At 74.1% G+C, this 56,271-nt stretch carries 49 protein-coding genes, 1 tRNA gene and 1 pseudogene (1 of these 51 cut by a window edge); 18 read left to right on the top strand and 33 right to left on the bottom strand.

Annotated features, from left to right (window positions below):
- Positions 1 to 173: the beginning of a putative protein N(5)-glutamine methyltransferase gene (locus tag ACFY4B_RS22615; RefSeq protein WP_387970279.1), read on the bottom strand. The gene continues 619 nt to the left of window position 1, outside the view; the window shows 173 of its 792 coding nt (coding positions 1-173); the start codon lies at positions 171 to 173; its stop codon lies beyond the left edge, outside the window.
- A 357-nt stretch (positions 174 to 530) separates the two neighbouring features.
- Here ACFY4B_RS22615 and ACFY4B_RS22610 point away from each other — a divergent pair, with 357 nt between their 5' ends.
- Positions 531 to 4,220, top strand: coding sequence for a hypothetical protein (locus ACFY4B_RS22610; RefSeq protein WP_387970276.1), 3,690 nt, complete (start codon positions 531 to 533; stop codon positions 4,218 to 4,220).
- A gap of 119 nt (positions 4,221 to 4,339) precedes the next feature.
- Here ACFY4B_RS22610 and ACFY4B_RS22605 read toward each other — a convergent pair whose 3' ends face one another.
- The 3 genes from ACFY4B_RS22605 to ACFY4B_RS22595 all read right to left on the bottom strand — a co-directional run bounded on the left by ACFY4B_RS22605 (position 4,340) and on the right by ACFY4B_RS22595 (position 7,184).
- Entirely contained in the window at positions 4,340 to 5,059 is a 720-nt protein-coding gene (locus tag ACFY4B_RS22605; protein WP_117486142.1) for a ScbR family autoregulator-binding transcription factor, read from the bottom strand.
- Positions 5,060 to 5,214: 155 nt separating this feature from the next.
- Positions 5,215 to 6,114, bottom strand: a complete 900-nt coding sequence (locus tag ACFY4B_RS22600; RefSeq protein ID WP_387970273.1) for a BTAD domain-containing putative transcriptional regulator — start codon at positions 6,112 to 6,114, stop codon at positions 5,215 to 5,217.
- Between the two features lie 314 nt (positions 6,115 to 6,428).
- Positions 6,429 to 7,184 carry a ScbR family autoregulator-binding transcription factor gene (locus ACFY4B_RS22595; protein ID WP_387970270.1) on the bottom strand — a complete coding sequence of 252 codons (756 nt, stop codon included), beginning with the start codon at positions 7,182 to 7,184 and terminating at the stop codon, positions 6,429 to 6,431.
- 340 nt (positions 7,185 to 7,524) lie between these two features.
- Here ACFY4B_RS22595 and ACFY4B_RS22590 point away from each other — a divergent pair, with 340 nt between their 5' ends.
- Complete coding sequence (locus tag ACFY4B_RS22590; protein ID WP_387970346.1) at positions 7,525 to 8,397, top strand: glycosyltransferase family 2 protein; 873 nt, start codon at positions 7,525 to 7,527, stop codon at positions 8,395 to 8,397.
- Between the two features lie 173 nt (positions 8,398 to 8,570).
- Here ACFY4B_RS22590 and ACFY4B_RS22585 read toward each other — a convergent pair whose 3' ends face one another.
- The gene (locus ACFY4B_RS22585) at positions 8,571 to 9,062 is read right to left on the bottom strand and encodes a hypothetical protein (protein ID WP_234348626.1); all 492 of its coding nucleotides are present in this window, start codon (positions 9,060 to 9,062) and stop codon (positions 8,571 to 8,573) included.
- 193 nt (positions 9,063 to 9,255) lie between these two features.
- Positions 9,256 to 13,110, bottom strand: coding sequence for an AAA domain-containing protein (locus ACFY4B_RS22580; protein WP_387970266.1), 3,855 nt, complete (start codon positions 13,108 to 13,110; stop codon positions 9,256 to 9,258).
- A 359-nt stretch (positions 13,111 to 13,469) separates the two neighbouring features.
- Between ACFY4B_RS22580 and ACFY4B_RS22575 the strand changes: the two genes are divergently transcribed.
- Positions 13,470 to 14,321 carry an alpha/beta fold hydrolase gene (locus ACFY4B_RS22575; RefSeq protein ID WP_387970263.1) on the top strand — a complete coding sequence of 284 codons (852 nt, stop codon included), beginning with the start codon at positions 13,470 to 13,472 and terminating at the stop codon, positions 14,319 to 14,321.
- A gap of 156 nt (positions 14,322 to 14,477) precedes the next feature.
- Here ACFY4B_RS22575 and ACFY4B_RS22570 read toward each other — a convergent pair whose 3' ends face one another.
- Complete coding sequence (locus ACFY4B_RS22570) at positions 14,478 to 15,842, bottom strand: M14 family metallopeptidase (RefSeq protein ID WP_387970260.1); 1,365 nt, start codon at positions 15,840 to 15,842, stop codon at positions 14,478 to 14,480.
- 416 nt (positions 15,843 to 16,258) lie between these two features.
- Here ACFY4B_RS22570 and ACFY4B_RS22565 point away from each other — a divergent pair, with 416 nt between their 5' ends.
- From ACFY4B_RS22565 to ACFY4B_RS22555, 3 genes are all read left to right on the top strand, one after another.
- Positions 16,259 to 16,840 carry a hypothetical protein gene (locus tag ACFY4B_RS22565; protein WP_387970257.1) on the top strand — a complete coding sequence of 194 codons (582 nt, stop codon included), beginning with the start codon at positions 16,259 to 16,261 and terminating at the stop codon, positions 16,838 to 16,840.
- A gap of 201 nt (positions 16,841 to 17,041) precedes the next feature.
- The gene (locus ACFY4B_RS22560) at positions 17,042 to 17,836 is read left to right on the top strand and encodes a DUF4389 domain-containing protein (RefSeq protein WP_234348433.1); all 795 of its coding nucleotides are present in this window, start codon (positions 17,042 to 17,044) and stop codon (positions 17,834 to 17,836) included.
- Between the two features lie 154 nt (positions 17,837 to 17,990).
- The gene (locus ACFY4B_RS22555; RefSeq protein ID WP_107086477.1) at positions 17,991 to 18,623 is read left to right on the top strand and encodes a peptidase inhibitor family I36 protein; all 633 of its coding nucleotides are present in this window, start codon (positions 17,991 to 17,993) and stop codon (positions 18,621 to 18,623) included.
- 40 nt (positions 18,624 to 18,663) lie between these two features.
- Here the strand turns inward: ACFY4B_RS22555 and ACFY4B_RS22550 are convergent, their stop codons facing one another.
- The gene (locus ACFY4B_RS22550; protein WP_049652898.1) at positions 18,664 to 18,855 is read right to left on the bottom strand and encodes a hypothetical protein; all 192 of its coding nucleotides are present in this window, start codon (positions 18,853 to 18,855) and stop codon (positions 18,664 to 18,666) included.
- Between the two features lie 152 nt (positions 18,856 to 19,007).
- Between ACFY4B_RS22550 and ACFY4B_RS22545 the strand changes: the two genes are divergently transcribed.
- Together ACFY4B_RS22545 and ACFY4B_RS22540 are read left to right on the top strand one after the other, a co-directional pair.
- Positions 19,008 to 20,366, top strand: coding sequence for a hypothetical protein (locus ACFY4B_RS22545; protein ID WP_117486149.1), 1,359 nt, complete (start codon positions 19,008 to 19,010; stop codon positions 20,364 to 20,366).
- 66 nt (positions 20,367 to 20,432) lie between these two features.
- The gene (locus tag ACFY4B_RS22540) at positions 20,433 to 21,728 is read left to right on the top strand and encodes a hypothetical protein (protein ID WP_375876802.1); all 1,296 of its coding nucleotides are present in this window, start codon (positions 20,433 to 20,435) and stop codon (positions 21,726 to 21,728) included.
- A 124-nt stretch (positions 21,729 to 21,852) separates the two neighbouring features.
- Here the strand turns inward: ACFY4B_RS22540 and ACFY4B_RS22535 are convergent, their stop codons facing one another.
- The 3 genes from ACFY4B_RS22535 to ACFY4B_RS22525 all read right to left on the bottom strand — a co-directional run bounded on the left by ACFY4B_RS22535 (position 21,853) and on the right by ACFY4B_RS22525 (position 24,412).
- A complete protein-coding gene (locus ACFY4B_RS22535) occupies positions 21,853 to 23,151 on the bottom strand; it encodes a nucleotidyl transferase AbiEii/AbiGii toxin family protein (protein ID WP_387970252.1) in 1,299 nt (432 codons plus the stop codon).
- The gene (locus ACFY4B_RS22530) at positions 23,148 to 23,879 is read right to left on the bottom strand and encodes a hypothetical protein (RefSeq protein WP_387970249.1); all 732 of its coding nucleotides are present in this window, start codon (positions 23,877 to 23,879) and stop codon (positions 23,148 to 23,150) included. The genes ACFY4B_RS22535 and ACFY4B_RS22530 overlap by 4 nt, the downstream gene beginning before the upstream one ends.
- Before the next feature lie 125 nt (positions 23,880 to 24,004).
- A complete protein-coding gene (locus ACFY4B_RS22525) occupies positions 24,005 to 24,412 on the bottom strand; it encodes a RidA family protein (RefSeq protein ID WP_117486153.1) in 408 nt (135 codons plus the stop codon).
- A gap of 228 nt (positions 24,413 to 24,640) precedes the next feature.
- Between ACFY4B_RS22525 and ACFY4B_RS22520 the strand changes: the two genes are divergently transcribed.
- Positions 24,641 to 25,267 (top strand): C40 family peptidase, encoded by a 627-nt coding sequence (locus tag ACFY4B_RS22520; RefSeq protein WP_387970245.1) that lies wholly within the window; start codon positions 24,641 to 24,643, stop codon positions 25,265 to 25,267.
- A gap of 22 nt (positions 25,268 to 25,289) precedes the next feature.
- On the opposite strand, the gene ACFY4B_RS22515 is transcribed toward ACFY4B_RS22520, so the two are convergent.
- Positions 25,290 to 25,787: a MarR family winged helix-turn-helix transcriptional regulator gene (locus ACFY4B_RS22515; RefSeq protein WP_387970242.1), complete on the bottom strand. Its 498-nt coding sequence runs from the start codon at positions 25,785 to 25,787 to the stop codon at positions 25,290 to 25,292.
- 81 nt (positions 25,788 to 25,868) lie between these two features.
- On the opposite strand from ACFY4B_RS22515, the gene ACFY4B_RS22510 reads away from it, so the two are divergent.
- On the top strand, positions 25,869 to 26,297 hold the full coding sequence (locus ACFY4B_RS22510) for a VOC family protein (protein ID WP_387970239.1): 429 nt from the start codon (positions 25,869 to 25,871) through the stop codon (positions 26,295 to 26,297).
- A gap of 69 nt (positions 26,298 to 26,366) precedes the next feature.
- On the opposite strand, the gene ACFY4B_RS22505 is transcribed toward ACFY4B_RS22510, so the two are convergent.
- From ACFY4B_RS22505 to ACFY4B_RS22480, 6 genes are all read right to left on the bottom strand, one after another.
- Positions 26,367 to 26,651 (bottom strand): hypothetical protein, encoded by a 285-nt coding sequence (locus ACFY4B_RS22505; protein WP_074002912.1) that lies wholly within the window; start codon positions 26,649 to 26,651, stop codon positions 26,367 to 26,369.
- A gap of 208 nt (positions 26,652 to 26,859) precedes the next feature.
- Positions 26,860 to 28,131, bottom strand: a complete 1,272-nt coding sequence (gene thrS / locus ACFY4B_RS22500) for a threonine--tRNA ligase (protein WP_387970236.1) — start codon at positions 28,129 to 28,131, stop codon at positions 26,860 to 26,862.
- 224 nt (positions 28,132 to 28,355) lie between these two features.
- Positions 28,356 to 29,078, bottom strand: a complete 723-nt coding sequence (locus tag ACFY4B_RS22495; RefSeq protein WP_387970233.1) for a leucine-rich repeat domain-containing protein — start codon at positions 29,076 to 29,078, stop codon at positions 28,356 to 28,358.
- Positions 29,079 to 29,101: 23 nt separating this feature from the next.
- A complete protein-coding gene (locus tag ACFY4B_RS22490; protein WP_387970230.1) occupies positions 29,102 to 29,653 on the bottom strand; it encodes a GNAT family N-acetyltransferase in 552 nt (183 codons plus the stop codon).
- A 245-nt stretch (positions 29,654 to 29,898) separates the two neighbouring features.
- Positions 29,899 to 31,002, bottom strand: coding sequence for a serine hydrolase domain-containing protein (locus tag ACFY4B_RS22485; protein WP_387970227.1), 1,104 nt, complete (start codon positions 31,000 to 31,002; stop codon positions 29,899 to 29,901).
- Positions 31,003 to 31,157: 155 nt separating this feature from the next.
- Positions 31,158 to 31,346 (bottom strand): hypothetical protein, encoded by a 189-nt coding sequence (locus ACFY4B_RS22480; protein WP_074002916.1) that lies wholly within the window; start codon positions 31,344 to 31,346, stop codon positions 31,158 to 31,160.
- A gap of 330 nt (positions 31,347 to 31,676) precedes the next feature.
- On the opposite strand from ACFY4B_RS22480, the gene ACFY4B_RS22475 reads away from it, so the two are divergent.
- A complete protein-coding gene (locus ACFY4B_RS22475) occupies positions 31,677 to 32,579 on the top strand; it encodes a helix-turn-helix transcriptional regulator (protein ID WP_387970224.1) in 903 nt (300 codons plus the stop codon).
- Between the two features lie 251 nt (positions 32,580 to 32,830).
- On the opposite strand, the gene ACFY4B_RS22470 is transcribed toward ACFY4B_RS22475, so the two are convergent.
- Both ACFY4B_RS22470 and ACFY4B_RS22465 read right to left on the bottom strand, forming a co-directional pair.
- Positions 32,831 to 34,081 carry a serine hydrolase domain-containing protein gene (locus ACFY4B_RS22470; protein WP_387970221.1) on the bottom strand — a complete coding sequence of 417 codons (1,251 nt, stop codon included), beginning with the start codon at positions 34,079 to 34,081 and terminating at the stop codon, positions 32,831 to 32,833.
- 168 nt (positions 34,082 to 34,249) lie between these two features.
- Positions 34,250 to 34,738, bottom strand: coding sequence for a carboxymuconolactone decarboxylase family protein (locus ACFY4B_RS22465; RefSeq protein ID WP_387970218.1), 489 nt, complete (start codon positions 34,736 to 34,738; stop codon positions 34,250 to 34,252).
- 48 nt (positions 34,739 to 34,786) lie between these two features.
- Between ACFY4B_RS22465 and ACFY4B_RS22460 the strand changes: the two genes are divergently transcribed.
- The 3 genes and pseudogenes from ACFY4B_RS22460 to ACFY4B_RS22450 all read left to right on the top strand — a co-directional run.
- Complete coding sequence (locus ACFY4B_RS22460) at positions 34,787 to 35,785, top strand: pirin family protein (RefSeq protein ID WP_387970215.1); 999 nt, start codon at positions 34,787 to 34,789, stop codon at positions 35,783 to 35,785.
- 360 nt (positions 35,786 to 36,145) lie between these two features.
- Entirely contained in the window at positions 36,146 to 37,444 is a 1,299-nt protein-coding gene (locus ACFY4B_RS22455) for a glycosyltransferase 87 family protein (RefSeq protein ID WP_387970212.1), read from the top strand.
- A 153-nt stretch (positions 37,445 to 37,597) separates the two neighbouring features.
- Positions 37,598 to 37,726 (top strand): annotated as a pseudogene (locus ACFY4B_RS22450) (glycosyltransferase); the annotation flags it as partial.
- A gap of 49 nt (positions 37,727 to 37,775) precedes the next feature.
- Here the strand turns inward: ACFY4B_RS22450 and ACFY4B_RS22445 are convergent.
- From ACFY4B_RS22445 to ACFY4B_RS22410, 8 genes are all read right to left on the bottom strand, one after another.
- Entirely contained in the window at positions 37,776 to 38,843 is a 1,068-nt protein-coding gene (locus ACFY4B_RS22445; protein ID WP_387970209.1) for an acyl-CoA dehydrogenase family protein, read from the bottom strand.
- On the bottom strand, positions 38,843 to 39,988 hold the full coding sequence (locus ACFY4B_RS22440) for an acyl-CoA dehydrogenase family protein (RefSeq protein ID WP_387970206.1): 1,146 nt from the start codon (positions 39,986 to 39,988) through the stop codon (positions 38,843 to 38,845). The genes ACFY4B_RS22445 and ACFY4B_RS22440 overlap by 1 nt, the downstream gene beginning before the upstream one ends.
- Before the next feature lie 85 nt (positions 39,989 to 40,073).
- Positions 40,074 to 41,267, bottom strand: coding sequence for a CaiB/BaiF CoA transferase family protein (locus tag ACFY4B_RS22435; RefSeq protein ID WP_387970203.1), 1,194 nt, complete (start codon positions 41,265 to 41,267; stop codon positions 40,074 to 40,076).
- 162 nt (positions 41,268 to 41,429) lie between these two features.
- Entirely contained in the window at positions 41,430 to 42,875 is a 1,446-nt protein-coding gene (locus ACFY4B_RS22430; RefSeq protein ID WP_387970200.1) for a CoA transferase, read from the bottom strand.
- A gap of 69 nt (positions 42,876 to 42,944) precedes the next feature.
- Positions 42,945 to 43,682, bottom strand: coding sequence for a helix-turn-helix domain-containing protein (locus tag ACFY4B_RS22425; protein WP_117486169.1), 738 nt, complete (start codon positions 43,680 to 43,682; stop codon positions 42,945 to 42,947).
- A 180-nt stretch (positions 43,683 to 43,862) separates the two neighbouring features.
- Positions 43,863 to 44,558 carry a DUF4232 domain-containing protein gene (locus tag ACFY4B_RS22420; protein WP_387970197.1) on the bottom strand — a complete coding sequence of 232 codons (696 nt, stop codon included), beginning with the start codon at positions 44,556 to 44,558 and terminating at the stop codon, positions 43,863 to 43,865.
- Positions 44,559 to 44,685: 127 nt separating this feature from the next.
- Entirely contained in the window at positions 44,686 to 47,406 is a 2,721-nt protein-coding gene (locus ACFY4B_RS22415; RefSeq protein ID WP_387970194.1) for a BTAD domain-containing putative transcriptional regulator, read from the bottom strand.
- Between the two features lie 431 nt (positions 47,407 to 47,837).
- The gene (locus ACFY4B_RS22410) at positions 47,838 to 48,341 is read right to left on the bottom strand and encodes a MarR family winged helix-turn-helix transcriptional regulator (RefSeq protein WP_387970191.1); all 504 of its coding nucleotides are present in this window, start codon (positions 48,339 to 48,341) and stop codon (positions 47,838 to 47,840) included.
- An 85-nt stretch (positions 48,342 to 48,426) separates the two neighbouring features.
- On the opposite strand from ACFY4B_RS22410, the gene ACFY4B_RS22405 reads away from it, so the two are divergent.
- From ACFY4B_RS22405 to ACFY4B_RS22395, 3 genes are all read left to right on the top strand, one after another.
- Positions 48,427 to 48,933 (top strand): cupin domain-containing protein, encoded by a 507-nt coding sequence (locus ACFY4B_RS22405; RefSeq protein WP_387970188.1) that lies wholly within the window; start codon positions 48,427 to 48,429, stop codon positions 48,931 to 48,933.
- Positions 48,934 to 48,977: 44 nt separating this feature from the next.
- The gene (locus tag ACFY4B_RS22400) at positions 48,978 to 49,397 is read left to right on the top strand and encodes a RidA family protein (protein ID WP_387970185.1); all 420 of its coding nucleotides are present in this window, start codon (positions 48,978 to 48,980) and stop codon (positions 49,395 to 49,397) included.
- Positions 49,398 to 50,150: 753 nt separating this feature from the next.
- The gene (locus tag ACFY4B_RS22395) at positions 50,151 to 50,939 is read left to right on the top strand and encodes a TIGR04222 domain-containing membrane protein (RefSeq protein WP_387970182.1); all 789 of its coding nucleotides are present in this window, start codon (positions 50,151 to 50,153) and stop codon (positions 50,937 to 50,939) included.
- A 132-nt stretch (positions 50,940 to 51,071) separates the two neighbouring features.
- On the opposite strand, the gene ACFY4B_RS22390 is transcribed toward ACFY4B_RS22395, so the two are convergent.
- The 3 genes from ACFY4B_RS22390 to ACFY4B_RS22380 all read right to left on the bottom strand — a co-directional run bounded on the left by ACFY4B_RS22390 (position 51,072) and on the right by ACFY4B_RS22380 (position 53,749).
- Positions 51,072 to 51,215: a hypothetical protein gene (locus tag ACFY4B_RS22390; protein ID WP_387970179.1), complete on the bottom strand. Its 144-nt coding sequence runs from the start codon at positions 51,213 to 51,215 to the stop codon at positions 51,072 to 51,074.
- Between the two features lie 311 nt (positions 51,216 to 51,526).
- Positions 51,527 to 52,801, bottom strand: coding sequence for a hypothetical protein (locus ACFY4B_RS22385; RefSeq protein WP_387970176.1), 1,275 nt, complete (start codon positions 52,799 to 52,801; stop codon positions 51,527 to 51,529).
- A gap of 318 nt (positions 52,802 to 53,119) precedes the next feature.
- On the bottom strand, positions 53,120 to 53,749 hold the full coding sequence (locus ACFY4B_RS22380) for a hypothetical protein (protein WP_387970173.1): 630 nt from the start codon (positions 53,747 to 53,749) through the stop codon (positions 53,120 to 53,122).
- A 791-nt stretch (positions 53,750 to 54,540) separates the two neighbouring features.
- Between ACFY4B_RS22380 and ACFY4B_RS22375 the strand changes: the two genes are divergently transcribed.
- Positions 54,541 to 54,978 (top strand): hypothetical protein, encoded by a 438-nt coding sequence (locus ACFY4B_RS22375; protein ID WP_387970170.1) that lies wholly within the window; start codon positions 54,541 to 54,543, stop codon positions 54,976 to 54,978.
- A gap of 587 nt (positions 54,979 to 55,565) precedes the next feature.
- On the opposite strand, the gene ACFY4B_RS22370 is transcribed toward ACFY4B_RS22375, so the two are convergent.
- Positions 55,566 to 55,642: transfer RNA gene (locus ACFY4B_RS22370), tRNA-Met, on the bottom strand.
- A gap of 33 nt (positions 55,643 to 55,675) precedes the next feature.
- Complete coding sequence (locus ACFY4B_RS22365; RefSeq protein ID WP_375874623.1) at positions 55,676 to 55,939, bottom strand: hypothetical protein; 264 nt, start codon at positions 55,937 to 55,939, stop codon at positions 55,676 to 55,678.
- Positions 55,940 to 56,271: the final 332 nt, after the last annotated feature.

Raw genomic sequence — 56,271 nt, 5'->3', positions numbered from 1 at the left:
ACGTGTTCGAGCGGCCGCCCGTCGGCACGGAGGCGGACCATGGCAGCCAGGTCGGCGGGCGAGGCGGCGGCGGAGAGCAGGATCCGCGCCTCGTCCTCGGCGAACACGCACCCGGCGGCGCGCAGCCGGGAGACCACCGAGGAACGGAGGGAGGCGGAGGAGAAGACCGACAAGAGAAACCCCTTGGGGGAAGACGGGAGAGCTGACGACTCCGTCAGGGCTCCCGCGGGGGCCGACACCGCGTCGGCGCGCCGTTCGCGCTATGCGCGCGAGGCGCCCACGCGGCCGCGCTCCGGGAGCACCCGCTCGGACATTCCGTAAATGGGGCTCACCTCCCTGAGTCGCGGTCATACTCGGCGTCGGCCACCCTACCGCACCGTCAGTCGGGAACGGTCGAACAATGTCCACCGGCCCCGCCGAACCCGCCTTGGCGCGCGCCGTGCCTCACGCTCGTTCATCCGAGCTATTCGATAGCTCCACTGACAGTACACAGCTTGTAGCGGACCGTGACGGCCACCCATAGTGACGCTATGACGAGACAATCCCGCGGAGCGTCACGGCTTCGCGCCCGAACGGCCCGCTTCATCAGCGCCGCGGCCACGCTGGGTTTGCTCGGCGCAGGCCTCGCCGCCCCGCTCGCCCCACTCGCCCAGGCCGTCACCCCCGCGCACCACCCCGCCGCGCCGCTGCCTGAGCGGGTCCGGGCCACCGGCACCCCCCTGCTCCAGGAGGCCTTCACCGGTGCCACCGCCGACTCGCGCTTCATCGCCGTCGGCTCCGCCTGCCTCACCGGCGCGGCCCCCGCCCAGCCCGGGCCGGGCGACCACCCGCTCGGCGGCTGCCCCGCCGCCGAGACCGGCCCGGTGCCGCCGCTGGACTCCGCGCCGCTCGGCTACCTGCGGATCACCGACTCCGGCAACGACCAGAGCGGCGCGGTGCTCTTCGACCAGGCCCTGCCCGCCGGCAACGGCCTGGACGTGACCTTCGACCAGTGGCAGTACGGCAGCACCACGCCGAACACCCCGGCCGACGGCATCTCGTTCTTCCTGGTGAACGGCGACGTCTCGCTCACCCACCCCGGCGCGTTCGGCGGCAGCCTCGGCTACGCCCAGAAGCTGCCCGACGACAACCCGAACCTCGGCTTCCTGCCCGGCGTCGACCGCGGCTACCTCGGCGTCGGGCTCGACGTGCTCGGCAACTACTTCGGCGACTGGGAGCAGCGCGGCAACGGCTGCTCCCAGCGCTCCCCCGCCGGTACGTCCTTCCGCGTGCCCGCGCCCGGCGCCAACATGGTCACTGTCCGCGGCCCCGGCGACGGCACCACCGGCTACTGCTTCCTCACCGCGACGACCAGCAACTTCACCACCAACGGCCCGTGGCCCTCCACCCTGCCCGGCAAGCTCCAGGGCCCGCTCACCACGCTGCCCGCCGGGGTGACCCCGGCCGAGGCCCAGACCCTGCTGGAGCCCTCGCGCCGCCGGGTGAACGTGCACCTGACGCCGGCGCCCTCCCCGGTGCTGACGGTCTCCGTCGACTTCAACGACGGCACCGGCTCGCACCAGGTGCTCCAGACCCCCGCACCGGAACCGGTGCCCTCGACCTACAAGTTCGGCTTCGCCGGCTCCACCGGCCTGTTCACCGACGTCCACCTGATCCGCAACGTGGTGATCTACACCGACCAGCCGCTGCCCGAGCTGAACCTGGTCAAGCAGCCGCACGAGCCGCTGCCCGGGCTGCTGACGGTGGGCACCCCGATCCCGTACGACTTCGTGGTCACCAACTCCGGGAACGTGCCGATCGCCAACCTGGCCGTCAACGACCCGAAGGTCGGGCCGGTCACCTGCCCGGTGAGCACCCTGGCACCCGGTGAGACGGTGACGTGTACGGCGACGTACCTGGTCACCGCCGCGGACGCCGCCCAGGGCCACGTGACCAACACCGCCCAGGCCACCGGAACCACCGACGTCGGCCCGGTCACCTCGCCGCCCGACACGGTCACCCTGCCGGTGGTGGCGCCACCGGGCATCACGCTGACCAAGCACGTCGACGCGCCCGAGCCGTTCCACGTCGGCGACACCGTGCCGTACAGCTACGTGGTCACCAACACCGGCGGCAGCCCGGTGACCGCGCTCTCGGTGACGGACGACAAGGCCACCGGGATCACCTGCGACTCCACCGTCCTGGCACCGGCCGGCAGCCCCGGGGACAGCACGGTCTGCCACGGCACCTACGTCGTGACGGCGGCCGACGCCCAGGACGGGAAGGTCCTCAACCACGCCACGGCCAACGGGACCTCGGACGGCCGGCCGGTCACCGCGGAGGCCCAGGCCACCGTCACGGTGATCGGCCCGTCCTCGATCTCCCTGACGAAGCAGGCCGGCACCCCCGGTCCGGCCCACACCGGGGACACCGTCACCTACACCTACACGGTGACCAACACCGGCACGACCACGCTGACCGACGTGAGCGTGGCCGACGACCACGTCCAGAACGTGACCTGCGACCGCACCACCCTGCTCGCGGGGCAGGCCGCCACCTGCCACGGCACCTACACCGTGACCGCCGCCGACGAGCAGCTCGGCCACGTCACCAACACGGCCCAGGCGGACAGCACCGGGCCGCTGGGCGAGCTGGTGCAGAGCCCGATCGCCCAGGTGACGCTGCCGGTGGCGGGCGTCCCGAAGCTCGACCTGACGAAGCGGGCCGACAGCGCCGGGCCGTTCCACGTCGGCGACACCGTCGCGTACACCTACACGGTGACCAACTCCGGGACGACGGTGATCGACGACCTGACCGTGGCCGACGACCACGTCTCGTCCGTGAGCTGCGACCGGACGACCCTGGAGCCCGGCCAGAACACCACCTGCCACGGGACGTACACCGTCACGGCGGCCGACGCCCAGGCCGGGCACATCACCAACACCGCCCACGCCAACGGCACCGACCCCCAGGGCCAACCCGTGCAGAGCCCACCGGCGCAGGCGACGGTCGACGTCGTCACCCCGGCGTCCGCTTTGGCCGTCGCCAAGCGGGCCGACAGCGCTGGTCCGTTCCACATCGGTGACACCGTGCACTACACCTACACGGTCACCAACACCGGCAACACCACCGTCAACAGCATCACCGTCAGCGACGACCACGTCGCGTCGGTGACCTGCGACCGGACGACCCTGGAGCCCGGCCAGAACACCACCTGCCACGGGACGTACACCGTGACGGCGGCCGACGCCCAAGCCGGGCACATCACCAACACGGCGCACGCCAACGGCACCGACCCCCAGGGCCAGCCCGTGCAGAGCCCGCCCGTCGAGGCCACCGTCGACGTCGTCACCCCGGTGTCCGCGCTCACCATCGCCAAGCAGGCCGACAGCGCGGGCCCGTTCCAGGTCGGTGACACGGTGCACTACACCTACACGGTGACCAACTCCGGGATGACGGTGATCAACAGCATCACCGTCAGCGACGACCACGTCTCGTCCGTCACCTGCGACCAGACCACCCTCACCTCCGGCCAGAACACCACCTGCCACGGGACGTACACCGTCACGGCGGCCGACGCCCAGGCCGGGCACGTCACCAACACCGCCCACGCCGACGGCACCGACCCCCAGGGCCAACCCGTGCAGAGCGCACCGGTCCAGGCCACGGTGACGGTCGGTACCGCCACCTCCTCGCTGGCCGTCACCAAGCGGTCCGACGCCGCCGGGCCGGTGTACCCGGGTGACACCGTCACCTACACGTACACCGTCACCAACACCGGGAGCACCACGCTGACCGGCCTCACCGTCGGCGACGACCGCGTCCGGCAGGTGACCTGCGAGCAGACCACCCTCGACCCGGGGCAGAGCACCACCTGCCACGGCACGTACACGGTGACGGAGGCGGACGCGCAGGCGGGCAGCGTCACCAACACCGCCCAGGCCTCCGCCCGCGACCCGCAGGGGCAGACCGTACAGAGCCCGCCGGTCGAGCTCTGCATCTCCGTCGCGCCCTGCCCGCCGAAGGGGCACGACCACAAGGGCGGCGGGGGCAAGGGCTGCCCGAGCCGTCCGGGCCACCATCCGATTCCGCCGCAGAAGGGCGGCCCCGGCGGCGAGCTGCCCTCAGCCGGGGCGCCGGTCGCCGTCGTCGGCCTGGCCGGGGGCGGGCTGGTGACCCTCGGTGGGGCGCTGTTCTACCGGGCCCGGCGGCGCGCGGCCGCCGGTCGGTTCGTGGCGTAGCAGCCCCGATCACCGCCTGATCCCCGCCGTCCACCGGTCGACGGACCGCCCTCGGTGCCTGCGGGCACCGAGGGCGGTTCCGTGTCCGGACCGGGGCTGCCACCCTGGTCGGACCGGGTTCAGGCGGGCTGCGGGGCCGGCGGCCTGGTGCGGTAGCCGCCGCCCCGGCCCGGGGGCACCAGGCAGGGCAGCAGCCAGTCCCAGAGGGCGCCGACCCGGCGGGCGCGCTCCCCGGCGGGGCAGCCGTCGGCGAACACCACCTCCAGGCCGCAGGCGGCGGCCACCACCAGGGTCTCCGGGCCGAGGCCGCCCGAGCGGTCGCGCAGCTCGCCCGCGCGGCGGGCGCCGGCCAGCAGGTCGCGGACGACGCCGGCCCAGACGCTGTGGAAGCCGCGGATGTCGGCGAAGGCCTGCTGCCCGGGGTCGGCCGCGGCGGGCCTGGCAGTCGCGGGTACGGGCGCAACCGTGGCGGGCGCAGCCGTGGTCGGCGCAACCTGCCAGCCGCCGTCCTCACGGCCCAGGCGGAAGGCCGCCCGGATCACCGGGTCCGTCCCGAGGGCCTCGACCAGCCAGTAGCCCGCGTCGATCAGCCCCTGGAGCGGGGACGACGCGGCGCGCAGCTCCGCGCAGGCCGACCGCAGCGAGCGTTCGGCCTGCGCGGACACCGCTCTGGCCAGCTCCTCCTTGGAGGCGAAGTGGAAGTACAGCGCCCCCTTCGTCACCCCGGCGGCCGCGGCGATCTCGCCGAGGGTGGCACCGGCGTAGCCGCGGCGGTCGAACAGTGCCGCCCCCGCCTCCACCAGCCGCCCGCGCGTCCGTTCCGACCTCTCCTGGACCACCCGTCCCACAACCCCTCACAACGACAAGCAGGTTCCGACCAGACCGCGGCCGCCCCACGACGGACGCCGCGGCCTCCGACGGCCGTCCGCGGCCGGTGTCGCCGATGCGACACCGACCGGGACGACCCGGCCCACGACCCGGACAACCGCCCGGTTCAGCCGGCCCGGCTGAACCGGGCCGCCGCCTCCGGCCCGGCGGCCGCACCGACGGCCACACCGGCGGGCTCGCGCTCCGCCGCACGCTCCGGCCCGCGCTCCGGCCCGCGCTCGGACACACGCTCGGGACCGGCGAGCAGGATGGAGCGCTGGAGCCGCCGCAGTCCGACCGAGGGCTCCATGCCCAACTCCCGTACCAGGGTGTTCCGCAGGCGCTGGTAGGCCTCCAACGCCTCGCCCCGGCGGCCGGAGCGGTGCAGCGCGATCATGTACTGGCCGTGCAGGCTCTCGTGGGTGCGGTAGCGGTCGACCAGGACGGTGAGTTCGGCGAGCAGCACCCGGTGCCGGCCGAGGCGCAGGTCGGCCTCGATCCGCTGGTCCAGCGCGCAGAGCCGGGTCTCCTCCAACCGCCGGGCCTCGACGGCGAGTTGGCCGCCGACCGGAACGTCCGCGAAGGCCGGCCCGCGCCACAGCGCGAGCGCCTCGCCGAGCAGCCGGGCCGCCCCCGGGTAGTCCTCGCCGTCCATCGCCCGGTAGCCGGTGCCGGCCAGGCGCTCGAACTCCCGGAGGTCCGTCAGTCCGCCGCCGCTGTTGAGCATGTAGCCGCCCGGCGAGGTCACCAGGACATCCTTGGCGCAGGACACCCCCCGCGCCGTACCGGCCGTCGCGAGCGCCCGGTCGATGAGGTCGCGCAGCTGGAGCACGTACGTCTGCACGGTGGTGCGTGCGCTGCGCGGCGGACGGCCGGACCACAGCTCGTCGGCCAGCACCCCGGCCGACACCACCTGGTCCGCCCGCAGCGCCAGCAGTCCCAGCACCTGCCGCGGCTTCGGCGCCGACGGCACCACCGATATCCCGCACACCCGGACGTCCAGCGCCCCGAGCACCCGAATTTCCACGATGACCACCCCAATCACACGGAACGCCGCAGCCTCCACGGCCACGGCCGGCACCCGGGTCGACACCCTGGGTCAACTGCTACCAGTGAAAAACAGGACGCGCGGTTTGTCAATACAAAACCGAACGTGCTGTTTGTTTTGCGCGGACGTTGCGGCCCGCCACCCTCGGCAGTGCCACCGCCGCGCCGCGTGACCGAGCCCGGGCAAAACAAAGGCGGCGCCGGACCCCCGTGGTCCCGTCGCCGCCGATTCGCCCGCCCCCGCCGCCCTCGCCCACCCGGATTCCCGCAGGTGGGTCGGGCGGTGAGCCGCTGTCAGCCCACCCCGACCTCCGTCTGCACCCCGACGCGCGCGGTGCCGCCCGCACCGTCCGGACCGCCGTCGAGGTCTCCGCCCTCCGAGTCGCCCTCCGGGTCGCCCTCCGCCGCCGCACGGGCCGCCGCGGCCTCGGCCACCACCTGGGCACCGCGGTTCGGCCCCATCTGCAGCGAGCCGAGCACGCCCGGCACCGCGATGCTCGGCATCAGGTGCTGGTACAGCGCGGACACCCGCAGCTCCAGGTCGGCCCGGCCGCAGAGCTTCTGGGACTGGATCTGCACCCCCGTCCACGCGGCGACGAGCAGCCACGCGGTGTCCGCCGGCACGACGTGCGGGAGCAGCTCGCCGCGCTCGCCGGCCGCGACCAGCAGCGCCTCGAACCGGCTGATCCAGCCGGGGATGGCGCCGCCGCCCAGATCGTCGAAGAGGTCCTGCCCGAGCGACAGCCGGGCACCCGCGCTGAGCAGCGGGTCGCGCGGCATCAGGTACGCCACCACCATCCCGGTGTCCACGAACTCCTGGAGCTTGCAGCTCCGTTCGGGAACTCCGTCCTGGACGAACTGCTCCTCCACCACGCCCTGCGCCAGATCGCGCTTCGAGGCGAAATGGAAATACACCGCACCGCGCGTCACACCGGCCCGGGAGACCACCTCGCCGATGGTCGCGCCCTCGTACCCGAACTCGTCGAAGACCGAGGCCGCCGCCTCCAGGATCAGCCGACGTGTCCGGAGCGCCCGTTCCTGCCGTACCACCGAAACCACCCCGCCCTGAGCTCCCGGAAAACAAAACCAAACACCCCGTATCTTAGCTTCGCCCCACCCACGACCGACAAGACGATGCCGAGGAATCCCGCCAACCACTCCCCCTCCCCACACCCCGTCAGGCCCCACCGCCCCGTGGGTGACCGCACGCCTCGGCCGCCCCGGTGGATCGGCCTCCGGCGCACCGCCTCCGGCGCCCGAAAAACCGAACGAACGGTTTCTTCCAGGCGTTCGCCTCCGTACCAACATTCGCTCCCATCCGTACGTGACCTCCGAGCCGGGCCGGTCGTTGCACCGGATCTGCGGGATTCCTCGACGGAAGCGGGTGCGGATGGGCCTCGGGCTGGGCGTGGTGGTACTGACGATGGGCGACCGGCCCCGGGAGCTGGGCGCGCTCCTCGACTCGGTGGCCGCCCAGGAGGGCGAGGCCGCCCGGGTCGTGGTGATCGGGCAGGGCGTGCGGCTGCCGCCGCTCCCGGACTGGGTCGACGCGGTGGAACTGCCGGAGAACCTCGGCATCCCCGGCGGCCGCAACCTCGGCGCCCGGCGGCTGCGCGAACTCGGCGGCGTGGACGTGGTGGTGAACCTGGACGACGACGGCCTGCTCCCCCGCACCGACACCTTCCGGCTGGTCCGGGAGGCCTTCGAGCGGGAGCGGCTCCTCGGCGTCGTCGGCTTCCGGGTCGCCGACGGGACGGGGCACACCCAGCGCCGCCACGTCCCACGCCCGGGCTCCTCCGGCGCCCTGCGCTCCGGCAAGGTGACCACCTTCCTGGGCGGCGGCCACGCGATCCGGATGAGCGCCATCGACCGGGTCGGCGGCTTCCCCTCGCGGTTCTTCTACGCCCACGAGGAGACGGACTTCGCCTGGCGCGTCCTCGACGCCGGCTGGTCGATCCGCTACCGGGCCGACCTCCTGCTCCAACACCCCCGGACCGAGCCCGCCCGACACGCCGCCTACTACCGGCTGACGGCCCGCAACCGCGTCTGGCCGGCCAAACGTCGCCTGCCCGCCGTCCTGGTCCCGCCGTACCTCGCCTCCTGGTCGGTGTACACCCTCTCCCGCCGCCCACCCGCGGCCGGACTGCGCGCCTGGTACTCCGGCTTCCTGGAGGGCGTCCGCACCCCGTGCCCACCCCGCCGCCCGATGCGCTGGGCCACGGTCTGGCGGATGACCCGACTGGGGCGTCCCCCGGTGTTCTGACACCCGGGCGCGGGGGCCACCCCGGCCGCACCTGGGCGCCGGTGAGGACACGTGAGAAGTCGAACCGGCCGACTTCTCGTGCAACACCCTCACGACACCCGGTCGCCACAGCCTCAACCGCCGGCTTTGACGGCCTGGCAGGAGGCTTCGCCTGCCACCGTCCGGCCGCTCGGCTACCAGTGCCGATCGCGCCATTCCGCCTCGGGGATGCGACCCTCAGAGACATCACAACAGCGTTCTGCCCAGGACTGGGCGACCAGCACCGGCCGGCTCAGTACGACGTCTCCGGCGCGCTGGGCGCGAAGGACGACTCCCAGCGCCTCCGAGCCCGGATCCCCGTACTGGCCGTATCGCAGGTCGTAGCCGCGGGTGGCCGTGTACTCGACGAAGTCTGCTTCGAGTTCGGACGGCACGCGGCCGACCAGCGACAGTGCGTCCAGTGTGATCTGCGGACCGCGTAGCGCGTTGACGACTATGCAGACCAGGCGTTCGGCGTCGTAGTAGACCGTGAGGACCGAATTGTTCGAGGAGTGCGGGAGGAAGAAGTCGTCGCTCAGCACCTGGCCGTAGTGACTCGCGCTCCCCGCGGGGGGCTCCAGGAAGCCGTCGAGCGCCTCCACCACGTCCTCGTACACCATGCCGAACCGCAGCGGGCCTACACCCACGAGCGGATCCAGACTCCACTGAATCCGGTCGCACTCCGCGACGACCGTCCTGGCGGCAAGCACTCTCCACGCTCCCATCATCGGACCGCCGCTCACCGTACGCGGGGCCTCAGCCCGGACCTGACCACACCTGAGAAGTCGGACCGGCCGACTTCTCGTGCCAACACCATCAGAACGCCCCGTGCCCGCACGCTCAGCCGGCGGGGCCGTCGAGGGGCCAGGTGGCGCGGTCGTGGACGTGGTCGTAGGCGGGGACTTCGGCGGCCAGGACGTCGAAGTGGAGCAGCGGGGCCCACAGGGCGCGGTCGCCGATGACGTAGAGGCGGCGTTTGGCGCGGCTGGCGGCGACGTTCAGGAGGTGCGGGGTGCCGGCGGCCCAGTTGCGGGCGCCGGGGCGGCCCGCGCCGAGGAGCAGGATCACGACGTCGGCCTCCTTGCCCTGGGCCTTGTGGACGGTGGCGCAGCGCTCGTCGAGCAGTTCGGCCGTCCAGCCGGGGAGCGTGCGGCAGGTTTCGCGGGCCTCGGCGACGAGGGCGCGGAAGGGGGCGATGATCCGCAGGCGTTCGACGGTGACACCATGGTGGTCGAGGCGGCCCAGGAGGAAGGTGAGGGCGCGGCGGTCGCGTTCGCCCCAGGGGGCGTCGGCGGGGCGGTCGGGGTCGGGGGTGTCGAGCCAGCGGCTGGGGAGGAGGCCGTCGTGGTCGGGGTCGGGGAAGGGCTGGGGGTGGGTGCCGTGGACCATGAGGCCGCCGTACGCGACCTCGTTGCTGACGGTGAACATGGGCTCCTCGCAGCGGCGGTGGACGCGCAGCGGTGAGCCGACCCAGACGGTGTCCTCCTCCGCGCCGGTGGGCGCGGGCAGGTAGGTGCCGTAGCGGTTGACGCGGTCGGCGACAGCCTGGGCGGAGGTCGCCGAGGGCAGCCATTCCTCGTCGACGCCGTACGCGAGCAGGAGTCGGCGCTGCAGGGCGGTCGGCATGGTGACGACGGGTTCGAGCTGGAGCGGGTCGCCGACGAGGACGGCGCGGCGGGCCCGCCAGAGGGCGCCGACGGCGGCCTGCGGGGTGGCCTGGCCGGCCTCGTCGACGAGGATCCAGCCGATGGAGCCCTGGCCGAGGCGGGCGAACATGCTGCCGATGGAGGAGAAGGTGGTGGAGACGACGGGGACGAGGAGGAAGAGGGTCTGCCAGGCGTGCAGGACCTGCTCCTCGGGGACGGGCCCGCTGTTGCCGGCCATGAGCTCCACCAGGACCTGGAGGTTGCCGCGGATCCGCTTCGCGGTGTTGGCGACGAGGGCGCGGTGCAGGTCGAGGGCGCGCAGGAACAGGTCGCTGCGGGCGGTGCTCCAGGCCTCGTCGGCCCAGGGGGCGCCGAGTTCCTGCTCGTGGTCGGGGAGCCGCGGCCAGTCGAGGGGCAGGGACGGGAGGTCGGCGGCGGCCGCGCGCAGAGCCTGGTGGGCGGCGCCGAGTTCGGCGGTGGCGTCCTCCAGTTCGCGCCGGGCGGCCCACGCCTCCTGCCGGGCCCGCTCGGCGTCCGTACGGGCCGTGGACTCCGCGGCTCGGGCGGCGGCCTCCTGGACGCGGGCGCGGCCGGCGGCCGCCTCGGCCTCCATGACGGCCAAGGTGGAGCGGGTGTCCAGGTCGGCCGCGGCGTCCTCCGCCTGGGCGCAGCGGGCGATGTGGGCGTGGGCGGCCTCCAACACGGTGCGCTGCTGGACGAGTTGGGCGAGGAGTTCGCCCCGGCTCTGTTCGCGGTGCTGCTCGGCGGCCTCGCGTTCGGCGCCGCTCCGGAGCAGTCGGCGCAGCCCGGCGCGCAGGCCCGGCTGGGCGCCGGGCGGCTCGTCGTGCAGGGCCGTCAGCACGTCGACCTGCCGGCGGTGCCCGTCGGCGTGTTCGCGGGCGGCGGCCAGCGCGGCCCGGGCGTCGGCGAGGGCCTCGCGGGCCCGGGGGACGTGCTCGATCGCGGTCCGGTGGGCGGCCTCGGCTCCACGGGTGGCGGTGCGGGCCGCCTCGACGGCCGTGCCGGCGGCGGCCTGGCGGGCCTCGGCGGCCGCCGCGCGGTCGTCGGTGCGGGCGATGGCGGCGCGCAGGGCGTGGAGGCGGTGCTGGGCCTCGCCCGAGGCCGTCTCCGCCAGGGTGGCGGCGAGGCGGACGCGTTCGGCGCGCAGGCGCTCGACCTCGGCCTGGGCAGTCTTGAAGGCGGCGACGGCCTCGGGCCAGGAGGGGACGGGCTGGGCGGGCGCGGCGGGTGTGGCGGGGACGGTGGGTGCGGCGGCGGGTGCGGCGGCGGGTGCGGTCGTGGCCTCGGCCGTACCGGTGCCCGGGGCCGCGCGGCGGTCGCTCGGGGTGCGGGCCGGTCTGGGCACGCTGGGCGGGACCCAGTCACCGAGGACGGCGTTCATGCCGCGCAGCGGCGGGAGCCCGGCGGCGGCGCGGGCGGCGGTCTCGTCCTCGGGCAGCCGGCCCCACCAGAAGCGCTCGGTGAACCTCGTCCGGTTGGACTTGTTGCCGAGCACGGCGGCGACCAGCCCCCAGGCGGGGGCGCCGCCGAGCAGGGCGGAGGCCAGGTCGGAGAAGTGGTCGGGGCCGTCGTGCCAGTGCTCGTCCAGGGCGTCGGCGCCGGGCAGTTCGGCGGTGATGTTCTCCACGGCGCCGTTGTTCGAGGAGGTCACCACGATCTCGCGGCCGGTGAGCCGCGGGTCGAGGGCGGAGACGAAGCGCGCGTGGACGCCCTGGCGGTCCTTGCCCCGCCAGGGGCGGCCGACGAGCGCCTCCTCGGGCCGCCGGTAGCCGGCCATCACGGCGGCGCGTTCGACCACGAGGGCGGCGACGAGGTCGCGCAGCATGGTGGTCTTGCCGGTGCCGGGCGGGCCGTTGACGGAGAACAGGCCGCCGGCGTCGGCGTCCGCGGTGGTGCGGGCGGCGAGCATGCGGTCGACCGCGAACTGCTGGCTGAGCGCGAGCGGGTACCGCGCCTTGGCGGGCCAGCGCCCGGCGGGGACGAGGGCCGGGTGGACGCCGTCGAGGACGGTGAGCCGGTCCTCGCGCAGATCGGTGCGGGCGCCGACCGGGATGTCCCGGCGGCCGGTCAGGTAGGCCTCCAGGGCTGGGCCGAGGCCGGCGTCGAGCGCGGCGCGGACCCGGGCCAGGTCGGGCGGCAGCAGGCTGTTGAGGAACGGCTGCGCGGCGACGGGCTTGGCCTTCGGGTCGCGCGGGCGGTGGACCAGCCGGCTGCGGACCCGGATCACCCGCGGGTCCAGGTGCTCCTCGACGCCGCAGAGGTGGGCGATCTGGGCGGTCAGGGCGACCAGGTCGGCGAGCCCGACCGGGCGCGGGCCGGTGTCCTGCGCCACGCCGTCGGCGGGCGGCTCCGGCGGCACGGGCGCGGGCTCCCCCACCGCGCTCTCCTCGTCCGGACGGCGGGCCGCCGACCAGTCCGCGACGCGCCGCACCAGCGGCTCCGTCGCCCCGCGCACCGCCGCCCCGGCGACCTCGCCGAACAGCGCACCGACCGCCGCCACCGCCGCGCCGCCCAGGATCTCCGCGATCAGCTGCCGCCAGCCGCGGACGGCCTCCTCCCCCACGGTCAACGGGTTCGGCAGCGGCGAGGGCCCCGGCGCGTACGGAATCGGCGTGGCGGTCAGCCGCCCCACCGCGACCTCGAACGCCTCCCCCAGCTCCTCGAACCCGTCCAGCCACCCGGCCACCGACGGCCCCGGGTCGAACAGCCGACCCGCCGCCCAGCCGCACGCGGAGACCACCGAGGTGTCCTCGACCGGCCGCCCGTGCTCGTCCAGGACCAGCGCGAACATCGCGCTCCGCCCCGACAGCACCAGCTCCTCGTCCGGCACCCCCGGGTCCGGGTCGGTCCCCTCCGGCAGCACGGCGATCATCGCCTGGCGCAGCAGCTCCAGGTCGTACACCCCGCCGTACACCTCGTGCCGCCACACCATCCCCCGCGGCGCCAGCCGCGCCGCCGTCTCCGGGTGCTCCGGCGCCCACGGCAACAGCACCGCCGCCTGCCCGGCCACCGGCGTCACATCGACCACGACCGCGTCCGACGCCCGAGGCCGGCCAGCCCGACGCTTCCGCGGCACCTCCGGAATCGGCGGCGGACTGAACAACTCAACGGCCCGCCAGCACTCCAGCAGACCCCCCACACGCCCGTCCCCGCTCCGCACCCGTCGCCCCCCTGCGTCGAACCCACGGCACCCGGCCACTTCGTGTGCCGATCAACCGGGCGCAGAATCTACCGGACGCCGGGCGGGTAGGCCGAGTCCCAGCGCACGCGCACGCCTCCCCACGCCGCACGGCACGCTGCCCCGTGGCACTCCGGCACAGGCGTCAACAGTGGATCGAGGTCTAGGCTCACGGGAGTTGACGTTCCTCGGCTTCGGGAGGATGCCCCATGGCAGCCGTGCACGTGACCGTCTGGGATGACCGCGACCGGGTCGGCGGAGGCCGGGCCCCGACAGCTTCGGAGGCCCCGGCGGCCCCGACGGCCGTCCCCGCCCTCTTCGTCCACAACATCTTCACCTGGGGCACCGACCCCGCGTACGGGTTCGCCGGGCAGCGGCCCCTCGCGGACAGCCGGCGGCTCCTCCTGATGGACCGCCGGGGCTACGGCGACAGCCCGGACACCGCGCGCAGCGACTTCGACGTCGACGCCCAGGACATCGAGGGGCTTCTCGGCGACGGGGCCTCCGCCGCGGGGTTCGGCGGCGCCCACCTCGTGGGGCACGGCAACGGCGCCGTCGCCGCGCTCATCGCCGCCGCGCGCCGACCCGACCTCGTCCGCTCCCTCGCCCTCGTCCAGCCCTCCGCCTTCACCGCCGCCGCGCACCACCCGGTCGTCGCCGAACTCCTCGACCGGGTGCGCGACGGCGCCCCGGGCATCCCGGACGACGTCACGCCGGAGCAGTACCTGCGGGCGTCCACCGAGGGGCTGGGGATGGCCATGCCCGAGCCCACGCCGCGCCGACTCCGTGCCGTCGCCACCTCCATGGGGGAACGGCCCGTCTGGGAGGCGCGGATCCCCCTGGAGCCGATCCGGCGCGCCGCCCTGCCGGTCCTGGTGATCTGCGGAACCTGGGAGCACGCGCCGGCCGCGTACCGCGAGCACGTGGGGCTCCCCCTCATGGCCGTGGCCGAGTCCCTCACGGACTCCCTCGACGGCCGCCTCCTGCGGGTGCCCGGCTACTACCCGCACACCCAGGAGCCCGCCGCCGTCAACGCCGCCCTGCGGGAGTTCTGGGGCTGATCCTGTTCCGCGAGGGGAGCCGTCACGCAGCTACCGGGTCATCGGTCAACCGGTGTGCTCCCTCACGGAGATGGCCGGCCCGGCACCGGCCGCGGGATGGTCCCGCAGCCGGCGCCGGGCGGTGGCACGCGGAGCACGCGTACCGAGGGCGGGTGCTCAGGCGGAGACGCCGCAGTACTGCTGCTGCTTGCCGATCGCGCGGTAGACGCAGTCGGCCGTCTCCACCAGGCGCAGGACCGCTTCGCGGTTGCGGGCGGTCTCGCGGCCGATGACCTCGTCGGGCGGGTAGAAGCCGCTGCTGCCGTTCGGGCCGGGGTACATCTCGAAGGTGTAGGCGAAGACCCGCTGGGCGCCCCACAGCCAGTCGTCGATCGCGCCGTCGGTGATGTAGAGCTCGCTGGACTGCTCCGGCGTGTAGCCGTTGGTGCCGGCCATGTCCCGGCCGATGGCGGCGAAGGTGTTGTACTCGTCGGCGGTCATGCCGGGGACGGTCTCGGCGGTGGTCCAGCCGAACGGCCAGAGCACCAGTTCGCTGTAGGTGTGGAAGTCGATGGCGGCGGTGATCTGCTGCTTGCCGCCGACGACCCGGCTGCGGACGAAGTCGGCGACCACCTTGGTCTCCTTGGCGGACTCCGGGGCGCTGCCCCGGTAGGTCTCGTTGGAGGTGGAGCCGGAGGAGCCGCCGCAGCAGCCCCACTTGTAGTTCCAGTTGCGGTTGAGGTCGGTGCCGACGCTGTTGCTGCCGGAGTTCGGCTGGCGGTCCTTGCGCCAGCTGCGGTAGCGGCCGGTGGCGATGTCGTACTCGCCGCCGTCCGGGTTGAGGTCGGGGATCACCCAGATCTCGCGGCTGTTGACGGCGTTGGCGATGCGGCTGTCGGTGGCGTACTTGTCGCCGAACTCGTGCAGCAGGTAGAGCGCCATCTCGACGGTGAGGTGCTCGCGGGCGTGCTGGTGGGCGGTGAACAGCACCTCGGGCTCGTCCTCGTCGGTGCCGACGTTGTCGCTGATCTTCACCGCGACGATCGGCCGGCCCTCGTAGGAGGTGCCGATGACGCGCTTGCTCATGATGTCCGGGTGCGCGGCGACGACGGCGTCGATGTCGGCGGTGGCCTCGGCGTAGTTGTGGTAGCCGGAGTCGGCCGGCGGGAAGTCGTACTCCGGCCCGGCCAGGCCCGCGCCGCCTCCGTCGCCTTCGTCGCCGTAGCGGGGACCGGGCAGCGCGACGGGCGACCAGCCGAGCGTCCGCAGCCGGGCGGCCTCGGCGGGGGTGGCGGTGACCACCACCGCGTCGGGCAGGACGGCGTCGACGGAGGCACCGGTGGCGGCGACGGCGGTGCGCTCGGCGACGGTGCGGGGGCCGTCGAGCCGGTACTGCCGAACGCCGTCGTTGTCGGCGGAACCGACGGTGAACGGGGCGGGGGTGCCGGTGTCGGCGGCACTGGCGGTGAGCGGGGTGGCGAGGGCGAGGGCCAGCAGGACGGCGGTGGCCGCGGCGGGCTTCCCTCGGCGGGGCAGTCGCATGACTGTCCTCCTGTGGGGGTCCGTGTGGGGCGGAACGGTGGAGGAGGTTCGGCGCGCGCCAGCTTGATGGTCCGCCAGTGTCATGGGTTCGTCAAGACATCGGAAAGCCCGCGATCCGGCGACGGCCGGCACGGGCGAACCAGAAGGCCCGACGGACCCCACAGGTCGCCAACCCGCACCGGCGCCGCCGGCCGCTCGCGTCCAGGAGGAGGTCGTCAAACGCTTACCGATGGACCTGACGCCGTCCCTCCTGCCCCACGGGTGAACAACCGGAGAGCGAGCACTGGCTCGGGACACGGATCGCCCAGCGGGAGGCTTCGGGCGGCGGCGGCCCGGGGATCGTGGTGAGAATCCGGTCGGGGGCGACCGCCAGGCTGGGCCCCCGCACATCCGACACCTCGCCAGGAGGACCGATCATGCGAAGAATCCTGCTCACTGCCGCGGCCACGGCGCTGGCCGCCGTCACGGGTCTGGCGGCCGCTCCGGCCGGCGCCGCGACCGTCCCGCCCGCCTCCGCCGCTTCCTCTGCCGCTTCCTCCGACGCGCCCGGGGCCGTCGCCGGTCAGGGCGGGTGGGAGGCGTGGCCCACGCCGGCGTCCGACCTCCCGGCCGGCTCCCGCTGCGACTTCCCCGTGCACCTGGAGCCCGTCGTCGACGAGGGGCAGCGGCGGGTGCTGGAGTACGCCCCCGACGGCACCACCGTGCGGCGCGCCGCCTTCCGGGGCGCCCTCGTCCTGCGGATCACCAACACGACGACCGGCGCCTCGTACGTCGCGGACGCCGGCGGCCGGGCCGTCGTCGACTACCGCGCCGACAGGTCCCAGACCTGGCACGCCCACGGCCCGGTCCTGCTCGGCGTCGGCCCGAACGGCGGCAACCTGCCCCGCGACCTCTACCTCGTCGACGGCGTCTACACCATCGACATCGGCTCCACCGGCTACAAGACGCTGACCCTCAGGCACGGCTCCGCCGAACCGCTCTGCGCGAAGCTCGCCTGACAGCCGCTGGAGCATCCCGCCACTCCTGCGGCTGCCCCGTCCGGCGCAGCGTGGCGCGCGCCGCGGGCGGGGGGCTGCGATCTTCGGAGGGCACCCGGTCGCCGCCCGACGGCCGGGTCCCGTCGTCCCGAGACCGTGGAGGCCCGGATGTGGCAGGCTCCTCCCGCCCCCGTCAGCCGTGAGTGGCTCCCGGTGCTGGACATGCCAGCGCCCGCCCCGCAGAACCGCTGGACGGTGCTGCTGCGCGCGCTGCTGCTGATCCCCCAGTTCGTGGTGGTGTGGGTGCTGTCGGTGGTGGCGTTCTTCGTCACCGTCGTCGGCTGGTTCGGCGCGCTGGTGCTCGGCCGGCTGCCCGACTTCGTGGCGGACTACCTCACCGTGTTCGTCCCGTACGACACCCGCGTCACCGCGTACCTGATGCTCACCGTGGACCGCTATCCGCCGTTCCGGTTCGAGGTGCCCGAGTACCCGGTGCAGGTCGAGCTGCGGCCGGGCGAGCTGAACCGGCTGGCCGTGCTGTTCCGAATCATCCTGGTCATCCCGGCCTCGATCGTGCAGGGCCTGGTGTACGCGGGGTGGTGGACGGTGTCGTTCGTCCTCTGGCTGGTGGTGCTGGTCCTCGGCCGGATGCCGCGGCCGCTGTACGAGGCGACGGCCGCGATCCTGCGCTACCGGGTGCGCTACACCGCCTATCTGACGATGATCTCGTCCGCCTACCCCAAGCGCCTGTTCGGCGACGAGCCGGGCAGCGAGCCGGCGGGCCCGGTCTCGGCCACCCGCCCGCTGGTCCTGGGCGGTGCCGCGCGCGGCCTGCTCGTCCTCTTCCTGCTCCTCGGGCTGGCCTCCTCGCTGACGGGATCGATCACCGCCTCGGTGACCTCGGACGACGACGACAGCGACGACAACGACAGCACCGCCCCGACCCAGCGCGTCACCGCGCCCCTCGTGCCGGGTCCCGCCGACCGTGCTCCCCGGGGGCCGCTCGGCGAGGCGTAGCGGGTAGCGGGTGACGGGTGACGGGTGACGGGTAGCGGGTCGCGGGCACGCCCGATCCGGGGGCGCGTACGCACCGGCGCACCGCTGCCGCGTACGCGCCGTCTGATCGAGAAAGCAAGGTTACCGGCGGTATGTGCGCGGCTACGTTTGGCATATGACGCACTCTCGAGTCCGCCGACTCCTCGTCCGTACCGCCGGGGCCCTCGTGCTCCTGGTCGCTCCCCTCGGGGCGCAGGCCGCCGCCGCGCCCAGCCAGGCCGGGGACCAGAGAGCCATCATCACCTCCCTGAGCGACGGCGACCGCGACGTGCTGCAGCAGGCGGTGGACGCCCAGCTCGCCGCGGGCAAGGGCGGCCGACAGACCGCCGCCAACGAGATCACCTTCCCGGACGGAGCGGTGCTGGTGCTCCCACTGCCCGGACAGGCGCAGGCGCCGCCGTGGAGCGGCGACCACCGCCGCCGCACCGTCCGGAGCCCGGACTGGAAGCACTGCCCCACCCCGGTCAGCGAGCCGTCCTACTACTGCTTCTACGCCGACCGGAACTGGGGCGGCCGCCGGCTCCAGTTCAACCTCTTCCACGAGGACGCCGCCGTGTACTTCACCGACTACGGGTTCCGCGACCAGGCGAGCAGCTGGGTGAACACGGCGCGCGGTCTGGAGGTGATCGTGGACAACGACCCGGGCGACGGCCAGTGGCTGATGCTCTGGAAGGAGCCGGCGGAGTCGCTGTCCGCGTCGGTCGCGTACGACAACATGGCCGACCGGTTCTGGGCGGTCCGGCAGTAGCGGCCGTCCTCGCCTCCGGACACCGGCCGCCCACTACCGGCTACCGGCTACCTGCCGAGGCAGCCGAGGCCGGGGGCGAGACCGCGCCGGTGGCGACCGGCTCCGGCGTGACCGTGATGTAGGTCGGCGCCGGAGCGGTCTGCCGGGAGTCCGCCGCGAACCAGCCGGCACCGAACGCGACGATGCCGAGCAGGAGGCCCGCGAGGACCAGCGTGACGATGTGCTGTTTCATGGCCCAAGGGTAGGGGCGGAGCGTCCAACTTCCTTGCAAACACGGCCCGCTGGGCACGGTAGGCGTCAATCGGCGTTGACGCTGCGGCGGCCGCCGCCCCGCTCGGCTGGACCCGTCCGCGGACCGTCGCCGCCGACTGGGAGAATCTCCGCATGACCTCCCCGCTCCACCCCGTCCGCGTCCTCCGGGTCCTCGGCGACCGCCCGTTCGCCGAGGTCGGCCGCCCCGTCCTCGCCGTGCCCGACGAGGCGCGCGGCCTGCTCGCCGTCGCGGGCGAGCGCGCGTTCGCCCGGACCGCGACGGTGGGGGTGTACGGCACGGGGGACCTCGGCTGCCGGGCCGTGCTCCGGACGCGTTTCCCGGTGCACGCGCTGGCCTTCCACCCCACCGCGCCCCTGCTCGCCGTCGGCACCGGCGCGTACGACGGCGGCTACTTCTTCGAGGGCGAGCTGCTGCTCCTCGACTGGGAGACGGGCACGACCACCTCGCTCATCGAGCACGACTTCGGCCGCAGGGTCCTCGGACTGGCCTGGCTCGACGACCAGGCCCTGCGCGTGCTGATGTCACCGCCGGACGACTGGAAGGACCGGAAAGCGCACGTCGAAGGCCACGTCGCCGTCGTACGTCGGCCCGACTGGCGCACCGCCGCGCCCCGTTCGCTCACCTTCGACGACCTGGCCGGCCCGCGGGTCCCGGCCCCGCGGGCCGACGGACGCGAGGAGGCCCACCGGGCGCTCTCCGCCCTGAGCCCGGACTGGGAGCCCCGGCGGCACGTCCTCGCCGTCGAGGAACGACCGGACGGCGCGGTCCTGGCCACCCTCGCCCGCGAGGAGGACGACGAGGAGGGCGACCAGGACGACGCCCCGGAGCAGCCCGGGGGCACCACGCTCCCCGACGGCCTGCTGCTCCGGCACCGCACCGTCCCGTACCTCGACGTGCACGACCGCCTGCGGATCCGGCGCGGGAGCCGGGACTACGTCAACCAGGCCCCGCCGCCGGGCCGTCGGGAGACGGAGCCGTACGTGCTCTCGGTGCGCTCCCCCGACGGGGCGGACCTCCAACCCCTGTTCCCGTTCTCCTGGGAGCCCGGGGAGACGCACTTCCCCGGCCCGGGCGTGGAGACCGCCGACGGCGACCTGGTGTACGCCGGCACCGTCTACAGCGGCCACGGGCTGCAGCCCGGCGGCTCCTTCGTCGTCCGCCGCTCGGGCACCGACGGCACGCCGCGCTGGGTGTTCCGGACCGACCACGTCGCCCTCGACCTCGACACCGACCCGGACACCGCCCACGTCGCCTACCGCGACGGCGAGCTCCTGGCCCTCGACCTCCGCACCGGCGCCCTCCGCCGGCGCCACCGGCTGACCGTCGCCGGTGTCCCCGTCGTCCCGACCGCGCTCACCGCCGCCGGGGCCGGCCGCCTGCTCGTCGGCACGGCCGACGGCCGGGTCCTGGAGTGCACGACCGGTTGGCCCTCCGGGCCCGGGGCGGCGGACCGGGAGGGCACCGTCTGAGCTTTCCTCCGGCATCGGCGAACTCCCCTTGTATAAAGGGACGGAGGGGACCGAGGAGGTCGCAGCATGCACTCGAGCGAACAGCCGCAGAAGGCCGGGCCGCCTCATCGCGACGCGGGCCCGGCCCGGCGCCCCGGCACCGGAGCACGCTCCGAAGGGGACACGCCCGCGCGGGGCGCCGCGGCCCTGCAGCGCACCGTCGGCAACGCGGCGACGGCGCGCATGATCGCGGAGCAGCGGGACGGCACCGGCCGGGACGACCGCCGGGCGGCCGTGGGACTCCAGCGCGCACCGGGCGACCAGGCCGCCCCGCGCCGGCCCCGGGTGCAGCTGGACCAGAACAACGTGCTGAGGATCTGCGAGGCCGCCACGCCCGACGGGCAGGCCGCCTCCGGCGGACGGGCGGCCGACCTGCGGACCATCGTGTGGGAGGACCACTGGGCCGCCATCTCCGAGGTGTGCCGGAAGCACAAGTACACCATCGCCGTGCGGGAGACCGGGGAGCACTCGATCCGGCGCATCGCGGAGGGCGCCAAGCCCAAGCCGCACACCATCCTGGAGAAGTCCATCAAGCCCTCCTCCGTCCGCAAGAAGTACGGCGCCGGGCCCGGGCAGGCCGAGGGCGACCCGGCGACGGTGCTGCGCTGGCTGCAGGCCCAGGACCTGAGCGGCTTCGTCGGCCACTGGAACGACCAGGGCCTGGCCGGCATCCGGATCGACCGCCCGCCCCGGTCCGTCCTGGACCTGGGCATCGTGCAGACCGGCCCCGGGGGCGAGCAGTACGTGCCGATCGACCTGCGGACACAGGACGGCGGCCCGGCGCTGACCCGGCTGAAGGCCGATCCGCACTGGAAGCGCTACCTCTACACCGGGGACTACGACCTGCACGAGGTGTACTCCGCGCAGGGCGGCACGGGCGGCGGCCAGATCCCGGAGGCCACCCCCGAGAAGGCCAAGCTGCTGGACCGGCTCAACGCCGGGATCGCCGGGACGGCCCAGGAGGGCGAGGTGGTGCGCAGCGGCAAGGTGGCCATGGAGCACGGCCGGCTGCACATGGCGGGCGGCTCGGAGTACGCCATGTTCCAGCACGGCGACCAGGCCACCTACCGGATGAACCAGTACCTGGAGGCGCTGGAGGGCGAGGTGGCCCGGCACGCGGCGCAGCTGGTGCGGGCGGTGGCCACGGAGGCCGACGAGCCGCTGGCCTGGTGCCGCATGGGGCAGTGGTACGTGACCAGGAACCGCGAGGAGCACGCCGTCCTGCGCGCCCGCTGGAAGCTGGCCGTGCCGCACACCTGGGGCGCCGACGAGGTGGACCGCACCGCCCGCGGCGGCTACCGCACGGCCGGCTACATCGACTGACCGCGGAGCGGGCCGCACCGGCCTTGCCGCCGTACCGGCCGTACCGGGGCCGCGTCCCGTGCGGCGGCCCCGGCGGCCGGGTGGCCTGTCCTGACGGTCGGTCGTGCGGCTGTCAGGCGGGGTGTCAGCTGTCGGAACCGCCTCCCGTCCCGTGGCCGTCGGCGAGTTCGGCGGCGTAGCGGTCGGCGGCCTCCGCGAGCTGGTGGGTCATCCGGTCCACCTGGCTGCCGAGGTGGCCGGAGACGATGCGGTGGGCGCCGTCGAGGTCCCCGCCGAGCAGCTCGCCGGTGATCACCAGGGTGTTGTCCGGGAGCATGCGGCGTCCGGACATCCGCCGCTGGACCTCGTCCATGCCGACGTCCGCCAGCGTCTGCCGCAGCTCCTCGGTCAGCGGGGCGAGCCAGCGGGCGCGCAGCGCGTACTCGCCGTGGTCGGCGAAGGTCGGGTGGAGCCGGGCGAGGAGCTGCGCGGGGTAATCCTCGCCGTGGTCGGCGAACTGCGGGTAGTCCTTGGCGAATTCGTCCCAGTCGACGTCGAGTCCGGTGATCTGCTCCGGGAAGACCGGCCAGTACAGGCAGTTCGGGTCGGACTGGGTGAAGACCTCCCGGAGCAGCTCGTACGGGACCTCGGCGGTGCGCGAGAGCAGGACCGCGTCGTACAGGTCCTTGCCCTGCGGGTGGATGTCCGAGACGAGCCAGAGGATCTTCCAGGCGAGGGAGAGCTCGGGCGTGGCGCCGAGCAGCGGGCCGGTGACGCCGGGGAGCAGGTAGGGCTGCGGCGGGACGGGCAGGTGCTCGGTGAAGACGAAGTCGAGCTGGACCGACCCGCCCGGAACGCCCGGGGCCGTCCACGGCAGGACGAGCCGGCGCCCGGGCACCCGGTCGTAGGTCCAGATCTCGTCGCTGACCGCCTGGTCGGCGTGCACCCGCACGGTGCCCGAGAGCCGTTCGGCGCCGGCGGCGAGCTCCCGGAACATCCGGCCAGTGCGCTCGTCGGCCAGCTCCCAGTCCGTCGGGCGGACCACGAAGTCGAGGTCGCCCGGCTCCCGTGCCTGCTCGCCGTACCAGGCGCGCAGCAGGACGCTGCCGCGCAGCACCAGGTGGTCGGCCCACGGCGAGTCGGCGACGGCGGAGAGCACGGTGGCCAGCGCCTCGCGCCGTGCGGCGAGCCAGCGTTCGGCGAGCCGCGGGTCGGCGAAGGCCGGCTCGCTGGGCCGGAGGGCCCGGGCGTACCCGGCGAGGGCGGGGTCGAAGACCGGCTGCTGGCTGACCGCCTCGTCGTCGACCGGCCGGATGGTCCTGGGCAGGTCCCGGTCCTCACGGACGTCCTCCGACGGCGGCCGCTTGGGCAGCACCACGCCCTGCCACGGTCCCCAGTTCAGGTTCTCCCACGCCACCGGCGACGGGGACTTGCCCTCGGTCATCCCTGCTCTCCTTCTCCGTCTCCGTACGGCCGGGCGCCGTGCCCGTGCTCGCTGATCCATCCCGCGTCCAGGTCCTCGTGGCTGTCCACGACGACGAACTCGCGCTCCACGGACACCACCTCGCGGCCGTCGGCGGCGAGGTCCCGCAGCAGCGCCTCCAGCCGGCGGCCCGCGGTGTCCAGGCCCACCGAGCGGCACCGCTGGGTCACGAACCACTCGTACCGGCCGTCCGCGCGCACCCGGCGCGGATTGCGCGACAGGTGCGCACCGTGCCGGACGGCCAGCTCGGTGAGGGTGGCGAGGCGCGCGTCGTCCGCCTCGGGCACCGGGCCCGGGAGCAGCAGCTTGACGTGGTGTTCGAAGTACCGGCCGGCTCCGTGCGGCACGGCGTCCTCGTCCGAGGCCGGGACGCCGTGTGCCCACGGCGCTGCCTCGATCTTCGCCCGCAGGACGGTGAACCCGGCTCGGGCCAGCCCCTCGGCCGTCCGGGACGTCACCGCGGCGACCTCCGCCAGCGTGCCGTCGGCGCGCAGGGTGAGCATCGGCTGCGAGGGCGCCGCACCGCGGGCCAGCAGGATGTGGGAGAACTTCACGTCGTGGCCCCGCGCCCACGCGGCCAGCGCCTCGGCGGCTCCGGGCTCCACGGTCAGGTGGACCTCGAAGTCGCCCCGGACGTCGGGAGGCGCGGGCCGGTCGTCACGGCGCTGGTCGGAACGGGTCAGGAGCATGGGGAGCATCCTGCCAAGCCGCTCTGACAACGCCGCGGGCGCCCCGGTGCCGCCGCGGCCCTCCTCCGCCGGGACGGCCGGGCGGGGCCCGCCGGCCCCGTCGACTCCGCTCGGATGAGGACGACTCAGGAGGGCAGGACGGCCACGGCCTCCACCTCCACCAGCTGGTCGTGGTACCCGAGCACGGCGACGCCGAGCAGGGTGCTCGGGGCGTCGTGCTCCCCCATGTAGGCGCGGTAGACGTTCCACACCTTCACCAGGTCCGCCTGGTCGGCGGAGGCCACGTAGACCGTCGTCCGGGCGATGTCGGTGAGGGAGGCGCCGGACTCCTCCAGCACGGTTAGCAGGTTCCGCATCACCTGGTGGGCCTGGGCCTCGAAGTCGCCGACGGCGACCGTCCGCCCCTCCTCGTCGAGCGGGCAGGCCCCGGCCAGCCAGAGCGAGCGGACCGGGGCGTCGACCTCCGCCGCGTAGGCGTAGTCCACCGCCCTGGTCAGCCGCGTGGTGCGGATCAGCTTGACGGCGCTGCTCATGTGGTCCTCCGACGGTCCCGACCGAACGTTCGCGCCCATCGTTGGCCTCTCCTGAGCGACCGTCAAACCATTTAACCGGTGAACTCCCTTCCGTTCCGGGCCTCCTGCGTCCACGATTCACCGTTGCGGGGGATGGCGGACTGGCCCGCCGGAGCGCCATCCTGGTGCCTGCGCCCGGGGACCACGCCCCCGGGCGCTCATCCACCTCCAGCCCCGGGAGGCACCGCCATGGAGCCCCAACCGTCCGGCCGCGACCAGGCTTCCGGAGTCCGCCGGCGCCGCATGCTCGGACTCGCGCTCGGGGCGGGCCTCGTCCCGGCGCTCGGCCCGGCGGCCCAGGCGGCGTCCGACGCCCCGCCGGAGACGGCCGGGTCGCTGCCGGCCGCCGCGCTGGGCCGCCGGGTCGCCGCCGTGGCCGCGAGCCAGCTCGGCGTGCCGTACGCCTGGGGCGGCGGCGACCGGCTGGGCGCGAGCCTCGGCTTCTGCGACGAGGACAACGGCTGGTTGAACGGCGTGTGCATGGGCGAGGAGACGGTCGGCTTCGACTGCAGCGGCCTGTCGCTCTACTGCTGGTACCGGGCCAGCCACGGCACCGTCGAGCTCGGGCACTACACCGTCGCCCAGTTCAACCTCAGCGCCCCGGTGGAGCGCGACGCGCTCGCCCCGGGCGACCTCCTCTTCTTCTCCCGCCCCGACGCCCCCCTGCACCACGTCGGGATCCACGTCGGCGAGGGCGCGATGATCCACGCCGAGCGGACCGGCACCCTGGTCGCCCGGGTCGAGAACGTGCTCGACGTCCCGCGCTGGGCGGGCGAGTTCGCCGGTGCCCGCCGCCCGGGTCAGCCCACCGCCTGAGCCGGTCAAGCCGACCGGCTGTTCACAGGCCGCCACGCCGCTCCCCCATCCCGTGGTGCACCCGCAGCAGCAGCTCCTGCAGCGCCCGCCGCTCCCCCGCGTCCAGCGGCGCGAGCACCTCGTCCTGCACCGCCCGCGCCTGGGCGTCGAGTTCGGCGAGCAGCGCCCGTCCGGCGTCGGTGACGGAGACCGAGACCCGCCGCCGGTCGGCCTGGTCCCTGGCACGCTCGACGTACCCGGCGGCGGCGAGCTGGTCGGCGACCTTGGCCAGGTCGCTCGGGTCGATGGCCAGCCGCCGCACCAGGTCCCGCTGGGCCTGCGGGCCGAAGTCGGCGAGCGCCGCCAGCACCGCCATGTCCCAGAGCCGCAGGCCGCGTTCGGCCAACCGCTCGGCGAACCGGCCGCGCGCCGCCTTGCCGACCCGGGAGAGCAGGTAGGTGGTGAGGTCCAGCAGGGTCGGGGGGAGCCCGGCGGCGGACTGGGGGTTCTCGGTGGCGTGCTGGGGATTCTCGGAGGCCATGGCGACAGTCTAGGGTCCGTCCCTATAGTGGGTTCCGACCCACTGATTCGGAACCGCCGCCCCCTTGCCAGGAGTTCGCCCGTGGACGCCCTGTACCCCCGCCTGCTCGTCACCCGCTTCGCCGAGTGCTTCGGCTTCTACCGCGCCGTCCTCCCGCCGCTCACCGGCGCCACCCTGGTCAAGGGCTCGCCCGAGAGCCCGTACGCCAACTGGGACCTCGCCGACCAGGCCCTGCTCGCCCTCTTCGACCGCTCCGCGATGGCCGCCGCCCTCGGCACCGCCGAACCGCCCGGGCACACCGGCGCACCCACCGCGCCCGCCGCCCTCGCGCAGGACGCCGCGATGCTGGTCCTGCGGGTGGCCGACGTGGACGCCGCCCTCGACCTCTGCCTGCGCCACGGCGGCACCCCGGTCGCACCCGCGACCGACCGCCCGGAGTGGGGCCCCACCCTGCGCAGCGCCCATCTGCGCGACCCGGACGGCCGCCTGGTCGAGCTCCAGTCCTACTGACCGGCCCGCGCCGCGCGGGGCCTCGGACTCCAGCGGCGCGGGCCGGTCGACGGAACGTCCCGGCCCGGCCTACTCCATCGGCAGCGAGGGCCGGTCTGCCGGCCCGGACGCCGCGAAGTCACGTTCGGCCTGGGCGAGTTGCTCGGCCCGGTAGTCCGAGGAGCAGGCCCGCCCGAGGGCCTGCGAAGCGGCATCGGCGCCCGGGACGTGCCCGAGTACGGCGGCACAGTACTGGACGGCGGGGCTGGGCAGCGGCCGCAGCTCGGCCGAGCCGGCCGGGGTGGCGGCCACCGCCCCGGCAAGGGCGAGCGAGCCGGCCAGGACGGGAGCGGCGAGGCCGCGGGGAATGCGCATCGGGGTACCTCCGGACGGGTGGGGACAGCGGCGGTGGACTCGGCCGCCCGGCCCATTCGACGGGCGGCCGCCACCCGCGGCTCGGCCGACACACCGTGCACCGCACTAGTCGTACGTACGCCACCGGCGCGGCGGCCGACGGAGCCGACGGCCGGCACCCCCTCGATCACAGCCGCCACCTCCCCGTTCCCGGCCGCCGCCCCGGCGATCAGCTCTCCGGCCGCCCCGAGGCGCCCTCCGGCCACAGCTCCGCGTCGCACGCCGCCACCAGCGCGCCGATCCGCGCCCACGCCTCCTCGGCCGGCAGCGGCTCCAGCCGGCGGCCGTCCCGCAGCCGCAGCGCGACCCGGTCGTCCACGGCCTCCTTCACCCCGATCACCGCCTGGTACGGCACCAGCCGGGCCGCGCGGATCCGGGCGCCGAGGCTGCCGTGCTCGGGGCCGGCGACCTCGGCGCGCAGCCCGAGGTCCAGGCAGCGCTGCCGGAACCGCTCGGCCTGCGGCAGTTCGGCCTCGGAGACGGGCAGCAGCACCACCTGGACGGGTGCCAGCCAGGCCGGGAACGCGCCCCCGTACAGCTCGATCAGGTGGGCGACCACGCGCTCGACGCTGCCGATCACGCTGCGGTGCACCATCACCGGGCGGTGCTTGGCGCCGTCCGCGCCGATGTAGTGCAGGTTGAACCGCTCGGGCTGGTGGAAGTCGATCTGCACGGTGGAAAGGGTGAACTCGCGCCCGGCGCCGTCGGCGATCTGCACGTCGATCTTGGGACCGTAGAACGCCGCCTCGCCCTCCGCCGCCTCGAACGGCACCCCGGAGCGCTCCAGCACCTCGGTGAGCAGGGCGACGGCACGCTCCCAGAGCGCCGGGTCGGCGACGTACTTGCCGCCCGCGCCGGGCAGCGAGAGCCGGTAGCGGACCGGGACAATACCCAGTGCCCGGTGCGCCTCGCGGATCAGCTCCAGTGCGGCGACGGCCTCGTCGGCCGCCTGCTCCGGGGTGCAGAAGATGTGGGCGTCGTTCAGCTGGATCGCCCGGACCCTGGTCAGCCCGCCCAGCACCCCGGACAGCTCGGACCGGTACATGCCGCCCAACTCGGCCATGCGCAGCGGAAGTTCCCGGTAGCTGTGGGAGCGTGAGCGGTAGATCAGCGCGTGGTGCGGACAGAGGCTGGGGCGCAGCACCATCTCCTCGGAGCCCAGCTCCATGGGCGGGAACATGTCCTCGCGGTAGTGCGCCCAGTGGCCGGAGATCTCGTACAGCTCGCGCTTGCCGAGCACCGGGGAGTAGACATGGCGGTAGCCGGCCCGGCGCTCGCGGCCGCGGATGAACTCCTCCAGGGAGTGCCGGATCGCGGCGCCGTCGGGGAGCCAGTACGGCAGGCCGGAGCCCATCAGCGGGTCGGTGTCGAAGAGGTCGAGTTCACGGCCGAGCTTGCGGTGGTCGTGGGCCGCGTTGTCGTGCGAGGGCTGGTTACGCATGGTGGTCTCCACTCGGTCTGCGGGCGAGTGGGACCGGAAACGGCGAAGCCCCGGGGCACTCGCCCCGGGGCTTCGGACTAGGTCAGCAGTCAGCGCGCCGGGACTCTCTCCGGCGTCGTCGTGGCGAGTGCAGCGCGCTTCATACGTTCCACGGTAACAGCTCCGGTCCGTCGGTGGTGATCTTTTCCAGAGCGGGATCGGGGCCCGAATCCCGGCCCGGCGGCTCAGAAGAGCGTGACGCACCCGCGTGCGGCCAGCGCCGCCAGCAGCCGGGCCGACGGCCGCACCTCGTTCCATCGGAGGTCCAGCTTCTCCAGCGCGGGCAGCGCCCCCGGGTCGGCCAGCCAGTCGGGCAGTTCGGTGATCCGGTTGCCGCGCAGGTCGAGGCGGCGCAGTCGCGGAAGCCCGGCGAGTACGGCGGGCAGTTCAGTGAGGGCGTTCTCCCGGAGTTCCAGCTCGCGCAGCTCCGCGAGGCCGCCGACCGACTCCGGCAGTCCGGTCAACTCGTTGCCGCGCAGCCAGAGTTCACGCAGCGCACCGAGTCCGCCGATCGACTCCGGCAGGGCGGCGAGCCGGTTGTGCTGGGCGCGCAGCTCGATCAGCGAGTCCAATCCGCCCAGGGTGGACGGGAGTTCGGTGAGCTGGTTCTCGCCCACGTTGAGGTAGCGCAGCGCGGTGAGCCGGCCGAGCCCCTCGGGCAGGGCGGTCAGCGCGTTGTCGTGAAGGTAGAGGAAGTCCCGGAGCCCGGTGAGGTCGCAGAGCTCGACCGGTAGCGCGGCGAGCCGGTTGTGCCCGAGGTCGAGGGTCCGCAGCCCGGTCAACCGGCCGATGCCGGGAGGGAGTTCCCGGATGCCGGTCTCGGCGAGGATGAGCACGGTCAGCTCGGTCCGGTCCCACACCTCGGCCGGCACCTCGTCGAGCGGGCGGCGCCAGAGGTTGAGCGTCACGTCCGCCGCTCCTCCCCCCGCTGTCATGCCTGCCCGCCCTGGGCCGGGCCGATGCGGAACTCCGCCAGCTCCCGGCCGTACCAGCGGTCGGTCAGTCCGGTACTGGTCATCCCGAGGCGCCGGCAGACCGCCGCCGACCGGGTGTTGTCCGGGGCCAGGATGGCGCGGATCTCGGTCAGGCCTTCGGCGAAGCCCTTGGCCAGGACGGCCCGGGCGGCCTCGGTGGCGATGCCCCGGCCCCAGCTGTCCGGGTGGAGGTGCCAGCCGATCTCGACCTCGCCGTCCCCGTCCGGCACGGGAAGCAGCAGGACCGCTCCCGCGACCACGCCGGTGTCCCGCCGTTCGACCGCCCAGACCCCGTACCGGGGGCCGGTGGAGCGCTCACGGCAGTGTTCGATGTACTGGCGGGCCTCCTCGGGGTGGGCCAGGGCGCGCGGCGTCCGGCCGAGCCACTGAGCGACCTCCCAGCGGGAGTAGATGTCGAACGCGCGCTCCTGGTCCGCCACCGTCCACTGACGCACCACCAGCCGTTCGGTGGTCAGCACCGTCTCCGAGCCCGGTTCCGTCCCCGCCATGGCGCGCACCCCTCTCCGATGATCTGTGTGGATCACCGTACGCACCCGAGCCGCCCACCGGAACTCCGAAGCCCGCCCGACCCCCTGTTGTCGAGGGCGGGCGGGGCTCCGACTGCCGGCCGCCGGCCGCCGGACCGCCGGTCAGATCGCGGACGGGAGGTGGAGCGCGGCCACCAGCCCGGCCACCGTCCGGAGCCTGGCGACGTACTCGCGGCAGTACTGCCCGTCGCCGACTGCCCCGTTGCTCAGTGGCAGAACTCGGCCTCCGCGAGCTTGCGTTCGCCGTCCACCCAGTCGGCGTTGGTGTTGAACACCGCCGCGTGCCGTCCGTCCCGGGTGGTCAGTGCCACCGTCGACGAACCGTGGATGCCTCCCGTGTGGCCCCAGAGGGTGATCCCACAGCTGAGCTTCACATCGCCGATACCCAGCCCGGGGCCGCCGGTGGCGGTGGCGGGGAGCATCTCGTCCAGCTCGGCCTTCGGCAGCAACTGTCCGCGCATCAGGGCGGAGTAGAAGCTGGTCAGATCAGCGGTGGTGGAGATCATTTCCCCGGCCGCCCCGGCCCACGAGGGGTTGAGTTCGGTGGTCTCCACTGGCGTCGTGGAGCCGCCGAACAGCTTGGAGTAGCCGAGCGCGTGCGGCCGGGGCAGGTCGACCGCGGTGCCGGGCAGGCTCGTCGCGGAGAGGCCGAGCGGTCGGATGATCCGCTGCTCGATCGCTTCGCCGTACGGGCGGCCGGTCACCTTGGCGATGATCATCCCGGCCAGGAGGTAGTCGGTGTTGGAGTACTTGACCTGCTTCCCCGGCTTGAAGAGCAGCGGGTGGCGGACCGCGAGCCGCACCAGGTCCTCGGGCCGGTAGGTGTCGTAGCGGTGGTTCAGGAAGTCCGGGGAGGCGAGCCGCTTCAGCATCAGCGGATCCTGATCGAAGGAGAACAGTCCGCTGGTGTGCCCGAGGATCTGCCGGATCGTGATCGCCGATCCCTTTTTCCCGACCCCTTGCAGCACGCCGGGCAGCCACTTCTCCACCGTGTCGTCCAGGTCGAGCCGGCCCTCGGCCTGGAGCTGGAGCACCACGGTCGCGGTGAAGGTCTTCGTCACGCTGCCGATCCTGAACCGCTCCCGGGGCGACCGGGGCTGTCCGGTCGCGGTGTCGGCCGTCCCGACGGCCGCCGACCAGTTGTCGTCACCCTCTCGGACGCCCGCGATCGTCCCGGGGAGGCTCTCGGCCCGGACGAGGTCCGCCATCGCGGTCCGCGTCGCACCGTGCCCGCCGCCGTGCTCTCCCTGGACACCGGCCGCCGCGGCCGCGGTCACCGTGCCCATCACCATCGCAGCGGCTACCGCCACCGCACCGAACCCGCGCCGAAGCGCCCCCTGCCGAGCCATGCCGACCTCCAAGGTCTGTGTCGTTTGTCCCCCCTGACCGGACCGGCGGCCCCGCCTCGCCCGGATGATTTCCGCCCGAGATCCGAGGACGGCGGGGCCGCAGGTCCGGGAAGGTGTCAGCAGGCGGTCGAGACGGTGACCCAGTGGTCCTCGTACCAGACCTCGATGGTGCACTTCTTGTGCGCGACCGACGCCGAGGCGGTGCCCGCCGTTCCCGCGGTGATGCCGACCAGCGCGACGAGTGCGGCGAGCGCGGTGGCCGCGCGCCGCTTACCGGTGCGTGCGGTGGTGGTCCTGGTGGCCATGGCTGGTTTCCTCTTCCTGTGGGCCGGCCTCGCCGAGGAGGCTGTGCCGGCTGGGTGATGCGAGGCAGGAGTGCGTCCCCGATCGTGGGTTCCGCCGCCCCTGCGCCCTCCGGCCGGAGGGCGCAGGACGAGGATGCGCCGCGGCCTCGCCCCCGAGGGAGGGCAGAGTGTGCCCTGGCGGACCGGCCGTGGTTGTGCGACCGGTCGCGGCCCCGGCGCCGTCGGGCCGTCGGGCCGTCGGGCCGTCCGCCGTAGGGGTCGGGTACCGCTACGGTCGGAGTCCCGCCGGACGGTGTCGGTCTCGGGGCGTATGGGCGGACCGTGGTGGGCATGCTGACAATCGTCGGTATGGACATCGCCGAAGCTCTTCGTGACTTCCTGGTCTCCCGCCGGGCGCGGCTTCGCCCCGAGGAGGTCGGATTACCTGCCCACGGCGTCCGCAGAGTGGCCGGCCTGCGCCGCGAGGAGGTCGCCGCATTGGCGGCCATGAGCGTGGAGCACTACACGCGGCTGGAACGAGGACAGGCGTCGCGGGTCTCGGACGCCGTCCTCGCCGCGGTGGCCGATGTCCTACGGCTCAGCCCGGGGGAACGCCGCTACCTGCGCAGTCTTGCGCGTCCGGTCGGCATCGAGGAGGCCGCCCTCCCCACGGACCGGCGGTCGAGCATGCAGCACGTGCTGGACTCGATGGTTCTCACGCCTGCCTACCTGGTCGGCCGGGGTGGCACGATCCTGGCCTGGAACGGGCTGGCGGCAGCCGTGTTCGCCGACTTCTCCCGTGTCCGCCCGGACCGCCGCACCGTTGGGCGGCTGGTCTTCACCGACCCGCGCGCCCTGCGGCTGTACGTGCACTGGGAGGAGAAGGCCCGCGAGACCGTGGCCTATCTGCGCACCGAGGTCGGCAAGTGGCCGCACGACCCCGGCCTCGCCCGGGAGATCGGCGAACTGAGTGCGCACAGCGCGGTGTTCCGCCGGCTCTGGGACGAGCAGGTGGTGCAGGAGAGCAGCCACACGAAGCTCCTGCTCGCCTGCCCGCCGGTGGGCCGCCTCAGCCTCTCCGCCGAGGCCCTCTACGTCGCAGGACACCCGGACGAGGTGATCGCCGTGTACACCGCCGTCCCAGGCTCCGACGACGAACAGGCCCTGCGCCGCCTGGCCCGCGCTGTCGTGCCCGCGTCCGCACCTGCGTCCGCACCGGTGTCGACGCCCACGGCCGATCCGGCCGGGACCTGACGGAAACCGTCAGGGCCGGCCACATCCCCACCGACCTCACCCTCGCCTCGCCCCGCCGCGCCGCACCCGCACCCGCACCCGCACCCGCACCCGCACCCGTCCACGACTACCCGACGGAACCGCGCCGCGCGGCCCGAGTCAGGGCGCTTCCGGACGGCGCACGGCGGAAACCGCACCGCTCCGACCCGCCGACGCCGGTCGAGGACCTGCGCGGACGAGCCGGAGCGGTGGAACCACGTGACGGCAGACGGTCAGCCCAGCTTCGGCATCACGGCGGCCGGCCCCTGCACCGCCGAGCCCGTCGCCTTCCCGGTGCCGCAGAAGGCCTGCTCCAGGAAGCCGACCTCCGCCCGCATCTGCGCGACGAGCTCCGCATCGCCACCACTCGGGGTGACGGACATCGACACCTGCCGGTCGCCCGAGCTCCACAGCTCGGAGCTGTACCCGGACACCGAGCCGTTGTGCCCGTAGATCGGACCGCAGGAGAGCTGCCAGCTGGCCATCCCGAGCCCGTAGCCCAGCCCGCTCGGCACGCCCTCGACCTCGATCGGGGTCGTCGTGTTCATCTCCTTCAGCAGCGCGGGCGGCAGCAACCGGCCGCCCTGGAGGGCCTTGTCGAAGCGGTTCAGGTCGCCGAGGGTGGAGACCGCCTCGCCGGCCGCGTTCGCCCAGGTGACGCTCGCCACCGTCACGTCCCGGTCGCTGTGGTCCGCCGGGCCGGGGCCCTCGGGCACCGTCCAGTAGCCGTGCGCGTGCGGGCCCCGGATGCCGGTGGCCGTGCCCGGGAAGTACGTGTCGGTGAGGCCGAGCGGGCGCAGGATGCGCGCGGTGACCTCCTGGGCGTAGGCGTGCCCGGTCACCTTCTCGATGATCATGCCGAGCAGGGTGTAGTTGACGTTGGAGTAGCCGTACCCGGTGCCCGGCGGGAAGTCGGGCGCGTGCGCCACCGAGGAGGCCACCACCTGGGCCGGGGTGATCTGCCGGGTCAGGCCGCCCTGGTCCAGCCAGTTCCGGACGACCGCCGCGTCCGTCCAGTCGGGGAACACCCCGCCCTTCTCGTTGGTGGAGTCCCAGAGCCCGGAGCGGTGGCTGAGCAGTTGACGGACGGTGATGTGGTCGCCGTTCGGGACCAGCCCGGGCAGGTACCGCTCGACCGGCTCGTCCAGGCCGATCCGCCCCTCCCCGACCAGTTGGAGCACCGTGGTGGAGACGAACACCTTGGTGACGCTGCCGACCCGGAACCGCCCGTCTGCGCGGACCGGTGCGCCGGTGGCCAGGTCGGAGACGCCGGACGCCCCGCGCCAGACCCCGTTCCCGTCCCTGACCTCCGCGATCGCCCCGACCGCGCCGGCCCCGGTGACCGCCCGCAGGGCCGCCGCCCTCGGGTCGCCGGAGCCCGGCCGCGCGTCGGCGGCCCCGGCCGCACCGGCCGAGACCACCGGCCCGGCCAGTGTCAGACAGACCGCCCCCACCAGCGCGGAAACAAACGTACGACGTGCCATGCGACCCCACCTTCGCAGTCGGCGAGCAGCTCCTCGCCTTCGTCGCCCAGCCTCGCCGCACCGTTGACAGTCCGTCATCCCCCGCCGGGAGGAGCCGGTCGTACACCGGACAACGGAGGGCGTCCACCGGAAGGCGTACATCCCCGCCGGCGCCGCCACCGGGCGCGGCTACCGGGCCGGGGCCGGACGGACCGGGTGCTTGCTCAGGATCGACACCCGGTTGAAGGCGTTGATGGCGATCGACACCCAGACCGCCGCCGAGATCTCCTCGTCGCTCAGCACCTCGCGCGCCACGCCGTACGCGGCCTCCTGGAGCGCCGCGTCCGCCGGGTCGGTGGTCGCCTCGGCCAGCCCGAGCGCGGCGCGCTCGCGGTCGCTGAACACCTCGGTGTCCCGCCAGGCCGCGAGCACGCCCAGGCGCTGGGCGGTCTCGCCCTCGCGGATCGCGGCCCTGGTGTGCACGTGCAGGCAGTAGGCGCAGCCGTTGATCTGCGATACCCGGAGGTTGACCAGCTCGATCAGCCGGCGGTCCAGTCCGGCCGCGGCCGCGACCTCGCGCGCCGCCTCGGCGGCGGCCAGGAACGCCTTGTACGCCTGGGGGCTCTGCTTGTCGATGAACACCCGCCGGTCCGTCGGAACCGCCGCCACATCACTCACCTGGACTCCTTAGGCTGATCGGGCTGTCGTGCGCCACTCTGCCATGGCATGATAGTTGAATATAGAACTAATTGCACCTGGGAGGGACCACCCGTGAGCACCGCCGAGACCGACCGCGCCGCCACCCCCGCCGCCGACCCGCGGGTGGAGGTCCTGCCCGCCCGGGACGTGCCGCTCGGCGGCCCGCGCGCGATGACCGTACGCCGCACCCTGCCCCAGCGCTCCCGCAGCACGATCGGCGCCTGGTGCTTCGTCGACCACTACGGTCCCGACGACGTCACCAGCACCGGCGGCATGGACGTCGCCCCGCACCCGCACACCGGACTGCAGACCGTGAGCTGGCTCTTCACCGGCGAGATCGAGCACCGCGACAGCCTCGGCGTCCACGCGTACGTCCGGCCTGGCGAGGTCAACCTGATGACCTCCGGCCGCGGCATCGCCCACTCCGAGGTCTCCACCCCGGCCACCACCGTCCTGCACGGCGTCCAGCTGTGGGTCGCCCTGCCCGAGGAGCACCGGCACACCGGGCGCGACTTCCACCACCACGTGCCCGCCCCCGTCGCCCTGGACGGCGGCGAGGCCCGGGTCTTCCTCGGCACCCTCGCCGGCGACACCTCCCCCGTCCCCACCTTCACCCCCCTGCTCGGCGCCGAGCTGACCCTGCACCCCGGGGCCACCGTCACCCTCGACGTCGACCCCGCCTTCGAACACGGCCTGCTGGTCGACAGCGGACACGTCCGCCTCCTCGACACCCCGCTGCGCCCCGCCGAACTCGGCTACGCCGCCCCCGGCCGCGACACCCTCACCCTCACCAACACCGGCGACACCGACGCCCGCCTGGTCCTGCTCGGCGGCACGCCCTTCGAGGAGCAGATCGTCATGTGGTGGAACTTCATCGGGCGGTCCCACGAGGACATCGTCCAGGCCCGCGACGAGTGGCAGGCCGCCACCGACCGCTTCGGCGCCGTCCAGGGCTACCCCGGCGACCGCCTCCCCGCCCCCGAACTCCCCGGCCTCCCCCTCAAGCCCCGCGGACGCGTGCGCTGACCTGCGCGTTACGCGATCGGGGGTGCGGCGCCCGGGTCCACCGCACCCCGAGCCGGGCCACAGGGCCATGGAGCCGATGCCGGCGGACATGATCTCGACGACCGCGGGTACTGCCCCGGTGGCATACGGGAACGCGGCCGAACGGCTCCAGGCCTGCAGGTGGGCGAACGCGGAGCGCCACACGGGACTGATGCCCCGATTCTGCGGGAGAGGACGGTGATCGTCGTCAACTGACGGGTTGATAGCGGGGGTCGGCGTCATACCACGGGTTGACGTCCGGGATCGCATCCCGGTTTGACGATCCCGGCCTCCCGGATCCCGAGACTGGTGTGCACATCCCGACCAAGGAGGCTGGGCCGGTTGAGCGCACCACGTCTGCTGACGCACCGCACCGTTTCCACCACCGCGTCCGAGCCCGGTGCCTGGTGGGCACACCGGCTGCCGCCCGTCGTCGCCTGGACGCTGTGCGCGCTCTTCGCCGGAGGACTGGGCCTGGCATCGACCCTCAGCCCTCACCGGGTGTGGGGCGCGACCGCGGCCGGGGGGTACCTGGCGGCCGCACTGCTCAGCGGACTCGGGCAGGGGGTGTGGCGGCGCCGGGCGGTCCGGGTGGCCGCGGCCGGGTCGGTCCTGGTCCCGCTGGTCCTGCTGGTCCTGCGCGGCCAGGGGCAACTGGAGCTCGACGTCGTCCAGCGCTCGGGTGAGCGACTGCTGTCGACGGGCGTTCCGTACCTCGAGCGGCCCGCCGCCCTCGCGGACTACAACCCCTACCTTCCCGGCATGGCGGTCTTCGGCCTGCCACACGCGCTGCTGGGCGACGTGGTCGCCGGCGACGCGCGCTGGTGGTTCACGCTGTCCTTCCTCGCGGTGATCGCCGTCTCGGCCCGCATCACCGCGGGGCGTCGAGGAAGCGTGGGGCTGGCGGCGCTCGTCGCTTTCCCCGCCGTCGCCCTCCCACTGGCCGTCGGAGGGGTGGACCTGCCGGTGAGCGCGCTGATGTGCCTGGCGCTGGCGCTGGCCGGGACCGGGCGGCCCGGCGGCACCGGACTGGCGCTGGGCGCGGCGGCCTCCTTGAAGTGGACGGCCTGGCCGCTCGTTCCGGTCGCGCTCGTCCTGCTCGCGACGGTCCGGGGACGGAGCGCGGCGCTGCGGGCCCTCGCCGTCACCGTCGCCGTCGCCGGGACCGTGGTGATCCCGTCCGTACTGGCGACCCCGAATGCCCTCCTGGAGCACACGGTGCTGTTCCCCACCGGCGCCGGCGTCACCGCCTCCCCCGCGGACAGCCCGCTGCCCGGTCATCTCCTGGCAGCCCATGTGCCCGGGGGCCGCGCGCTCGCCCTCGCCCTCCTGGCGCTGGCCGCGGCCGCGGTGGGCACCTCGCTCCTGACCCACCCGCCCCGGACCGTCGTCGCCGCTTCCGACCGGCTGGCCCTCGGGCTGGCCCTCGCCATCTGTCTGGCCCCGGCCACCCGCTTCGGCTACTTCGTGGTGCCGTTCGTCCTGGTCGGCTGGGTCCGGCTCTGCCCGGATTCCCTCGATTCAGGAGACCGCATGCGCACCGTCGCCGTCCCCCGGCAACACCCCACCGGCCGTCACGCCCCCCGACGCCGACTGCGCTGGACCCACGCCCTGCTCCGGCGACTGGGCCGCCGGGCCTGAACCGTGCCGCGCACACTCGTGGTCACCAACGACTTCCCGCCCCGACAGGGAGGGATCGAGACCTTCGTCCACGCGATGACGGAACGCTTCGCCCCGGACGGCGTCGTCGTCTACACGTCCTCCACCCCGGGCGCCGCCGCCTTCGACAACGCCCTCCCCGTGGAGGGGCTCGGCATCGTGTTCCTGGAAGCGGCGGCGGCCGGCCTGCCGGTGCTGGTCGGCAACTCCGGCGGCGCCCCGGACGCCGTGCTCGACGGGGAGACGGGACGAGTCGTGGGCGGCACTCCACCCTGTCGAGCACCGCGAATGACGACAGGCGCGGGGCGAGGGGTCAGGGCGTGGCGGTGAGGGTGGGCCAGAGGGTGGCGGCGGTGACGGACCGGGCCAGGGCGGGCGCCCAGGTGGTTTCGTCGCCGTCCTCGTCACGCCAGGACCACAGGCGGGTGGTGACGAGGTGGAGCGGGTTGAGCCGGGTGATGCCTATGGCGCCGTGGAGTTGGTGGGCGATGCGGGCGATCTCGGCGGCCGAGACGGATGCCTGGGTCTTGGCGGCGGCGACGGCGAAGTGGGCGGCCACCCCGCCGGTGTCCAGGGGGGTGGCGGCGGCTTGGACGGCGGCGCGTACCAGGGCGGCCTCCTCGATGAGCCGTGCCTCCTCCTGCTTGACGGCCTGGAAGCGGCTGAGCGGACGGCCGAACTGGGTGCGGGCGGTGGTGTGGGCGACCGTCAGTTCCACGCAGCGTTCGGCGGCTCCGGCGATCAGGGCGGCCCGGGCCAGGGCTGCGCGGAGCCGGGCCTCGTCGAGCAGTTCCGGGGAGATCCGGCGGACCTGCGAGGCGGGGATCTCGAGAGCGGCGAGGTGCAGGTCGTCGCGGGGTTCCTCGGCGAGGTTGCCGCCGGGGGTGAGGACGGCCCGGTCGGGGGCGAGGGTGAACAGGACAGGTCCGGAGGGGGCGGCGGCCAGGACGGTGACGGCGGTGGCGGTGCGGGCCCAGGGGACGCGACGCAGGGTGCCGGTGACCAGCAGGGTGTCGTCGTCGCCCAGGCAGCCGGCCGAGCCGACGGGGGAGGCGGCCGGACGGGCGTAGCGGATCGTCAGCTCGGGCGCGATGGCGTAGCTGAGCGGGCCGTCGGGGACGGGGAGGCCGACCCGGCGCAGCAGCGGGCGGGCGACCAGGGCGGTCTCGGCGAGAGGGGCGGGGACGGCGCGGCGTCCTGCCTCCTGGGCGGCGGCGAGGAGTTCGGCGGTCGGGGCGTCCGGGGCGGGGAGGGCCACGGCGTCCGGGGCGGTCGTGTTGGTGACGGCGGCGATGGAGTCCGCGTCGGCGTGGAAGGCGGCGGTGTCGTAGGCGTCGGCGGAGATGACGGGGGTGCTGGTGTCGATCGTGTGGGTGTTCATCAGTGCTGCTCCAGACCGCGAGTGATGATGCCGCGAAGGATCTCGTTGGTGCCGCCGCGCAGCGTGTAGCCGGGGCTGTGCAGCAGGGCGAAGGCGAGCAGTTCCGGGTGGCTACCGGGGGTGGCGTGCGGGTCGGCGGTGGTCGGCAGGACGCTGCGGACGGTGTCGACCAGGGTGCCCTCCAGGCGGGTGCCGAGGTCCTTGACCAGGGCGGCCTGGGTGTCGGGCGAGGCTCCGGTGTCCAGGGCGGCGGCCACGCCGAGGGACAGTCGGCGGATGCCGTGCAGACGCGCCGCCAGAATGCCGACCTGGGTGAGCTGTTCGGATGTCGCGGGGCGCCGCTCCAGTTCGCGGAGCAGGGAGACCAGCAGGGGGAAGGTGGACAGGTAGCGTTCGGGGCCGCTGCGTTCGAAGGCGAGTTCGCCGGTGACCTGCTTCCAGCCGTCGCCCCGCTGCCCGAGCAGCATGCCGTCGGGGACGTCGACGCCTTCGAGGTGGAGGGCGTTGAAGCGGTGCTCGCCGCTCATCAGCCGGATCGGCTCGACCCGCACGCCCGGGGCGCGCAGGTCGACGATGAACTGGCTGAGGCCGGCGTGCCTGTCCTCGGCCTCATCGGTGCGGGCGAGGACGATGGCGTAGTCGTTGACGTGAGCGCCGCCGGTCCACATCTTGGTACCGGTCAACCGCCAGCCGTCGGAGGTCCGTTCGGCACGGGTGGCGACCGAGGCGAGATCGGAGCCGCTGCTCTTCTCACTCATGCCGATGGAGAAGAAGCACTGCCCGGCGGCGATCCGGGGCAGGAGGAAGCGGCGCTGCTCCTCGGTGCCGTGCTGGAGGACGGACGGGCCGGCCTGCCGGTCGGAGACCCAGTGGGCGCTGACCGGGGCGCCGGCGGCGAGCAGTTCCTCGATCACCACGTAGCGCTCCAGGAAGCCGCGGCCGGCGCCGCCGTACTCGACGGGCAGGGCCATGCCGACCCAGCCGCGCTCCGCGAGGCGGCGGCTGAAGTCGGGGTCCCAGCCGGCCAGCCAGGAGTCGGGGCGGCCGAGTACGGTGCCGCAGGCGCGCTCCTCGTCGAGAAAGGCGCGGACCTCGGTACGGAGCCGGCGGGCCGATTCGGGTAGGACGACGTCGGGGAATGCCATCGGTGACGGCGTTGAAGGCGACATGGTTCATTCGCTCCTGGGCTGGTGAACGAGCGGTTGGCTTCTTCTTGGTACGGGAGTTCGGTCAGCCTGTGGGGTGCAGCAGGGAAGGGTCGAAGCCGGCTTCGCGGAGGACCTCCTCGGTGTGCTGGCCGATGGCCGGGCAGGGCCGCAGCTCCGGCTCCGGGTAGGCCGAGTAGCGGACCGGGAGGCCGATGACCCGGTAGCGGCCCTCGGTGGGGTGGTCGGCCTCGCGCAGCAGGCCGCCCTCGCGGGCGTAGGCGGTGGTGGCGGCGGAGGCCAGGTCGAGCACGGGGGCGGCCGCGATGCCCGCCCGGTCGCAGAACTCCTGCCACTGGGCACTGGTGTGGTGTCCTGTCAGTCCGGCGAGCAAGGGATAGAACGCGTCGGCGTTGCGGGCCCGGTCGGGGCCGGTGGCGAAGCGCGGGTCGGCGGCCAGTTCGGGGCGGCCCACGAAGGCGGTGAAGTCCCGCCAGTTGCGGTCGCTCTGCGGCAGGATGCACATCCAACCGTCGGCGGTGCGCAGGGCGCGGCGCCGGGGGCTGAGCGAGCGCGGCGAGCCGAACGCCCCGTCGGTCTCCAGGGCGGCCGCGCCCAGGTGCTCGACCAGGTTGAAGGCGAGCATGGTGTCGGCCATCGGGACCTCGATGTGCTGTCCGGTGCCGCCGTGCTCCCGGTGGTGCAGCGCGGCCAGGACCGACTGGGCGATCTGCATGCCGCAGATCTTGTCGGCCAGCACGGTGGGAACGTAGTGGGGTTGGCCGGAGACCTGGTGGTTGAGCCAGACCAGGCCGCTGGCCGCCTGGATGATGTCGTCGTACGCGGCGCGGGTGCCGTAGCGGCTGTCGCTGCGGAAGCCCTGGGCGTTGGCGTAGATCAGGCCGGGGTTGACGGCCGCGACGTCGTGGTAGCCGAGGCGGAGCTTCGCCAGGGCCTGCGGGCGCAGGTTGGTGATGAGGACGTCGGCGGTGCGCAGCAGGGCGAGCAGGGCGTCGCGGCCGTGCGGGGCCTTGAGGTCGATGGCGGCGCTGCGCTTGTTGCGGTTCAGGTTGAGTGCCGCGCCGCCCATGCCGAGGTGGCGCTGGGGCGGGTAGTGGCGCGTCATGTCACCGGTGGGCGGCTCGACCTTGATCACGTCGGCGCCCAGGTCGCCGAGTTGCTGGGCGGCGTACGGAGCCATGATCACGCTGGCCAGTTCGATGACGCGGACTCCGGCGAGGAGTCCCCGGCCGGACGGGCCGCTCGGCTGCTCGGACATCGGGCTGTGCCTCCTGGGGTGTCGGGTGGGGTGGGTGAACGGTGGTGCGGTACGGGCGGCCGCGGACCCGTGCTGCCGACGAGGCGGATGCGAAAGGACTCGCTGCATCGGTCGGCACGGGGCGGCGGTTTCGGTTGCCAGGGCTGGTCGCGTAGAAGTGGCTTAGCGCCACTGGAGAGCAGCGGACCCGAGCGGGGTCCGCCGGCCGGGCTGGGGGACCGTGCGCCCGCTGTACGCGAACGGTGTCGCCGGTTCGGTGAGCGGGCCGAAGTCCGTCTCCGTGGTCGACAGCGCGGCGAGCGGCGCGCGCCCGGGCCGGGGCAGGCCGAGTACGTCCTCCCGCGCGAGCAGACCGAGTTCCCGCACCCAGTGGCACACCCCGGCCAGGGTCACGCGGATCCGCCACGAGCCGCCCTCCGCCGCACGTCGGCGCAGGACCGTTGCGACGGCGGCAGCCCCGAGGTAGGCGGCGAGGTAGTCGTTGAGCAGGTACGTCGGCGGCAGCGACGGCCGGTCGGTCCACTCCTCGACGGCGAATCCGGTGGCCGAGCAGGCGAGTTGGTCGAATCCGCCGCGCTCGCCCCACGGACCGTCGGCGCCCCAGGCGTGGTACTCGAGGGTGATGAGTCCGGGGCGGCGCCGGACGAGTTCCTCGGTCGACGCCCCGTGCCGGGCAAGTCCCCGGTAGGCGTGGACGAAGACGTCCGCGTCCTGGAGCGCGTCGTGGAAGGCCGCACGGTCGTGATCGTCGCGCAGGTCGCAGTAGGCGTTGCGCTTGCCGCCGCCGGTCATCGCGATCATCGGGATCGGGTCGGGGCGGTCGGGACGCGACAGGTGCAGCACGTCGGCGCCGAACTGGGCGAGCAGCCGCGCCGCGACGGGACCCGCGATGACATGGGTGAGATCGAGCACCCGTACGCCCGCGAGCGCCTCGTCGGCCGCGCCGATCGGCTCCAGCGGCCGGACCGGTCCGTCACCGACACGTTCGATCTCGACGACCGGGCGCTGCGCGACGTACCGCCCCGCGGGGTGCGCGAGCCACTCGTCCCGGCTGCGCACCGCGCAGGCGACGCCGCCCCGCGCGCAGACGGCCTCCTCCAGCGTGAAGGCGTCCCAGCCGGCCACGGCCTGCGCGATCCCCACCTTGTCGAGCCCGCACCTCAGCACGGAGTGGACCGCGTCCCGCAGATGCGGATAGGTGGTGATGATGAAGATCCACCGGCCGTCGCGCGCCCGGTAGAAGTCGCTGTTGCCGAGCAGTGTCGGATCGTCGAGGAGGGAGAGGAGCGGGCGTCCCGAGAGCGTCGTGTGGTACGTCGCCATGAGCTGGTCGATCGCGGCCCCGGCCTGCACCTCGACCCTCTGGTGCGGGTGGCCGCGCTGTTCGCCGACCGCCGCCGTCTGCCGCCCGAAGACACCGATCGCGGCGGACATGGCATCGGCGAGGCGGTGCACCGAGGGCACCAGGGGACCCGCCCCGACGACGGTGACGTCCTCGGCCCCCCGGGCCGGATCGGGGTCGCCGAGCGTGTGCAGCAGCCGGAGGACGATCTCGGCGGTGGACGGCGGAGGCGTCGGCCCGGCCGTGGTCAGCGTGTTCGAAGTCATGCCGGGATGCTCGTTCCCGACACGGCACGAGCGCCCGCGTTCACGGATATCCGTGAACCGGTGCGGACGTCACGTCCGCCCCTCCTGGATGTGCGCGAGGAGCCGGGCCGCCGCCCGGTCCAGACTCAGCCGCTCCGAGCGGCCACGACGCCGGTGCGTCAGGACGAGGGCGCCCGTGACGACGGGGCCGTCGGTGACGGGGATCGCGAGCGCGCTGACCTCGGGATCGGCCAGACCCTCGCTGCGGCTGATCCGCGACGCCCGGATCCCCGGAAGAGCGCGGCGGAACTCGGCGACCGCCTCGGGGTCGTGGCGGGCGAGCTCGTCGAGCAGCCCGCGGCGCTCCGCCTCGTCGGTGAGGGCCAGCAGCAGACGGCCCGCGGCGGTGCGCAGGAGCGGCCGGGCCATGTGCTCGTCGGCCAGCGGCAGGAGGCGGGGGATCTCGTCCTCGCCGCCGCGCGCCAGGTGCACGGCGTCGAGCCCGACCCGCACCGTGAGCAGCACCGGGGTACCCGCGACGCGGCTCAGTTCGTTGAGCTCGGCCTGGCCGATCCGCGGGACGACCCGGCCGGCGATGAGGTTGAGGACGTGCGGGGCGGGCCCGAGCCGGAAGCGCCGGCGCTGTTCCAGCAGGAACCCCGTCGCGACGAGTCCGTTGACCAGGTCCTGCACCGAACTCGCCGGTGCCCCGGCCGCCCGCGCCAACTCGGCCACGGTCACCCCGCCCGGCGCCCGCGCGGCGGCCTCCAGGATCCACACGACCCGGTCCACCGTGCGGTGCGGCCGTCGTCGGCCGTGCTCGCTCATCCCGCCCGCCCTGTCCCTGTCGTACGTCGCCGGCCGATCACGCCGGCACGGCCCGCCGGTTCTCCCCCGCCACCCGACGAGCAGGCCGGCCCCGGCCTGGCACCTGCACCTGCCTACACCGGCGCCTGATCCACGCCGTCATGCCGAGGATCGTGCGGACGGACGGGGCCGCGCCAGGCGCTACCGTGCCGCGAAGGCCCCGACCTTGAATTCGGTGCCGCAGACGCTGAAGACGCCGCCCGGCGAGCCGTTCGCCTTCATGACGTTCACCGTGGTGCCCGCGTCCTTGGGCAGCGCGACCTTGACGTGGGACGCCTGCACCGCGCACGTGTAACGGGCCGACGCGGTGCCCTCGCCGTTCACGTCGTTGTACAGCACGTCCGCCACCACCGCGGCGCCCGCCGGGATGTCGACCGCTGCCGAGCCGGCCGTGGAGTTGTCCCCCGAGACCGGGCTCGCCTTGCCCTGGTCGTCGGCGGCGACCACGGTCGTCGGGCCGACGATGGTGCAGGGGGCGCCCGAGCTGTTGGTGATCTTGAGGGTCGCGGCGGCGGGCTGCGCGTCACTGGCGTGGCCCGAGGACTGGAGGAACGCCACCGAGGTGTTCTTGGTCGTGCAGGCCGCGGTGACGCCGCCCCCGCCGGTGCCGGAGGACGTCTTGCCTCCACCGCTCGTGCTCGTCTTGCCCCCGGACGGCGCCGAGGCCGCAGCCGGCGCCGACGCCGAGGCGGAACCCGACGGGGCGGCGGCTGACGCGCTGGTGCCGGCGGCGCCACTGTCCTGCGTGCCGCTGACGTCGTTGCAGGCGGTCAGGGACAGGGCGAGCGCGGCGACGGCGCCGACGGCGAGCAGGGTGGGACGGGTGGTGGTGCGCATGGCTGGTTCCCCCGATTCTCGTTCGTGGGTCGCGATCCTGTACGAGGTCGCTTCCCCTTGCAGGAACGAGGGTGTTGCGGCGCGCTGGCAGATCACTAACGAGCGCGGCGGCGGTACTAACGCCTGGCTAACGCGCCCGGATCCTGGCGTGTGCCGCCGCGTGCCGGCGCCGCAGTTCGGGCAGTGCGTCCTGGTCGGCGATGTGCAGCAGGGCATCGAGCGCGGTGACGGCGCCCGCGTCGTAGCCGGTCCGCTCGGCCTCGAGCGCGGCCTGCGTTAGGCAGCGCCGCCCGGCCACGGTGTCGCCGAGCCCGGCCAGCGCCTCGCCCTGCCAGGTGCGCAGGAGCACCCGCCGGGCGACCGCCTCGTGCTCCGGGCCGAGGCCGAGCGCCACCTCGGCCGCCTCGTACGCCTGCCGGTGGCGGCCCGCGCCGAGGTGGATGCGGGCCAGGTGCTGGAGCGCGAGCATCCGGGTGTGCGCGTCGTCGGCCTCGGTGGCGAGCGCGAGGGCTCGGGTGCAGGCCGTTTCGGCGGCGCCGGGTTCGTCGTCGGGGAGGGCCGCGGCGAGGTTGACCAGGGCGGTGGCCTCGCCGAGTACGTCGCCTGCGCAGGCCGCGAGTTCGGGTGCGACGCGCAGGTGCCGGACGGCCTCGGCGGTGCGGCCCTCCTCGGCGAGCACCCAGCCGAGCAGGGTCAGGACGCGGGCCTCCGCATAGGGGTCGGCGCAGGAGCGGGCGTCGGCGAGGGCGGCCTCCAGGGTGGGCGCCCAGTCGGCGAGGACCCGCCAGACGACGAGCGGCCACTGGGTCACCGCGATCCGCCAGGCCCGCTCGGGCCGGTCCTCGGCGCGGGCCGCGGCGGCGATCAGGGCGAGGTCGTCGCGTTCGGCGGCGAACCAGTCGAGCGCCTTCTCCCGGCTGGTGAAGTCCCGTACTGCGGGAGGCTGTTGAAAGTCATCGGGCTGCACGAAGGCGGGCTCCCCGCCGGGTTCCGCGGCCTCGGACGCGGACAACGCGGTCGCCACGCAGTGGTCGTACAGGCGCAGCCGGGCCGCGGCACGGGCGGCCGGGTCGCGGCTCTGGCCGCGCGCGTAGAGCCGGACCAGATCGTGCAGGACGTAGCGGCCGGGGGCGGTCTCGGTGACCAGGTGCGCGGCGACCAGGCGGTCGAGGGCGCGGGCCGCGTCCGGCGGGGTCGTGCCGGCGAGCGCGGCGGCGCTGAACCGGTCGACGTGCGTGCCCGGGTGATGGCCGAGCGCGGTGAACTGCTGCGCCGCGTCGGCGGGGAGGTGGGCGGTGGTGAGCCGCAACGCGGAGGCGACGCCGATGTCCTCGGCGGCGAGCAGCTCGAGCCGCTGGCGCTCGTCGGCGAGCCGGTCGGCGAAGGAGGCGAGGCCGAGGGCGGGGAGTTCCACGAGCCGAGCGGCGGCGACCCGCAGCGCGAGCGGCAGACCGCCGCACAACTCGGCTGTACGGCGGGCCGCTTGAGGATCGGCGGCGGTGCGGTGCTCGCCGAGGAGACGGGTGAGCAGGGCCACGCTGTCGTCGGTGGCGAGGACGTCGAGGGCGAGGACGCGGGCGGCGTCGGAGGCGACGAGACCGGCGAGGCGGGCACGGCTGGTGACGACGGTGACGCAGCCGGGTCCCGTGGGCAGCAGCGGACGCACCTGGGCGGAGGTACGGGCGTTGTCGAGGACGACGAGCAGGCGCAGTTCGGCGGTGAGCGAACGGAACAGGGCACCGGCGGCGTCCGCCGACTCGGGCATCCGGCGCGGTGGAACGCCGAGAGCGACGAGGAACTCCCGCAGCAGCTCGGCCGGTTCGGGGTCCGAGGTGTCGCTGAACCCGCGCAGATCGGCGTAGAGCGTCCCATCGGGGAAGTCGGAGTGCCGGTCGGCCGCCCAGCGCACGGCCAGCGCGGTCTTGCCGACCCCGGCGGGCCCGGTGACCACGACGACCGGCCCGTCAGGTCCGGCCGCGGCCGCGGTCAGCGCGGCGCTCTCGACGGTGCGGCCGTGGAATCCGCGCGGGGTACGGGGCAGCAGGTTGGGCCGGAACTGCACCGACTCCAGGACGGGTTGGGGCGTCTCGACCCGGACCGCGGGGGCGCTTTCGGGGCCGAGAGCGACGGTGAAGGCGGCGGTCAGCTCGGCGCCCGGACGGGCGCCGAGCTGGTCGGCGAGGACCTGGCGGGCGCGGTGGTAGGCGTCCAGGGCCTCCGAGGAACGCCCCGCGTGGTGCAGCGCCTCGACCAGTCGGGCGGCCAGCGGCTCACGCAGCGGATGGGCCCCGGTCTCCGGCCGCAACAGCTGGACAGCGCGCTCGTGTTCGCCGCCCGCGACGTACGTGTCGGCGAGCAGCTCGACCGCGGCGAGCCGCGCCTCGTCCAAGGTGTGCGCGGCGGAGCGCAGCAGCGGCGACGGGTAGGCGCCGGCCAGCGCGGGGCCCTGCCACAGGGCGAGCGCCTCGGTGAGCAGCGCGGCCCGGTCACCGGGGTCGGTGGCACGGCGGGCGAGCGCCACCAGGCCGTCGAAGCGGTGGGCGTCGACCAGCGTCTCCGGCAGTTCCAGGTGGTACGCGGAGCCGCGCGTGCTCAGCTCGACGCCGTACGCCGATGCGTCGACGCCCGCCAACAGTGCCCGCAGGCGCGAGACATGGCCCTGGATCACAGTGCGCGCGTGCAGGGGAGGTTCGTCGTCCCACAGCGCCTCGGTGAGCGTGTCGACCGAGACCGCGACATTGGCCCGCAGCAACAGCATCGCGAGCAGGCTACGCCGCTTGGCGGGCCCGAGCGGCAACGGCCCGTCGCTCCCGCTGACCGACACGGGGCCGAGGACCTGGAACTCCATGGACGGAACCCTATCGTCCGATGGCTACTGGGAATCGGGACGTCGAACTTCACGGATACCGCGCTGCTCCGTCACCGACCACGCCGGGCCGGTCGGCGGCGGAGGCGATGGGACGAGGGAGCACGCCTCCGCGGTGAGGGCGGGCCGGAGGACGGTGGCGTTGACGCACCGGGCCAGGTGGCGCGCCCAATGGGTTTCGTCGCCGTCTTCGTCGCACCAGGACCACAGCCGAGTGGTGGCCGGTGCGTCTGGGCGGTCAGCCGGCCGACCGGCACCGCGCGCCGCTCGCTCTTCCCGTTCTGCGCGAGCCTGTTCACCCCGGTCCGGCTGCGGGTGCTCGGCGCGAGGGGCGGCCGACGGCGTTCCGGAGCGGTCGCGGGTGGCTGGACCTCGGGTGGCTGGACCTCGGGTGGGGGCGTCGGGCGGGGCTGTCAGGGTGCCTGGGCCTCCGTGCCCTCGACGTCGGCGAGCAGTTTGCGCAGGAGCCCGTCCAGGGTGGCCCGTTCCTCGCCCGAGAGGGCGGAGAGCAGCGCGGTCTCGTTGGCGGCGTGGTCGGTGAAGGCGGCGTCCACGAGGGCGCGTCCGGCCGCGGTGAGGGCGATGCGGACGCTGCGCCGGTCCGCCGGGTCGGTGCGGCGTTCCACCAGGCCCGCCGATTCCAGCCGGTCGATCCGGCTGGTCATGCCGGCCCGCGACATCAGCAGCAGCGCGGCGAGTTCGGAGGGCATCAGTTCGTACGGCGCGCCGGAGCGGCGCAGGGTGGCGAGAACGTCGAACTCGCCGCGCTGGAGGCCGTGTTGCTTGAACACCTCTTCGACGACCCGGCCGGCGAGCAGCGCGAAGCGGCCGAGGCGGCCGACGGTGCCGACCGCCGCCAGGTCGAGGTCCGGGCGCTCCCGGCCCCACTGGTCGAGCATGACGTCCACGTGATCCATGGAGGCATGTTATTCGATGGGAGATAGTTAGACGTAGTACTATCAGCCGAGGAACTATCGGAGTGCTCACCGTGGGGAGAGACCAATGACGTTGATCGGACCGGAAGCCGTGGTCGTGCGGGGCGACGAAGCCGAGACCGTCTCGATGCTCGGCGGCCAGGGGCGGCTGCTGGCGGACTCCAGCGCCACCGGCGGCGCCCTGAGCACCCTGCGCGTCACGCTGGGGCGCGGCAAGGACGGCGCCACCCCGCACTACCACGGGGGCTCCTCGGAGCTGTTCTTCGTCGTCGACGGCTCGGCCCAGGTGCTCGTCGGGAACGACGTGGTCACCGCCCGCGGCGGCGACCTCGTGGTGGTACCGCCCCACCTGCCGCACGCCTTCGCGGCCGCGCCGGACTCCGGGGCGGACCTACTGATAGTGATCACCCCCGGCGTGGAACGCTTCGACTACTTCCGCCTCCTGGAGCGGATCCGCGCGGGCGAGGCGACGGTCGAGGAACTGCTCGCCAAGCAGGACCTCTTCGACAACCACTTCCTGGAGTCGCCGAGCTGGCGCGACGCCCGGGAGGAATCCGCCCGGTCCCAGCCGTAGACCGCCCGGCACCGAGCCCGGCCCGACACCAGGAGAAGACCCCCGTGACCGACACCCGCACCATCACCAACCCGCCCGACCTGCACGACCCGACGCCGTTCGGCTACAGCCACGCCGCCTCCGCACCCGGCGAACCGGTGTTCATCGGCGGCCAGTACGCCTCCGACGCCGGCGGCCGGGTCGCGCCCGGCGACTTCGCCGCCCAGGTGGAACTCGCCCTCGCCAACCTGCGCACCGCGCTCGCCGGAGTCGGCCTCGGCTTCGAGCACGTGGTCCGGCTCGGCTCGTACATCGTCGACCACGACCCGCAGAAGCTCGCCGTCCTCGGCAAAGCCCTCGCCGGCGCCTGGGGCGACCGACTGCCCGCACAGACACTCAGCGGAGTCGCCTCGCTCGCCCTGCCCGGGATGCTCTTCGAGATCGACGCGGTCGCCGTCCGATCGACAGCGGAGGCAACCGACTGACCCACCCACGCACAGGGGTCCCACCAGCCGGTGGGACCCCTCGCCGAACCGCCACCGTTCGAACCGACACGGACCGCCCACACGGCCCGGGCCACTCACACGGCCCGGGCCGCCGCCGAGCAACAGCCCCCGCCGGAACGGGCCCTCGTCGGTGGCGGCCGTGTCGAGGATCTGGAGCAGTGCCGTCAGCTCGCGGACCGGCTCGTCGACGAGGACGGCCTCGGCCCCGCCCACCAGGACCAGCAGCCCGGCCGGGTCCGGCTGCCGGGGCGGGTAGCGGGTGTCGGTGAGGAATTCCTCGGGGCGCCGTCTGTGTGGCCCGGGACCGGGCGCCTGCGGCCAGCCCTTGCCGCGAAGCCTGGTGACCGCCTGATGGTGTGCCAGCCGCAGCCGCCTCTGCCGGTCGTCGATGCTCACTGCTTCGATGCCCCTGGTGACGAACGCGACCGGGCCACGGAGCCGGATCTTGCGCAAGTCCGGGTCGAGGGCGTCGTTGCGGATGCCCTCCCCACGAGCGCGGGGGTGGCCCGAACCGAGGACGTCAATCCCTGGGACTTCCACGCGTCCGCTTCGCCCACGGATAGCCGAAGGCTGTCGGCCCGCTCGACGGGATCGCCGTCCGCGCACTCATCGCACTCCGGTGGCATGGCGGTCGGGTCGGTCGACCGCTTGGCGTCGCCTTCCCGCTCTGTCATCCTGCGGGAACGGTGGCCGGGGGTGGGCCGTCGGGTGGTCCGTGCTTCAGGGGGCTTGATGGGATCGGTAGGTGTGGTGTGCGCGGTGGCCGCGCTCCTCGGGGCGGGGCTGCTGCGATGGCACCCGGCTCGGGGGAGGGCTGACGGCCTGACAGCCGCGGCGATCGCGGGGGTACGTGGGGGGTCGAAGGCCGCACTGGTCGTGGTCGTCGTCGAGCTGCACCTCGCGGGGGTGCTCGACACCGACCGACGCGGCCGCCTGCGGCGGGTGGTGCACGCCCACTCCGCGCAGGACACAACCCCACTGCACCGGGCAGCGCGGACGGCGTTCGGCCGGGACCTGTCCTGGGCCGACGCCATGACCACCCCGCCCGTACGGCGGGCCCGCGAGGAGACCCGCACCGACCTGGTCCGCCGCGGCCTGCGCTGCGGTCCGGCCCGGCTGGCCGCATCCAGCGTGCTGGCTGCGGCCACGTGCGCCACGGGCGCGTTCGCCACCGCCCGGGGCGCCTGGTGGACAGGACTGCCCATGACCGTACTCCCGCTCATGCTGCTCTGCGCTCCGGCCCGCACCCTCGCCGGACACCGGCTGCTTCGCGAGCTGCGCCGCCGGCACCCCCTGAACGGGGCGGCGGCATCAGGTGGCACACCATCGGAGCCTGACGGGGCAGGACTGCTGACCGCACTGTACGGACGCCGGGCGCTGCGCCTGCTGCTGCCGGACTTCGCCGCCCGGGCCGCGCTCCTCGGCGGGCGCGGGGCCCGGGAGACCGTCGCCCGCACCGGCAGCGACTACGGCCCGTACGAGGGAGCCGGCGACGCCGCGATCTACGGCGGCGACCTCTGACGCCGGATGACCCCGGCCACCACTGCCGGGGCCGCCCGACGGCGGACCACGACGCCCCATGGCCCCGCCCGCGCGGAGGTCAGCCTGGGAGGAAGACGTGCAGCGGGGCCGGCTGCTGTTCGGGCTGGTCGGTCACCGGTCGCCGCCGATCGGCGCGGGGACGGGCGAACGCCTCGATGGCGGGGTCCGCTGCCGGCCGCCGATCGGCGCGACGAGGGACTCCAGCGCCGCGGGGCTGGTGCGCAGAGTCAGCCGATGGCGGTAGGTGGCGATCACCTCGGCGACGGCGGCGAGGTCGCTGATCGGGGAGGCGTCGGAGGGCGGCGGCCAGGTCTTACTCGAACCGGTCCCAGTCGCCGGGCAGTCCGTAGCGGGACAGCGCGGTGCGCAGCTCGTGCGAAGTGGCCGACGTCAGCGCGCCAGTGCCCTGGTGGTCGGGTTGGGTGGCCACCAGTCCTCCTCGGTGGCCGGCTGCATGGTTGGTGGTATCGGGCGGCGGGTGGCGGAGGGACGGCCTCGCCCCGCCCACCGCGTGCCCCGGAGTCCCCGGGCGGTCCTGTGGAAGCCGGCCGTGCTGGTCCTGGTGCTCACCGTCGGGCGGTCCTCGCCCGGCAGGCCTCGCAGGCGTGGACGCCGGTGTCGCCGTAGCGGCGGATCGGTGTCCCGCAGCTGGCGCACGGGCCGATCTGCCAAGGCTCGCAGCCGTGGGCGAGGGCGGCTTCGCGGCGCTGGGTCTCGGTGGCGTCGAGCCGGCGGTCCTGCCGGGGCACCGTGAACAGCCGTTCGGGGACCTCGTCGAAGGTGTGCAGGCCGGTGCCCGCGGAGTTCCCGCGCCGGGGCCGGGGGTAGTTGAAGGTGAAGGTCTCCTCGCCGTAGCGGCAGGTCGCGTCGAGTTCCTGGCGGGTGTAGGTGATGCCGGCGTCCCCGGCCCCGGGTTCGGCCGGGGAGTCCTCGTCCTCGTCGGGGCCGAACATGTCGTGCCAGCGGTCCCGATCGACCGCGGGCACCCACATCCGGGAGACGGAGCGCGGGTCCCGCTGGTCGGGGATGCGCATCGGAACGAACTCGCCGTCCGCGCTGGCGACGACGAGCTGGTCGACCTCGGTGGGCGCCTTCGCGGGCAGGCACAGCGCGGGCAGGAACCACTCGGCGTGGAAGCGCCCGCAGGAGCTGCCGTTGACCGGGCAGGGCCGCACGCTGCTCGGCAGGCACTTCCACTGCTGCAGGTGCCGCACCCCGGCGCGCACCACCATGGCGAGCGGGGAGGCGATCTCCTTCCAGCTGAAGTCGTCGACCCGGGCCCAGGGTGCCCGCTCGACGACGGCGGAGCGGTCGGTGTCGGTCACCCACAGCGGGACGATCCCGTGCTCGGCGGCGGCGCGGGAGCGGCGGCGGACGGTGTCGGCGGTGATCGGCGAGTACTGGGCCTCCCATCCGATCCGCCGGCCGTCGTCGCCGGTGACGAGGACGTCGGTGCGGATCCGGCCGTCGGTCGCGCGGGCTTCGATCTCGGCCCGGTGGCCGTGGCGTTCGGCTGCCCGGGCGATCCGCTCCTTCATCGCCTGGTGCTTCGCGCTCTCCTCCGGGGTGGGGGTGTGGCGCACCGGCAGGTGGGCGGCCACCCAGACGGTGCGGCCGCCGACCGTCCGGCGGCGGATCGTCATCCACGGGGACCGGCCGTCCTCCTCGGCCTGGCAGGCGTCGTCACGGTGGTGCTCCAGGCACTCCAGGAGCTCGCGCTCGCGCCGGTCGATCGGGGTGGTGACCTCCTCCAGCAGGCCGGACCGACCCGGATGGCCGAGGTCGGGCATGGTCAGGTTGATCTCGATGCCGTACGCGGTGTGGAAAACTCCGTTCGCCATATCCGGAGAATAGGAACAGGAACCGGAAATTTAAACACCGGTGCGAATGTTTAGAATCGGCGAATAAAAGCCTCGAATAACATCAGCCCCACGGTCAACAGGGTCCGGCATTCTGTTTGAATTCCACCCGTGCCCGCCGGTCCGACCAGCGGACCCGCGGGCATCCGCGGGTACCGCGAAGGGCCTGGGAGAGGACCTGGGCGCACCCGTCCGGAACGCGGCGGCCACCGTCCCGGCCTACGTCGGCGACCACCAGGCCGAGGTCGTCCTCCCCCGGGTCGCCACCGGCATCGGCATCACGGAGAAGCCCGCCCGGCTCTAGCGGGCCAGCGCGGCGGAATCAGCGGCGCGAGGCCGCACAACGGTCGCCTCCGGGCGGTACGGATCGGGCCTCAAGGCGTTCGCCAGAGGCGACGAGCGCAGGACGTGCCGGTAGCCGGCGGCACCGCCGCCCCGCAGGGACTCCAGATAGAACACCTTCAGGATCACGGCGAGCTCTGCCTCGGTGACGTCCACGCTGCGCCGACTGGAGCCCTCTACGGTCCGCGCCCTGGCGATCGCCGCGCCCAGCAGGTCGGCGTCGACCCCGGGGAGGAGGCCGGCCTTCGCCTCCTCGCGGACGGCGTGGAGAAGGGGCATGTCGAAGGCACGCACGCTGATCGTGGTGTCCGGCACGCAGTCGTCCACCGGTACGACGGGCTGCTCGGCTGGACGGTCCCGCAGGGCCCGGTAGCGCAGCAGGTCCTGCCCCAGGCCGGTTACGCGAACTGCCCACGCCGGGCGGGCTTCGCCGACGGCGAGACCATCGAGCAGTTCGGGACTCGCGAACTCGCACACCTTCGCTCCGACGAGCCGGCGCACGGTCCCGTGCTCCGCGATCCGGCGCTGTAGAGGCAGCTCCCCGGCCAGCCAGCCCGAACTCTCGGCAGCGACGGCCTCCAGCAGCACCCACTCATCGTGACTCAGAGCCACAAAACCCTCCCTCAACGTGACTGTGCCGCCGATCCTGCCACGCCGCCCTCGACGGCGCCCCGGCCTTCACAAATCCCGGGGGAACACGGCCGGCACCGTCCGACCGCTGGTCCCTCATGCCACCGTCGCCCGGACCGGGTGCAGCGCGATGCCCAGGCATCGGTCTGGACAGGCGGCTCCCGGACGACGGGCAGGCCGTGGGGGCGGCGCCGATCCAGCGGGACTCTCACACCACCACCACTCCCCCGCCGCTACCGCGGGCGACGCCCACCGCGGCCATGTACCCGCGCAGTCAGCCGTCGTACGGGGTGGGGTCAGCGCTGGCCGCGAGCCGGCCGGGCACCGGGCGGCTGGCGGACTTGTACGCGGCGACCTCGCAAGGCGATGCCTGGCTCGGTCGGCAAGTCCCCTCCCAGGCAGATGAGTTGAACACTGGCGGCGACCGCCGCGACGTCAGCTACCGCCGTCGCCGGCGACCGCTCCGGCCGCGGTGCAGTGCGGGTGCGAGAGGGCTACGTGCCCCGCACCCGTCGGCGCCGAACTCTGTTTTCCCGGTCGGGGGTTCGGCCTCCCGGGAGGGGCGGGCCAGGGGTTTGCGCGATCACCGACAGGCCATTCCGGTCATTCGGTGGCCGATACCCGCGAAAGGTCGCCTTCTTCCCGGATGCCGCACCCCGGGGTGCGGGGGACTGCCATGCTGGCACCAGCGGAATGTGACATTTCACATTCCGCCCATCCTCCTATCCCTGCCCCGAGGAGAGACACCCATGAAGACCACCGTCATCGCCGTCGTTGCCGCCGCCGCGACCCTGACCACCCTGGCCACCGTCCAGGGGGCCGCCGCCGCACCGGCCGGGCCGGTCGGCGCGGTCGTGACCTGCGGCACCCCTGGCGCGCCCGGTCCGCTGCTGACCCGGGCCTGCGTCGAGGTGACCGGCAACCAGGTCCGCTTCTACGGGGTGGCCACGGCCGGTGACCCGTCCTGGCAGCCCCAGTCCGTCGGCTTCGCCGTCTCCGGCACGGTCGTCGGCGGCGCCCCCCTCGCCCCCGTCAACCCGACCGTCCTCGTCCAGGCCGGCTCGAACCAGGTCGGCAGCGTCTTCTCCAGCGCCCCGTGCGGCGCCACCGTCAGCAGCACCTTCTCGGTGAACCAGCCCGGCTGGCCCGCCTCGACCGCCACCGTCTCCACCGTGGTGGCCTGCTGACACCGGACTCCCGCAGGTGTGCCCCGGCCCGCCCGGGGCACACCTCGCCACCGCCCCTCGGCGGGAGGGCACTCTTCCAGCCGCAGCAGGTCAACCGGTACCCGCAACCCGCCACGGCGAACCGGCCGATGTCGCGCAGCCCGAGCACGGGAGCCGGCCGCCGCTTCCTCCCCGGTCGCGGCGGCAGCGTCCAGCGCAACCGCCCGCTCACGGCGCCTCCCGACGCCGCCGGAACCCCGTTCGCCGCCAGCCGCACGCTCGGGAATCCGGGCGATCGAAGCCCAGTTCCGGGTGCGGGAGGGCTACCGGGTACTGGCGACGTGGGCCATTGTCGACCTGGGAACGATCGCCCGCGACACCTACCGGAACGACGAGCTCGGCCGGGGCAATCACTCGCCGACCGACCTGGCCGAGCGGCTCGGCGGCTCGCCATCGGTAATCTCCGGCGCCACGTCCGGAACCGGCTGGAATCCCCCGATCAACAGGTCGACCGGCGTGCTGGCGAACCGAAGAACCGGCGCCCTCAGCAGAGGTCGAGGAACGCCGAAGGGGCGGACACATGACTGTGTCCGCCCCTTCGGCATTCGTGGTAGCGGGGACAGGATTTGAACCTGCGACCTCTGGGTTATGAGCCCAGCGAGCTACCGAGCTGCTCCACCCCGCGTCGTGGTCCCGACTGTACGGCACCAGTCGGCGATCACCAACTCGGTTCGGCCCGGGCACCGGCGAACAGCGCGAGGACCGCGCCGATCTCGTTCGGCTTGAGGGCCGCCGTGGCCAGGTTCTTGCTCTCGCCAGCCGGGGGCTCGGGCGGCCGCCAGTCGATGCCGGCGGCGGTCAGCACGGCGACCAGGTGCTGTACGGCGGAGGCCAGGCGGTCGGCGTTCTCTCCGGACAGGACGCGTCCCGCCTTGCTCTGGAGGTCCGCCAGGGCCTTTCTCTGGGAGGCGACCCGTTCCACGTCGGGCGTAGGGCGGCCACCGCCGCGCCGGGGTCGGTGCGGTGGTGGCCGCCCTCCTCGCCGTCGGCGAGCCGCCCCGCCCGGTGGGCCGCCGCTGCGAACGGTGGTCCCGTGCAAGCGCATTGGCCGGGCAGGACGAGTCGGAGGAGTTGGACGGGGCCGACCGGCCGGTCACCAGCCGTCGGTGAGCCGGAGGGCGTGGGAGAAGGAGGCTCCGCCCGTGTTCGTCCATTCGTCGAGGACGCCGTAGGTGTCGTCGCGGGCGATGAGGTCGGCGCGGCCGGTGCCCCGGAAGTCACCGGCGACCGTCTGGGAGAACGGACCCCACCCGT

It is taken from the genome of Kitasatospora sp. NPDC001261 (assembly GCF_042896795.1).
Classification (GTDB): Bacteria; Actinomycetota; Actinomycetes; order Streptomycetales; family Streptomycetaceae; genus Kitasatospora.
This window is presented reverse-complemented; position numbering and strand designations above follow the sequence as displayed.

Coding starts and splice junctions, on each gene's coding strand:
- ACFY4B_RS22610 (WP_387970276.1), top strand. CDS start 531: ATGACGAGACAATCCCGCGGAGCGTCACGGCTTCGCGCCCGAACGGCC.
- ACFY4B_RS22590 (WP_387970346.1), top strand. CDS start 7,525: ATGGGCCTCGGGCTGGGCGTGGTGGTACTGACGATGGGCGACCGGCCC.
- ACFY4B_RS22575 (WP_387970263.1), top strand. CDS start 13,470: ATGGCAGCCGTGCACGTGACCGTCTGGGATGACCGCGACCGGGTCGGC.
- ACFY4B_RS22570 (WP_387970260.1), bottom strand. CDS start 15,842: ATGCGACTGCCCCGCCGAGGGAAGCCCGCCGCGGCCACCGCCGTCCTG.
- ACFY4B_RS22565 (WP_387970257.1), top strand. CDS start 16,259: ATGCGAAGAATCCTGCTCACTGCCGCGGCCACGGCGCTGGCCGCCGTC.
- ACFY4B_RS22560 (WP_234348433.1), top strand. CDS start 17,042: ATGCCAGCGCCCGCCCCGCAGAACCGCTGGACGGTGCTGCTGCGCGCG.
- ACFY4B_RS22555 (WP_107086477.1), top strand. CDS start 17,991: ATGACGCACTCTCGAGTCCGCCGACTCCTCGTCCGTACCGCCGGGGCC.
- ACFY4B_RS22550 (WP_049652898.1), bottom strand. CDS start 18,855: ATGAAACAGCACATCGTCACGCTGGTCCTCGCGGGCCTCCTGCTCGGC.
- ACFY4B_RS22545 (WP_117486149.1), top strand. CDS start 19,008: ATGACCTCCCCGCTCCACCCCGTCCGCGTCCTCCGGGTCCTCGGCGAC.
- ACFY4B_RS22540 (WP_375876802.1), top strand. CDS start 20,433: ATGCACTCGAGCGAACAGCCGCAGAAGGCCGGGCCGCCTCATCGCGAC.
- ACFY4B_RS22535 (WP_387970252.1), bottom strand. CDS start 23,151: ATGACCGAGGGCAAGTCCCCGTCGCCGGTGGCGTGGGAGAACCTGAAC.
- ACFY4B_RS22530 (WP_387970249.1), bottom strand. CDS start 23,879: ATGCTCCTGACCCGTTCCGACCAGCGCCGTGACGACCGGCCCGCGCCT.
- ACFY4B_RS22525 (WP_117486153.1), bottom strand. CDS start 24,412: ATGAGCAGCGCCGTCAAGCTGATCCGCACCACGCGGCTGACCAGGGCG.
- ACFY4B_RS22520 (WP_387970245.1), top strand. CDS start 24,641: ATGGAGCCCCAACCGTCCGGCCGCGACCAGGCTTCCGGAGTCCGCCGG.
- ACFY4B_RS22515 (WP_387970242.1), bottom strand. CDS start 25,787: ATGGCCTCCGAGAATCCCCAGCACGCCACCGAGAACCCCCAGTCCGCC.
- ACFY4B_RS22505 (WP_074002912.1), bottom strand. CDS start 26,651: ATGCGCATTCCCCGCGGCCTCGCCGCTCCCGTCCTGGCCGGCTCGCTC.
- thrS (WP_387970236.1), bottom strand. CDS start 28,131: ATGCGTAACCAGCCCTCGCACGACAACGCGGCCCACGACCACCGCAAG.
- ACFY4B_RS22490 (WP_387970230.1), bottom strand. CDS start 29,653: ATGGCGGGGACGGAACCGGGCTCGGAGACGGTGCTGACCACCGAACGG.
- ACFY4B_RS22480 (WP_074002916.1), bottom strand. CDS start 31,346: ATGGCCACCAGGACCACCACCGCACGCACCGGTAAGCGGCGCGCGGCC.
- ACFY4B_RS22475 (WP_387970224.1), top strand. CDS start 31,677: ATGCTGACAATCGTCGGTATGGACATCGCCGAAGCTCTTCGTGACTTC.
- ACFY4B_RS22470 (WP_387970221.1), bottom strand. CDS start 34,081: ATGGCACGTCGTACGTTTGTTTCCGCGCTGGTGGGGGCGGTCTGTCTG.
- ACFY4B_RS22460 (WP_387970215.1), top strand. CDS start 34,787: ATGATAGTTGAATATAGAACTAATTGCACCTGGGAGGGACCACCCGTG.
- ACFY4B_RS22445 (WP_387970209.1), bottom strand. CDS start 38,843: ATGAACACCCACACGATCGACACCAGCACCCCCGTCATCTCCGCCGAC.
- ACFY4B_RS22440 (WP_387970206.1), bottom strand. CDS start 39,988: ATGGCATTCCCCGACGTCGTCCTACCCGAATCGGCCCGCCGGCTCCGT.
- ACFY4B_RS22435 (WP_387970203.1), bottom strand. CDS start 41,267: ATGTCCGAGCAGCCGAGCGGCCCGTCCGGCCGGGGACTCCTCGCCGGA.
- ACFY4B_RS22430 (WP_387970200.1), bottom strand. CDS start 42,875: ATGACTTCGAACACGCTGACCACGGCCGGGCCGACGCCTCCGCCGTCC.
- ACFY4B_RS22425 (WP_117486169.1), bottom strand. CDS start 43,682: ATGAGCGAGCACGGCCGACGACGGCCGCACCGCACGGTGGACCGGGTC.
- ACFY4B_RS22420 (WP_387970197.1), bottom strand. CDS start 44,558: ATGCGCACCACCACCCGTCCCACCCTGCTCGCCGTCGGCGCCGTCGCC.
- ACFY4B_RS22415 (WP_387970194.1), bottom strand. CDS start 47,406: ATGGAGTTCCAGGTCCTCGGCCCCGTGTCGGTCAGCGGGAGCGACGGG.
- ACFY4B_RS22410 (WP_387970191.1), bottom strand. CDS start 48,341: ATGGATCACGTGGACGTCATGCTCGACCAGTGGGGCCGGGAGCGCCCG.
- ACFY4B_RS22405 (WP_387970188.1), top strand. CDS start 48,427: ATGACGTTGATCGGACCGGAAGCCGTGGTCGTGCGGGGCGACGAAGCC.
- ACFY4B_RS22395 (WP_387970182.1), top strand. CDS start 50,151: ATGGGATCGGTAGGTGTGGTGTGCGCGGTGGCCGCGCTCCTCGGGGCG.
- ACFY4B_RS22385 (WP_387970176.1), bottom strand. CDS start 52,801: ATGGCGAACGGAGTTTTCCACACCGCGTACGGCATCGAGATCAACCTG.
- ACFY4B_RS22375 (WP_387970170.1), top strand. CDS start 54,541: ATGAAGACCACCGTCATCGCCGTCGTTGCCGCCGCCGCGACCCTGACC.